Raw genomic sequence first — 57,671 nt, 5'->3', positions numbered from 1 at the left:
ACATTGTCTGAAGACAAGAAATCAGTAGCTTTAACATTAACAAATGCTGTAAAACAACAGGATAAAGTAGATGTTACAGTTAAAAAAGAAGTTGGTTTAACTGCAGATGCTACTAAGAGCATTGATGTTATCAAAGATACTACATTACCTGTAGCGTCTTCCATCAAGTTAACTGGACCAAACACATTTGATATCACTTTCTCAGAACCTGTTCAAGTTAATTCAGCTTCTGGTTCATTAGCAGAAGTACTTGTTAATAATGGAATTTATGGTGTTGTTAGCAAAGACCTTTCAGCTAATAAGAGAGTTCTTAGTGTAAAAATTGGTGTAAGTTCATTAGGTGAAGGGACTTATAAAGTTAAAGTAAGCAACTTCAGTGACTTTGCAAACTTTAACGTATTATCCAATACTTTTGAATTGGCATATCTTAAAGATACAACTGCTCCTGTTGCAACATTAAAATCAGCTAGTCAGACAGAAGCAATTATCGTATTTGATAAAGCTGTTTTTAGAAAAGATAAGAGTGGAAATGATGCAAAATTAACTGTTGATTACTTCTACCACACTTATACAGCTTGGAAGCCTGTAAGTGTAACTACAACTGATAACAAAGAGTTTATTCTTAGCTTTAATGATGGAACAGGTGGTTTAACTGACTACTATTTACCAGAAGGTAATGTAGTTGTTACAGTATTAAAAACAGCTGGAGATGTAGAAGTTGTAGATGCATGGGGCAACAAGATGGCAGACGATGCTAAATTGGCAGCAACTATTACTGTTGACAAAGAAGCTCCAACTGTTACAAAGGTAGAAGCTACAGCTGAAAATAAGGTAGAAATCACTTACTCAGAAACGCTTAATCAAACAAGTGCTGAAACTGAAGAAAACTACGTTATTAAGGATTCAAGCGCAAAGAAAATAGAGAAAACATTTGATGCAACTTACAATAGCGCTGATAAAAAAGTTACACTTACAATTTCTTCAGCTCTCACAGGTGGAACTTACACATTAGAAATTAAAGATATTAAAGATTCATCATTAGCAGAAAATAAGATGGTTGCAGTTACAAAAGAATTTGTAGTAACAGATAAAACTGCTATTGATCCTACTGCTATTAAAGCAGCTTATCTTTCAACACCTGCTGGAGAACCAGAATATATCTATGTAACGTTCCCAGAAGATATGAAAGTTGAAGGCGTAGGTTCAATACTTGATAAGAACAACTATAGATTAAATGGTGCAAAACTTCATGATGATGCTACAATAGAAATATTTGGTTCAAACAAGAAAGTTAAGATAACTGTTCCAGAAACTGTTCCAGCGACTTTAGTTACTGGTACTTTGACAGTTGGAAGATTCGCTGATGCTGCAGGTAATTTGTATGACGCTCTATCTACAGGAATTGCTCTAAGCGGAGAATCAGCACCTGAAATGTTTAAAGTTACAACAAAAGAACTTAACAAGATAGAGATCGATATCAAAGGAAAAGTAACAACAGTTTCTTCAGATTCATTTACAGTAAGTGGTTCTGTATATGGTCTTGGCGGTATCGAATCAATATCTTATGCAGTTAATGATGATGATAAGTTAGAACACACTCTTATTCTTGCAACATTGAGAGATGTATCAAAACTTGCTACTTCAGATTCAAAACCTACAAATGTAACTGTTGTTGCTGATAAAGTAAAATCAGATACAGGTAAGGCTATGGCAGCAGGTGCATTTACAACAAATATAGTTGATGGTATAGCTCCTGCATTTGTAGCTCCAACTACTGATGCAGCTAAGAAGGTAAGCACAACTGGTAAAGTTATAACATTAACATTTGATGAAAATGTAAAAGCAAAAAGTAATGATTATGCTGCAACTGATATCATTGTAACTTATGATGGAGCAGCATTAGTAGCAGGAACAGATTACACGTTAGCTGTTAGTACAACAGGTTCAACTACAGCAACATTAACTTTCATTAAAGCATTGACAGCTGGTAAAACTGTAAAAGTTGAAACTAAGAGTGCAGTAAACTATATTACAGATGCTTCTGCTAACAAAGCTAAGGCATTTAGTCAAGAGTATACAGTAGAGTAATTAATAGTTAATATCTAAATAGGGAACTGCTGCAAGACCACTAGGTTTTGCAGCAGTTCTTTTTATATTTCTTAAGAAAGTGCATTGATTTTTAAAGATAATAAAATCTTGAATCGCAGAAGATGCAAAGATTTAAAAAGAAATGTAAAAGTGTACCATGTGAATTTGCCGAAGAGCATAAGACTCCAAAGCCCTTCTGAAAAAACTTCAAATGAAAGCACAACATACAATAGTGCAAGTACCCGCTTTTCTTACAAAGACATTCTCAAACCTACTAATTCCAAGCAAACTACAACATGGGTTTCAACGGGACGTTAGCCCCATTTTTTAATGCCTAAGAAAGTGCATTTCTTTCTGGCATCAAAAAAGTCTACCGAAAGGCTGTTTGCTGCAGAGGAATACCCTAGCTTTAATTCGTCGGAGCCGATTTTTTATTTTGTATTAAAATCTGGTAAAGCTAATTTAAGGCTTCATATAGCTTTATAAAATATAAATGAAGGATAATTTATATTATATTTTATAAAATTTACTATTTGACAAGAATACGCAAATTTTATACAATTAGTACGTTCAGTCTATGAACATATCTATTTATGAGAGTTCTAAACAGGGTAATTCTAAATTGGATTGGTTACGAATAATTATTTTTAATAGACAGGTGGGGAAAAATGTGGAGGAAATTAGTTTAAGGCAAATCATTGAAATCATTTTAAAAGGGAAAAAAAGTATATTAATTATTACAGCCATATTTGCTGTTGTTAGTATTATTGCGAATTTTTTTATCATTAGTCCTATTTATGAAGCTCAAGTAATGTTGAGGATTTCACAATCAACCAACAATATTTCGCAGCAGGTTACTGAAGATGGTGCAACACTTGCTGGATTACTTGGTGCTATGTCACAAAATGGTGATACATCTATAGAAACATATAGAGAACAAATAAAAGCGCCTGTAATTTTGCAGTATATCAGAGAACAAATGAATTTTAAAGGTGTTCCGCTTCAACAGATATCAAATAAAATATCTGTAGAAGATATAAAGAATACAAATTTGATTACAATTAAAGTTACCGATGAAAGTCCAGATACTGCTGCAAAAATAGCTAATATGGTTAGCGCAAGGTTTACAAAGTTTATTACAGAGACAAACCAAAAACAGGCTGAGAGTTCAGGTGAGGTACTGAAGGCTCAGATGGATAAAGAAAAGAAAAATCTAGATGAAGTGTCAAAGAAGTTGGAAGGTTTCTTATCAAAACCAAGAGGACCATCTGAACTTCAGATGGAATTAGATTCAAAACTGGAACAATTAACAAATTTTAAAACTACATTAGCTCAAATAAAAATAGATGAAAGTTCTACGGCTGCATCAGTTGGACAAGGTAAGCAGCTACTTGCAAATACACCAAGAACGTTAGTGACGAAAGTCAATTTACTGGAAAATGATTTGTTGGCAGATGCCATAAGAGACAAAACAGGTCTTAGAACTAATGAAATTTCACACATAAATTTAACTACTGAACAAATAAATGAGGTATATATTGAACTGTCAAATAATGTGAATGAGTTGGATTTAAAGTTGTCAAATCTTCAAGCTGAGAGGGTAAATACTGAAAAAGCGATCATCGGTTGCCAGAAGGAAATAGAAACTATTCAAACAGAGCATGCACAAAAACAGCGTGAATATGACATTTTAAAACAAGAGCAGGATATTGTTAAACAAACCTATGAGGCGTATCAGCAAAAATATAAGGAATCGGTAATTAAGCAATCTATAGATACAGGAAATGAGAGCATAGCTGTTGTTTCAGAAGCATTACCCCCAGTAAGACCTATCGCTCCAAGAAAGGTATTCAACACAGCAATATTTATGGTAATAGGAATGCTGTTGGGCACGTTTATTGTTGTTGCAAAAGAGTTTTGGTATAGTACAGACCTCAATATTACAAAAACAATAAATTAGTTAGTATTGTACTTCTTTATCATAGTTATAGTAAGAAATCTTAGTTGATAGAGGATAAAAATATATGGAGAATGAATTACAGATACTTCAAAATATACAAAAGACGAGCCTTACTACACAGCGAGATATTTCAAAACTTACCGGAATTTCGCTTGGTAATGTTAATTTGATTATAAAAAAATTGATTGAAAAAGGCATGATACAAGTTGAAAAATTGAATACCCGGTCGATGAAATATACATTGACTCACAAGGGGATTAAGGAAAAAGCTGAAGCAACCTATAAATATATTATAGATTCATACAGGTTTATAAATCAATTCCATAATAATATGGAGGATAGGGTAAAAGAACTTAACACCAAAGAATTTGACAAAGCTATTTTATTTGGCCCGCAGGACGAGATATGTAATATTGTTAAGAGTACATTCAATAGAAAAGGTATTCTATATAATTATATATCCGATAAAGAAGATTTTGAAAAAATAATATATTGTGAAAACACTATGGTATTTGTGTGGCATCCAGATTTTGAGGATTATTTTGAATCATCAAATTTAAAATATGTTAATATTTTGAATGAAATATAATAGATTAACCAGATTTAAACAAAGGACAGTAGAGGGGATTAATATGACTAAAGTTAAGAAAAAAAATAGCATTAATATTAACAATAAATATTCTAATATATTAGCAAAATTTATAATTGTAGCTATATCGATACTAATGTTTTTTGCACCTTTTCTTCAAGGTTTATATTTTGAAAAAGACCAGTATCCTGCAGAAATTTTTGTATTCATTATCTTTGGTATCTTTTGGATTTACAAAATGGTTAAAAAAAGCAAGCTGACTTTAAGTAATCCTTTAGAATATGCTGCTTTTGGTTTTTTGGCAGTCTATTTTATATCCATATTTGTTGCTGCAAGTACCAGAGCAGCAATAGGTGAATGGTTAAAATATTGTATGTACTTTGCCGTGTTTTTTATGTTGTCAGACGTCATCAATGATTATAGAAAAAAAATAACGCTGTTATGGGTGCTGGTAGTATCTTCTCTTGGTGTAAGTATATTAGGTATAGACAGTGCTTTTGGTGGAAAGATTGTAAATTTAATAAACAATATTTTTAAGATGCTAGGTTCAGATTTTAAATTCTTTGGACTATATGTAGATGGAAGAGTACACTCGACGTTCCAATATCCTAATACTCTTGCTGCATATCTTTTGGTGGTGTTTTTCATTAGTATTGCTTTAATGCTTACTGGTTCTAAATTATGGGTTAAGTTAGCTGCTGGAATTTGTGGTACATTTTATATTGTTACTTTTTTATTGACTATGAGCAGAGGTGCATACATTTTATTGCCAGTTGTGTTGCTTTTGTTCTTTTTAGTACTTCCTAAGGATTATAAGATACAAGGGGCAGTTTATTGCTTTAGTATTATACTTTCAGGGGTAACAGTTACAGGTATTTCGTATTTATTAAATAATCAAGATATAGTTTATGCAAAGACTATATTAATACTATTAATAGGCATGGCTTTATCGGTTGTAGTAAATCTTCTATTGGAAAATGCAGTAAAGTTTTTGAAGAGAATTAGCTTAAAGAAGTGTTTGATAGTCCCGGTGGCGCTTGTAATTATTTCAATTTTAGTGGTACTATACGTATTCAATTCTACAGCCCCGTTAAGTTTTTCACATAGTATAAAACAAGAGGATAGTTTCATAATTACTACAAAAACAATAGAGCTATCACCTAATAAAGTATATAAACTCATTTTTGATGCGCAGGCTGCAAATGAGTTAAAAGAGGAGTATGCGTTCTTTATAGAAATATTTGCAAAAAACAAAAATGATATAATATCAGGAGTATCAAAAAAAGTAGCTTCCTTTCCTGGTAAAAGTACTAATGGTATAGAACAACAGGAAGTATTATTTAAGGTTCCACAAAATATGGACATAGCTGATATAAAGTTTATAAATTATCATAAAGGAACTAGTGTTACCTTTGATAATGCGAAAATTGTTGATAGCCAATCAGGAAAACTGGTTAAAAGCTTGACTTTAAAACATAAATATTTTAACAACATTGTCAACCGTTTTGAGGGTATGACAAGCAATAAAAGTTCGATTCAAAGAAGTATTTATTATAAAGATGGGTTTAAAATGTTTAAAGATAGTTGGTTGTTAGGAGCAGGAGGAGGAGCGTGGCTACAAAAATATTATTCATACCAGTCATTTAATTATAGTAGTACACAGCCACATAATTTTCTTTTGCAGATTGCTACAGACTGTGGTATTGTTGGAATAATGTGCTATGTATTATTGCTGATAGCTTTTATTACAGCTTTTGCTAAGGAGTATCGCCATAGAAGCATGAACAATATAAACGATAGAATAGTTCAAGGGGCTATATTTACATCTGTTTCTGTTCTAATTATGCATTCTCTATTTGATTTTGATCTTTCATTTCCGTCCATTGCACTTATACTATGGGGATTATTAGCATTATATAATGTGAGAAATAAGGAAGAGACAAATGAAGAAAAGATTGAGTACAAATATACGGTTATAAATAGGGTTTTGAATTTATGTAGCAAGATTAATAAGTCAAAACAATTTAGTTTACATCCGATTATTGGAGTGATAGTTAGCGTTATTGTTCTAATTATTCCAATAAAATTTATAATGGCTACGAATTATTCTGATAAAGCAAATAAATTTGCTAACAAGAATGATATCAAATTTGCTATAGAGTATATGAAGAAAGCAGCAGATACAGATGCGTTTAAGCCTGATTATAAAGTTGATTACGCTAAGCTGCTCATTTCAAAAGAAAGTGTGACCAGTGAAGACCTTTATGAGGCAAATGAATATATGGCTAAGGCCGAAAGATTTTCTATATATAACACTAATCTGAGAACTAAAATTGCTGAATATTATTTTAAAACAGGAAAGCTCGACAAAGGAATTGGTTATGTTGATAGTTTGGTAGATTATAAACCTTTTGCTGTTGAGGTGTGGCAACAGAAAGTTGGTATATACTACCAATTAGTTATGAGGTATTTACAACAGAATAAAAAGGATGAGGCATTAAAGTATATTGATATGACTTTAGAAATTATCAATGAAGCTAAAGAAAAAAATAAAAGCAATATGGTTCCTTTCAAGTTTAATGACAGTACAAATGATATGCTTGAAAAGTTGAATTATATCAAGGATAATATAAATGAAAATAGACAAAATGACGTAAACAAGATTGTTTTTTATAATATCCCGGATATAGATGTTAATTTGGATAATATACCTGATCAATGGGAACTTAGTGGAAATGGAGATGCTGAATTATCTTATGAGGACAATAAGATTATAGCTGAGGCTAAAAATGGGGCTTTATCAAGTAGAAAGTTGAAACTTAAACCTAATACCCAATATCGTATTAAACTAAAAATGGATAATTTGACACAGCAAACACCAATATCATATAATTTAGACGGTATAACAGCAAAGGCTGAAGAATTTAAGACGGACAAAGATATTTTATCAGCAGTTATAACATCACCACAAGGATCGAAAGAATTTGAAAGTGCTTTAAAGATTAATATTAATGGAAAATGTGAAATTTCTGGAGTTTTGATTGAAGAAATATAGCATAATTGAGTTTTCGGTAAATTTATTTGCAGGATGAATCTCATTTTAGAAGTGGGATATAAATTTTCAATATATTATAACGGAAAGGTGAACCTATATGCTAATTGATAACGTGAATAATAATAAAACTTCGTTCCTTTTAGTAACCGGTGGAGCCGGTTTTATTGGAAGCAACTTCATCACATATATGCTATCAAGATATAATAAATATCATATTGTAAATCTAGACAAGTTGACTTATGCAGGCAATTTGGAAAACCTAAAGGAGCTAGAGAATAAAAGCAATTATACCTTTGTTAAAGGCGATATTTGTGATAAGGAATTAGTAAACTTATTATTTAATAAATATGAAATTGATTATGTTGTTAATTTTGCTGCTGAAAGCCATGTTGACAGAAGTATTTTAAATCCCGAAATATTTGCGGATACAAACATCATAGGAACACTAAACCTGTTAAATGCAGCTAAAAAAAGCTGGGAGGGCAAAGAGGGATTCAGGGAAAGTTGTAAGTTTATTCAGATATCTACCGATGAGGTATACGGGTCGTTAGGCGATACCGGGTTCTTTACAGAGTTGACTTCTCTAGACCCCCATAGCCCATATTCTGCAAGTAAAGCAAGTGCAGATCTTCTTGTAAAATCATATTATGATACTTATAGAATGCCTATAAATATCACCAGATGCAGCAATAATTACGGACCCTATCAGTTTCCTGAAAAACTGATTCCGCTAATGGTAAATAATGCACTTAATAAAAAGAAGCTTCCCGTGTATGGAAATGGCAGCAATATAAGAGATTGGCTATATGTAGAAGATCATTGTTCAGCTATAGATTTAGTACTTCATAATGGAAGAATAGGTGAGGTATATAATATTGGTGGAAATAATGAAAGACAAAATATTCAAATAGTAAAGACAGTAATAAACTTTATAAACAGTAACGTAGATAATTCGATAGATGAAGAGTTAGTAACTTATGTTGAAGATAGGAAAGGTCACGATAAAAGATATGGTATCGATGCATCTAAGATAAAAAAAGATCTTGGATGGGAGCCTAAAACGACCTTTGAAGAAGGTATTAAGAAGACAATTAATTGGTATTTGGAGAATAAGGAATGGCTTTGCAATATAACCTCAGGCGGCTATAAAGATTACTATGAAAAAATGTATGGTAATGGCTTGGGTGTATAAAACCAATGAAATTAATCAAAACAGTGTTAATGTAATATATAAAAGTTGTATAAATTAATTGAAGAGGTGATAAATTGCATACTAATAAAGTCAGTGGTGTTGTTGTTTTATATAACCCATCTGAAGACGTTATAGAAAACATTAATTCATATATAGATAGTTTGGACGTGCTATATGCAATTGACAATTCAGTTAATATTAATGAAATAGTTGTAAAAGCTTTAAATGAAAATAGTAAAGTGAATTATATTTTCAATGGTGATAATTTGGGAATTGCAAAAGCTTTAAATATTGGAGTGGAAAAGGCCATATGTGGTGGATGTGAATGGATTCTAACAATGGATCAAGATAGCAAGGCAACACCTAATTATATTGATTCTATGCTTGAAACGTACAAGTCATATATGAGCAAGGATAAAGTAGCTATTATAGCACCAGTGTACTATAATAACTCAAGAGGTTATAGTGGTAAACTGAATTCATATGAGAATAAAATGTTCACTGAAGTCAAAATGACAATAACTTCAGGAAATTTAGTTAAGGTAAAGATATTCAGTACTGTAGGGTTTTATGATGATGATCTTTTTATTGATAATGTAGATTTTGATTTTTGTATTCGTTTGAGAAAACAAGGCTATAGAATTATTAGATCTAATTATTCATCGTTAATTCATGAGTATGGGAATGTTACAAGACACAAATTACTTTGGCGTTATTTTTATACCACAAACCATAGTGCTTTTCGAAGATACTTTATGGCAAGAAATAGTGTGATTTTATTTAAAAAGTACTTTTGTATTGAGCCGATTTGGGTAACGAAAAACTTATATAATCTTTGTATATCTATTTTTAAAATATTACTGATAGAAGAGAAAAAAACTCCTAAAATTAAAAATTCATTTAAGGGGTTATGGGACGGTCTTAGAGGATACAAAGGAAAGTACATTGAATAAAATTACTATAAAAGGATGTAATGTGATAAGATGGATAATAAAGATAATTTAGATAAAAAGCTATTAAAAAAAGGTAATATAACTATCTATTTTATTATTATTGTTTTTAGCTTGTGGGCTTTTCAAATAGGAAGTATAAATTTAACATTCGTTTTGAGTACACTTTTAATCATTAAAATTTTGTTCTTTGAAAAAAATTCTTTAAAGTTTTCAAAAACATTTATTGTTTTAATTTTATTCGAATGTCTAGCGCTTACTTATATATTGTTAGGTCTTGTTATTAATGGTAATTATACTTTTTTTAATAGAGTGGACTTTTTTGTTTCGTTTTCGGAAATAGTGGCTATATTTATTGCAACCGATGTTTTGATTTCAAAGTTTATTAAGGACAATGTAGGACCATATGAGTTGTCAAGAGCCTCTTTAAATATTGCTTTTATTATCTGTATAATATTATTTATACAGTACATTGTCTACTATTCAACTGGAAATCCGTTGCTAATAGGAGATTCAAAGTTTGTTATCACATATGGCAGTGCTAGATTTTCAAGTATATTTAAAGAACCCGCACATTATTCTTTTTTTCAACTTATTTTACTTTCAATAGGAAGATTAGATCAAAAATCTGGTAGAAAGCAAAAATCATCAATAAGATTTAAAGAAATTATAGTTTTGTTTTCAATTGTATTATCACAAAGCTTGTCAGGATATATACTTCTATTTATTTATATTATGATATTAGTTTTTTCAAAACTTGATAAATATTTGAAGATATTTTCCTGGTTATCATCTATGTTAGGCGGAATTCTATTGATAAAATTCTATATTGATATAAGTAGCATGTTTATAAAATCAGATATTGGAACTTTGAAGAGAATAGGTACAGTAATGATTATATGGGATAGTTCAGACGGATCAGCTGTATATAGATTTTATAATTTGTTTGAGAGAATTAAATTATGTTTTATTAATTCAAACTTTTTTGGAGCTGGGATGGGAAATGATGTTAGATGGCTTGATTCAGTGGGGTTTGCTTCAAATAAATTTATTACACTTGACAATTTGATTACATCAGAAGCGATTAGTTATTTATTTGTATGTTTGGGCATTATTGGTGGAATCCTGTTGATATTAAGTTTATGTTATTTAATTTTAGTTGTGAAAAAAAAGTCAAAAAATATAAATTTAAATTTACTGTTATGCATGTATTGTTTTTCGCTATTTTTTCAAGGGTACATTTTGTTGCCTTTTAATGCGCTTATTTTAGCGGTGATTTTATACTTTGCGTTTATGTATAAGGATAAAAAGTATTCAAATGATTACTTAAAATCCCCAATAGCATAATTTAAGAGGGTGAATAAATTGGAAAAAGTGTTTGTAGTTATACTTAATTATAAGGGATTAGAAGATACCATTGAGTGTATAGAAAGTTTAAAGAAAGTAAAGAGCAAATATAATGTGTCTTTGGTTGTAGTGGATAATGCATCTGGAGATGGTTCTGACGATGGGATTAAAGACAGATTCGATGATATAATTATGATAGAAAGTGAAGCAAACCTAGGTTATTCAGGAGGGAATAATCTAGGTATCAGATATGCGATTGAACATGAAGCTGATTATGTTATTATTATTAATAATGATACAATAGTTGAAGAAGATTTTATTGATGGTCTTGTTGTTAACTATGATAAAGATACAGGTATGTGTGCTCCAATTATATATTATTATGATAATAAGGATGATATATGGAGCTCTGGAGGTAAGTATTTTAAATTTAAGGGAAGTTATAGTATGACTAAGGGAAAGATTGATAAACCTACAGAATTTGATTTTGCATCGGGATGTTGTTTCTTAGTCAGTAGAAATATATTAGAGCGGGTAGGGTTGTTGCCGGAAGAATATTTCTTGTACTTGGAGGATACGGATTTTTGTTATAATATAAGGAAGAAAGGTCTTAAAATAAAGGTTGTTCCGCAAAGTAAAATATATCATAAAGTTAGTAAATCAACAGGTGGAAAGTCCCCATTAAATATTTACTACTCCAGCAGGAACAAGCTGATATTTATTTTAAAAAATTTTGAAGGCATAAAAAGAACATATGCCTTTTTAGTAAATTATATTATTAGAATTTTTAGAATGATACAGTACTTTTTACTTAGAGAAAAGAAGCTTTCTAGAGCGGTGCTCTGGGCATTAAAGGATTATAAAAAAATAGGGAAATCAACGAGAAAGTTTTAAAAGTATTTTGCAGATTAATTTGATAGGAGGGTTTGGATGGATTTTCTTATTCTTGCAGGAGGATTGGGAACCAGACTTAGAAGCGTTGTAGACGATAGACCGAAAGTTATGGCAGACATCAACGGTAGACCGTTTATTGAGTATCAGCTTTGTAAGATTAGAAAATATACTAATGACAAAATAGTATTATGTATAGGATATATGGGCGAAATGGTAGAGCAATATATCAATAAAAGAGATTTGGGAAGTATAGTGTTTTCTTATGAAAAGGAACTTCTTGGAACAGCTGGTGCAATAAAGAATGCTGAGGGGAAAATTGATACCAGAGAATTTTTGTTGCTGAATGGAGATACCTATCTGGATGTTGATTATGAAAGGTTGATTGAATTTCACAGAAGCAAAAATGCATTAGCAACAATAGTATTGAGGAAAAATGGGGATACTGGAAGGTATGGGAACGTCATTATAGATGAAAAGGATAGGATTATGTGCTTTAGTGAAAAAAGCAGTAATAATTCTAGTACTTTAATCAACGCCGGAGTGTACGTACTATCAAAGGATGTATTAGAAATGATTCCGCCTAATCAAAAATGTTCTTTGGAAAATGATATTTTTCCTGCTTTGGTTGAAATGAATTCTAAAGTATATGGATTTTTATGTGATAAATATTTTATAGACATTGGGATACCTGAGGATTATAAAAAGTTTATAAGCGATGCCAAGGATATAGAGGTGATATGATGATTATAAGAGCTAAAGCACCCTTAAGAATAAGTTTTTGTGGTGGTGGTACAGATGTAAAGGAGTATTTTACCCATAATACAGGAATGGTTTTAAGTTCCACAATCAACAGATATGCCTTCACGTCAATTATACCGAATAATACCAGAGAAATCGAAGTACATTCTCTTGACTATAATATTGTAGAAAAATATAACTGTGATGAAGACCTCTATAATTGTGAAGGTGGACTTGAATTGGTGAAATCAACACTTGCAGCGCTGAATGTTTCAAGCGGATGTCAGGTTTATCTTCATAATGACGCTCCTCCAGGCTCAGGGCTAGGGTCATCATCTGCAATGGTAGTGTCAATGATATCTGCCGTGTCTGAGTGGCAGGGGTTGGCATTTGATAATTATGAGATTTCTGAACTTGCATATAAGATTGAAAGGGAAGATTTAAAAATTGCAGGTGGCTACCAGGACCAATATGGAGCAACTTTTGGAGGATTTAACTTTATTGAATTTAGTAAGGATGCAATAGTGGTAAATCCTTTAATTATTAAACCTGATATTATTAATGAACTGGAATATAATCTGCTCATGTGTTACACGGGAGGTATCAGGTTATCATCTAAAATAATAGATGATCAGGTTAATAATTATATTCAGAAAAAAGAAGATGTTATTCATGCTATGGATGAACTTAAAACTTTAACAGTAGAAATGAAAAAGGCCCTGCTCAGGGGAAATCTTGATGATTTTGGTGCACTTTTACATGATGCATGGATAAATAAAAAAATGATGAGCAGTAAGATCAGTAACACAAAAATTGATGAGTTATATGCTGAAGCTTTGAATTCGGGTGCTTTGGGAGGCAAGCTTTTGGGTGCTGGTGGAGGAGGATATTTATTGCTGTACTGTCCTTATACCAAGAAGCATGTTGTCTCAGATAGACTTGAAAAAATGGGTGCCCAGGTTGCAGCGTGGAACTTTGAGCTTAAAGGTGTGCAGAGCTGGAAATTAAAATAAGATATTAAGGGTGGTAACATGATAAATTATTTGAAATCACAATTGGAAGAAAGTATAGAAGTTAAGAAGAAAATTATTAATGATGAAAATTTGGGTAAAATCATTATTAAGGTAGCAAATATAATAATTGATGCATACAGAAATAATAAAAAGATATTAGTGTTTGGGAATGGTGGAAGTGCTGCTGATGCACAGCATTTTGTTGCAGAGTTGGTTAATAAATTTAGATTTGACAGGAGAGCTTTAGCTGCAATTGCATTAACCTCTAACACATCAGTACTTACTGCTATATCTAATGATGATGAATATGGAAATGTATTTGCAAGACAGGTTGAAGCATTAGCCCAGAATGGAGATATTGTTATCGGTATATCAACGAGTGGTAATTCAAAAAATCTATCTAAAGCATTTGATGTTTCAAAAAATAAAGGTAGTACATCAGTAGCGTTGCTTGGAAAGGATGGAGGAGAAAATAAAAATTACTCTGATTTAAATATTATTGTTCCATCTTATGATACACCTAGAATACAGGAGGCGCATATTACGATAATTCACATTATTTGTGATATAATTGAGGGTACATTGTTTGGAGGAAATAATGGCAAAAGCAGTCTTTCTTGATAGAGATGGCACAATAAATGTAGAAAAGAATTATGTTTATAAAATAGAGGATTTTGAATTCATTGATGGAACTAAAGAAGCTATCAAGCGATTAAACGACAATGATTACAAGGTTATAGTAATTACAAATCAAGCTGGTATAGCAAGAGGATATTATAAAGAAGAGGATGTATTTAAGCTTCATAATTTTATGAATAAGGAGCTTAGCAAAATTGGTGCCCAAGTAGATGCGTTCTACTATTGCCCTCATCACCCAACAGCGGGTGATGAAAAATACAGAATCGAGTGTAATTGTCGAAAACCAAAATCTGGACTTATTGTGAAGGCTGTTAAGGATTTTGAATTAGATTTGTCAAAATGTTGGTTGATTGGGGATAAAGAATCAGATATAATTGCTGGTCAACGAGTTGGAATAAAGACAATTTTGGTTAGGACAGGCTATGGAAGTACAGTGGATAATTGCAAAACGATACAATGTGAGAGTTTGATAGAATCAGTAGATTATATTTTGAATTATTGCTTTTAGTAATATGAAAAGGGTGTAAGCTATGCCTGATGCAATATAACCTTGCTAATAGATTTGCTAGTTTTGACTTGAGAATAACTGAAATACTTAATGAAAGGTGGAAAATATTATTAGGATACTAGTAATTAATCCTTGGGGAATAAATGGAGATGACCAGTATGCAAATGGATTTTGTTCGGGAATGTCAAAGATAGCAGATGTTGATCTTGTGACAAATTATTACTACCCACACTTAAAAAGTTCTTATAATGTGTATAATATTTTTTTCAAATTTTCTGAAAATATGAATAAGGGTTTATTGAGAAGGGTATTGAGAGGATATGAATATTGGGCTACATATAGAAGGATATTGAAGTTAATCAGAAAGAATAATTATGACATAATACATATCCAGTGGCTTTTATTTTATTCATTGGATATTAAACTATTAGATAAGATTAAAAAGCATTGCAAAAAGCTTGTTCTCACAGCTCATAATGCAATACCACACGTTAATGGAGAGAGTAAGGTTAACATTTTACAAAAGTTATACGATAAATTTGATGCTATTGTGATTCATGGGAATTTTATTTGGGAAGAGTTAAAAAAGTACTTTAAATTGGATGATAGAAAAATATTTATCCAAAAACATGGTAGAAAATATGAAAATGTTAAGGAAGCTGATCCATCAGACTTACATGGAATTAGACTTCAACTTAAGGAAAGATTTATGACCGCTGATAAAATATTTTTGTTTTTGGGTAATATGTTTTATAACAAGGGTACAGATAGATTAGTAAATGTATGGTTAAAGACACAAAATAAAAATAACCTATTAGTTTTAGCAGGAAGGAAGTATAATGATTATAATGAACTTACAAACTTAGAACCTTTAATGAAGGAAAGAAAAGACATTATTTATTTGAATGAATTTGTAGATAATGATGTTGTTGATTTTTTATTTAATTCATGTGATTGTGTAGTATTGCCATATAGGCATGCGAGTATGAGTGGTGTTATATTTTCTGCTGCAGGGTTTAGAAAAACTTTTTTATGTACAGATGTTGGTAGCTTTAAAGAGTATATGATTGATGGAAAGACGGGATTTATTGCAGATAATGACGATAATGGCTTTGAAGATTTGCTTTCATACATTATTGAAAATATTGATAAACAGACACTTCAACTCATGGGGATTGACAATTATAACTTCATTAATGAGATATGCGACTGGGATAGTATTACGAGGAAACTATATGATGAATGCTATATGAGTTAGAGATAATCAAATAAAATCTGTTGAGTCTGACGACAAGTTGCTATTTTTCTATTTTTCTATTTTGCTCGAATAATAAAATAGTGTAGTTATTTAGTAATTTTATTGGATTAAATACCTTTTCACTACAGTAACTATTATCTGGTACTCTCTGCCTTCTCCCAGAAAGGTTTAGCTTTACCAGTCAATATTCTATATACTCCAAACCACTGTGCTATAATTGTAACAGTGTAATAATAAATTAATGTAAGAAATTTATTTTCATTTTTTGTAACAGCTCTTGCCAATGCCAGCATATAAAACACTACTTGTCCTTCAAAAACCATCAGATAAAACAATGATTCACGGAAAAGCAATGCACTAGCTATCAATACAAGCAAGTGAGAAATCCATAACAAATATCTGCACGTTCTGTGACCAAAATAAAAATAAGAGAACCATTTGTACTTAAAAATATTCAAAATTCTGAGGTCTGGCAAAATATGTTTAAGTATTATTCTGTTCATTCTTACTTTACGTTTGAATTCGTCTTCAATTACCTCTCCAGCCTTTTCATAAGCTATAGCCTCGTGATTGCAAACAGCTTTTTTTCCTTTAAGTGCATAATAAATCGGCATTGCACTATCATGACATTCAATTGGATTAAAATCATAATAATCTTTCGTTCTGCAAGCGTATAATGCACCATTTCCAGCAGTTATTGTCTGAATTCTTGCCTCAATTTCACGGGAAGCTAGATCGCTATCCCAATAGCTTGCTTCTGCATTGCTCACATCACTTGATCCTTGATTAATAATTGACAATCTACCTGAGACATATGCGATGTCTTCTGAAGTGAATGCTGCCATTAACTCTTTTACCGCATTCCTATCCATCATTGAATTTGCATCTGTCATAACAAGGTATTCTGTAGTCACAGTCTTCTGTGCTTCGTTTTGTGCATTAGTTTTTCCCTTTCGGCACTTAACTTCAAATAGCCTTATAGATTTGTCAGGGTTCTTGTATATAAAATCTCTTACAATTTCGTTAGTTTTATCTGTGCTATTATCAGACGCAATTAAAAACTCAATTTTTTCCTTTGGATATTCAATTTCAATAATATTATGGAGTTTTTCCAGTATTACTTTTTCTTCATTATGTGCTACAACCATAACCGTAACAGTCGGCTTATGCAAGTAATCCTTGTCAAGTTTACGTAACTTAAAAAGTCTTCCAATCAATTTTAAAGAAACCGGATACCCCACCATTGCCCAAACTATAATAAATCCACTTATAAAAAACATAAGTTTTACGAGTAACATTTTCTTTCTCCTTAGTTAATAAATATCATTTTATCTTTCTTGCTGGAACTCCAACATAAGTCCCAGATTCAGATATATCTTTTACGACCACAGTTCCTGCACCTACTTTACATCCGTTTGTGATATTAATGTTATTACTTATTGAACTCCCTATACCAATCCAAGAGCCTTTTCCGATCTTTACAGTTCCAGCCAAATGGGCACCAGGTGATATGTGAACAAAATTTTCAATAACATTATCATGATCTAGAGTAGAGCCTGTATTAATAATGCATCCCTTACCTATTACAGTACAACAGTTTATCACTGATCCTGCCATAATCACTGTTCCATTTCCTATTTCTACCCTCGTACCAATAACTGAATTTGGATGAACTAAAACGGGAATATTAGCACCCTCGCTTTCAAGATCATCCTGAATCCTTTCTCTGATAGAGTTGTTTCCAACGGCTACAAAAATATCCGAGTCATCTTTATATTTATAAGCATCAGCATACGTGCCAATTACCTGCAATCCCAAAGACTCTTTTAATTCCTCATTATCGTCCAAGAAAGCAATGCTCTTCCACTTATTCATACTTAATGCTATATCAGCTACCACTTTCCCATGTCCACTTGCACCAATAATTATAAGCCTGTTTTTCATAGCTTCACACTTTCCTTGGATCCCCTAAAAGGTTCCATAGTAGCTGACGTGTCTGAACTTATTCCCTCACGCGTAAAAACTTTCTTTATCGTTAAAAAAATAATCTTCCAATCGCCAACAAAGCTCAATTTGTCCACATACTCAACGTCAAGAAAAAACTTATCTTCCCAGCTTATTGCATTACGGCCGTTAATCTGGGCATATCCTGTAAGTCCGGGCCTTACATCATGACGCCTCTTCTGAACTTCGTTATAGAGTGACAAATATTGGATTAAAAGCGGTCTTGGACCTACTATACTCATATCTCCACGAACAATATTCCAAAGTTCCGGCAACTCGTCCATACTCGTAGATCTTAAAAACCTGCCAAACTTTGTAAGTCTGACACTGTCCGGAAGCAATTCTCCATTCTTATCTTTCTCATCAGTCATTGTCCTAAACTTGTACATTTTAAATACCCTCTCATTGAGTCCCGGACGTTCTTGGTTAAATATAATAGGTTTGCCTAGTTTAATCCTAACAAGTATTGCTATAGTTAGAATAACCGGGCTTAATACAACTAGTGCTATTAATGAAAGCAGGAAATCTTGAGGTCTTTTTATAAAGCGATAATAAAACCCTTTTTTTACTTTCATTTTTTCCACAACCCTTTTATAATATAAACAATCCTATTTAAATCACTATCACTTATCTTTGTATCTGATGGCAGGCAAACACCGTTTTCGAAAATCTTCTCAGATATATCTTTACCAACATAATCATACCTTTCGAAGAAAGGCTGCATATGCATTGGCTTCCAAATTGGCCTTGACTCAACGTTTTCATTTTCAAGAGCAATTATTATATCAAGTGGTTTAACATTACCATATAAAAAAATACAACTTAACCAGTAATTTGGTTCGTTCCAGTCATTAATAGGCATAAACTTTACTCCATCTAACTGCCCTAGTTCCCGTTTATAAAACTCGAAAATATATTTTTTCTTGGCAACTCTTTGATCAAGTACCTTAAGCTGCCCTCTTCCAATTCCTGCAACTATATTACTCATTCGGTAGTTATATCCTAGTTCGTTATGCTGGTAATGTCTTTCCTGCTCCCTTGATTGACACGCCCAAAATTTTGCTTTAGCGATTTTAGCTTCGTCATCGGAAACAAGCATACCACCACCGGAAGTTGTTATTATCTTATTGCCATTAAAAGAGAAAACACCAAACTTTCCAAAAGTTCCAACATGCCTACCTTTGTAATAAGTCCCAAGTGCTTCTGCTGCATCTTCTATAAGAGGTACATTATGCTTGCTACAAATTTCAGCAATCCTGTCTAAATCAGCACAAATTCCGTAAAGGTGTACAACAATGACAGCCTTAACATTCGGATATTTCTCAAACGCCTCTTCCAAAGCATCAGGGTCCATATTCCAGGTCCTATAATCACTATCAATAAATACAGGTATGGCATTTTGATAAATAATAGGATTAGCTGTTGCCGAAAAAGTAAGCGACTGACAAAACACAATATCATCCTTACCAACATCCACTGCTTTAAGGGCAAGATGAATAGCACTAGTTCCTGTTGACAAAGCAGCCGCAGCTCTAGAACCTATTTTTTTTGCAAACTCGTTTTCAAACTCATTTACATTTTTACCAAGTGGAGCAATCCAATTTGTTTCAAATGCCTCTTTTATATATTCCATTTCATACCCTTCGTCACTCATATGAGGAGAAGCCAAGTAAATTCTTTCTGCCATAAACCTCACTCCTTAGGCTACTTCAATTTTTCAAAGAATATCTGACCCTGCTTAAGGGCTATAAATTTAACAAGTTCAAAATTAGATCAATCCTTTATTTTAAGGTACTCAAGTGCTTGTTCTCCATCTTCGCCCTCAATAGTCTGAAATCCTTCTTTGACTGAATTAAATTTCAAAATATCAACATATATTTTAGCGCGTACAAAAATACCCCGCTTAGGTATGCAAGCTATTACTTATATAATTATAACATTTAAATTACAAATTTGAATATTTATTTTAAGACAATACCGCCAATTTATAGAATTGTATGCATTAGTTTAAAGCAAAAATAATTTGGTGTAATTGCAATTTCTAATACTTTAGGGAGAAACCCCTTCGAAAGTACGACTGAAAGGGTTAAGGCTGTCAGATGGGATATACAGTCTGATGGAGTTTATTATTTCACTGCTTTACGTAAAAAATGCTTATATATATTTTTTTAGAAACCTAAATGAATTTAATAAATTTCTTACTATTTGACAAATAAATATTGTTTGTATATATTTGTATATAATTAGTACATCTAATGCTGGATTCTAAGGTATGCAGCTACTATAATTTTATATGAATTTAATGGCACTTTTATTCTTCAAATATCAGCTTATATAGCTAAAATTGATAAATGTGGATTAACCATTAGTTTATTTCATTTTAATTATGAATAAATCAACAAATTTAGTATATTGAAAGTGATACTACATAAAACAAATAAGTTCGCAATTAATTTCATAAAGCGAAATTCAGTATATGAACCTTGACGAACGTATTAAATTACTTTATTAATTATATGAGGAGATAATTATGGAATCGAAAATAATGGTATCAATTATAGTAGCTATATATAATCATGAAAAATATTTAGAAAAAGCTTTAAATAGTATTATAATGCAAGAAGTTAATTTTGATTATGAGGTATTGATAGGAGAAGATTGTTCAACTGATAATAGCAGGACAAAATTAAAAAATCTTGAACTCAGTTTACCTGGCAATTTCCAGTTGTTTTATAGAGAAAACAACCTAGGCGCTGTCGCTAATTTTAAGGACTTGTATTCCCGCATGAGAGGAAAATACTACATTGTACTTGAAGGAGATGACTATTGGATATATAAAGGAAAGTTGCAAGAACAAGTTGATTTTTTAGAAAATAATGTGGATTATATTGCTATTGCCCACAACGTAAAAATTATTGATGAAGATGGTGCCGATTCTAATAAGAAATATCCTGAATGTAAAAAACAAGAATATACTTTAAAAGAATATCGTAAAGGGCTATTCCCTGGGCAAACAGCTTCAATTCTAATTAGAAACTATTTTTTAGATCACTCAATAAATTATATTGTTGAAGGCATTTCAAGTCCGGAAGACAAAATTAAAGCCTTTGTTTTGTCGACAAACGGCAAAATAAGATGTATCCAAAGTGTGTGGAGTGCCTATAGATTAGTTGTGAATAGTGGTAGCAGCCATAGTGCTATAACAAAAAATGCATTTAACATTAATACAGAAGTCCTATTTTACAAAAGCTTGTATGATTATGCCAAAAAAGCAAATGTGTCTAATGAAAGTATAATCATAAGTAGTCAAATGTATGCACTGAGATTAATGCGTTCTTTAATTAGAAAGGATGGCAATATAAAATTTAACGGGTTTTTAGAAAGATTTTCTCAGTTTGACAATAAAGTCATTATTATTTTATATTTAGTGACAATATGTATTAAATATCCATATATAAAAACAATGTATTTAATTAGAAAAAAAAGAAATAAATATCTTTAAAATTTAATTCATTTATTGAGGAAATGAAATAATATGCAGAATAAGAATACAAAATCAAAAGTGATAATATCTTTGTTTTGGAAGCTAATGGAACGAGCTGGAACTCAAGGAATACAATTTGTTGTACAAATAGTTTTAGCGCGGCTCCTTGTACCCAGTGATTATGGAATATTATCACTTATAGCAATATTTATTACAATATCGAATGTATTTGTTCAAAGCGGGTTTAATACATCACTAATTCAAAAGAAAGATACTGATGAAGTTGATTTTTCATCTGTATTTTATATAAGTTTATTTGTAACAATTATATTATATAGCACGCTTTTTTTTACAGCTCCACTAATAGCTGGTTTTTATGGTGTTCCGGAAATAGTAGCCGTAATCAGAGTTTTAGGAACCACATTATTTTTGGGTAGCTTTAATTCAATACAAAGCGCTATCATATCAAAAAGAATGCAGTTTAAAAAACTTTTTTTTAGCAGTATAATTGCAGTGACAGTGTCTGGTATAACAGGAATTCTATTAGCTTATAGTGGGTTTGGTGTATGGGCTTTAGTTTTCCAACAACTAACAAGCCAGTTTATTATAACGTTAATTTTATGCTATACTGTTAGATGGAAACCTAAGTTAGTTTTTTCTTTTAAAAGAGTCCGACGCCTATTTGCATTTGGTTGGAAACTGCTTGTTGCAATACTAATTGACACTCTTTATATGAACCTGCGCAGCTTAATTATTGGAAAGATTTTTAACCCTTCCATATTAGGGTTTTACAATAGAGGAGATCAATTTCCACAAATTATTGTATCAAATATAAACGGTTCAATACAGTCAGTTATGCTTCCAGTATTATCAGAAGAGCAGGATGATAAGCAAAGAGTAAAAAGTATGGTACGACGCTCAATTGTTACAAGTTCATTTATTGTTTTCCCGCTTATGGTTGGGTTGGCCGTTATCGCAGAATCTTTGGTTAAAATTGTACTAACTGATAAATGGTTGCCATGTGTTCCGTTTTTAAGAATTTTTTGCTTTTCTTATGCTTTGTGGCCGATACACACTGCAAACATACAAGCTATAAATGCTTTAGGCCGCAGCGAAATTATCCTAAAATTAGAACTGATAAAAAAAACAATAGGTGTTGCTATTTTAGTAATTTCAATAAAATTTGGTGTTTATGCAATTGCAATGGGAACATTGGTTAGTGGAGTAATATCGTCATTTATAAATTCATACCCCAATAAAAAGCTACTTAATTATAGTGTTAGTGAGCAGTTTAAAGATATAATGCCAGTATTAATATTATCCTTATTAATGGGAAGTGTAATATATAGTTTAAGCTGGTTAAACATGTCGGTGTACTTAACTTTGATATTGCAAGTGTGTATTGGATGTATTATTTATGTTTATGTAGCTAAAATAATAAAACTGGAATGCTATGCTTACTTAATTACAGCATTTAAAGGTATGTTCGAGAATCGAAAAGGGGTGATAAGGTGAAGTTAGGTATAATGCAACCATATTTTTTCCCTTATATAGGGTATTGGCAGTTAATAAATGCAGTAGATAAATATGTTATATATGATGATGTAAATTTTATAAAAGGTGGATGGATAAACAGAAACAGAATTTTAATGAATAATGAACCCAAATTGATTAATTTAAAAATGGACGGTGCAAGTCCTAATAAGCTTATTAATGAAGTTGGGGTATCTAATGATGTGATTTTTATAAAGAAAAACATAAAAACTATTGAAAATTTATATAAAAAAGCACCCTATTATCAGACTGCTTATCCAGTTATTGAGGATATACTCTACTATAACGAGGGTAATTTAGCTCAACATTTGGAATATTCACTAAGAAAAGTTTGTGACTATTTATCAATAAAAACAGAATTGCTTGTTTCATCTAAAATTAATAAAAATACTAATTTGAAAGGCCAGGATAAAGTTATTGAAATCTGCAAATTACTTAAAGCAAATGAATATTTTAATGCAATAGGTGGACAAGAATTGTACTCAGTAAACGATTTTGCTAAAGAAGGAATAGAGTTAAGATTTTTAAGAACTGGGTCCATTAAATATAAACAGTTTGATAATGACTTTGTTCCTAATCTTTCGATAATAGATGTTATGATGTTTAATTCAGTTGAAGAAATAAAAGAAATGTTGGAAAATTACGAGTTGATATAGGAGATAGGATTTATGGATGAAATAGGTGGGTATTTTCAATTAGAACAACTTATAAGTAATGAATACTATAATAATTTAATTTCACTCAATACGGGTAGAAATGCTCTGCTGTATCTTCTAAAGGCAAAAAAAATAAATAAGCTGTATATTCCGTATTTTATATGTGATTCTGTTATAAATATATTAAAAACCCATAGTTATGATATTGAATTTTATTATATAAACTTAGACTTTATGCCTATATTTCAAAATTCACTTGATGAAAATGAGTATATATACATCGTTAATTATTTTGGCCAATTAGATAATGATAAAGTGATCAATTTAAAACAAAGATATCACAACATTATCATAGACAATACACAAGCGTTTTTTCAAAAACCTGTTGAAAATATTGATACTATATATACTTGCAGAAAGTTTTTTGGTGTTCCTGATGGCGCTTATTTATCTACAAGGGCAAAGCTTGAATATGATTTAGAAATTGATGTTTCTAAAGATAGAATTATTCATTTACTAGGACGATATGAAGGTACGGCTTCTGAGTATTATAGTTATTTTCAAAAAAATGAAGGTTTATTAAACAATCAAGGTATCAAGTATATGTCTAATTTAACTCATAATATACTTGGAGCAATCGATTATGAAAATATACGTAAGATTAGGAATCAAAACTATTCATATTTGGAAAGCATATTAGGCTTGCATAACAAACTAAAGCTAAGATCTCCTGATGGAGCTTTTGCATATCCATTTTATGTAGAAAATGGTATTGTGGTAAAAAAAGCACTTTCTGATATGAAAATATATATTCCTACACTTTGGCAAAATGTCTTTATCGATAAGCTAAAAGGGAAATTAGAATACGATTATGCTGCAAACATTTTACCTTTGCCATGTGATCAAAGATATACAATAGAAAACATGTGCTATATGGTAAAAACAATTAAGGGGTTTTTGAACTTGGATTAAATATTTTGTTAAAACAATAAGTTTGGATATAATTAACTAGATGGGTAATTATGGAATGTACAATAGTTGAATGAAGAATCGTAAATAATGAGCATATCAGAATATAGTCGGGAGGTCATGAAATGTATCAGTTAAGGGAGATCGAGAGAACGGACTTAGAGCAGATTAATAAGTGGAGAAATGATCCAAAACTTATTGCAAGTCTTGGAGCACCTTTTCGTTATATTAATCTTGATGTTGATCAGAAATGGTTTGATTCATATATGGCAAATCGTGGTAACTCAATCAGATGTTCAATTATTGATCCAAATAATTCGAAGGAAATTATTGGTTTAGTTAGTTTGCTTTCTATTGATTATATAAATGGAAGTTGTGAATTCCATATTATGATTGGTGACGCAGAAAATCAAGGAAAGGGGATCGGCACCTTTGCTGTTAAGTCTATGTTAAAGTATGCCTTTAATGATATAAATTTAAGAAGAGTTGAACTATCTGTATTAAAAAGCAATGAAAAAGCACTTCATTTATATGAAAAGGTAGGTTTCAAAGTTGAGGGAATAAGAAGGGAAGCTGTATACAAAAATGGTGAGTATGTAGATGTTATTATAATGAGCATTCTAAAAGAAGAATTTAAACTTTAACTATATTAGACTTTCTATAAGGAGATTATAAAGATGCGTGAGAAAATTTTAGTTACCCGTTCTTCCATGCCAAGTTTCGAAGAATATATAGACGAAATAAGACCTCTCTGGGATACGCATTGGCTGACGAATATGGGGGTTAAACATCAGGAACTGGAAACGCAGCTAAAGGATTATCTTTCTGTCCCAAATATCTCTTTGTTTTCAAATGGACACATGGCGCTTGAACTTGCTATTCAGGCAATGGGGCTTAAGGGTGAAGTTATAACAACACCGTTTACATTTGCATCTACAACTCATGCTATCGTAAGAAACGGTCTTGAACCTGTTTTTTGTGATATTAATTCAGAGGATTGTACTATAGATGTTACAAAGATTGAAGGGTTGATCAATGATAGAACTTCTGCAATTATTCCGGTTCACGTTTACGGTAATGTTTGTAATGTCGAAGAAATAGAAAGAATTGCAAAAAAATACGAGCTGAAAGTTATTTATGACGCTGCACATACTTTTGGAGTCAAATATAAGGGTAGAGGTATTGGCTGTTACGGCGATGCATCTATATACAGCTTTCATGCTACTAAAGTATTTAATACAATAGAAGGTGGTGCTGTTAGTTTTAAAGATGAGGAATTTGGTTTAAACCTTTATCGTCTAAAAAATTTTGGTATCAGAGGACCTGAAGTTGTAGATGGTGTTGGTGCAAATGCAAAAATGAATGAATTTCAAGCCGCAATGGGTATCTGCAATTTAAGACATATTGATAAGGAAATTGAAAAGCGCAGGAAAGTATATGAAAGATATATAGATAACTTGAGTAATATAGATGGTATTAAGGTACCTTTTGTGCAAAATGATGTTTTTCCTAATTTTTCTTACTTTCCAATAATCTTTGATAATAAAGCTTTTTGTGCTACTAGGAATGAAGTTTATAATAATTTACTAGAAAATAATATTGTTTCAAGAAAATATTTTTATCCATTAACCAATACATTTGAATGCTTCCATGGGAAGTACGATGTTGGATTAACTCCAATTGCATTAAATATTTCAAAGAGAGTATTAACATTACCACTATTTTCTGAACTGAGAATAGAAGATGTGGATAATATTTGCAAGATTATTTTGAACACAAATAAATGAGCAAAGCATTAGGTTTTCTTATTTACAAGATACTAAAATTTTATTACAAGGAGCAGAAATTATGTTGAAACGTAGTACGAAATATTTGTACCGTAATATGTTAAAATATGTAGGTATCAGAAAGAAGTTTTGTTGCATTTGTAATAAAGCAGTTGTTGGTTTTCTTCCTTATGAAGGAGAATTTAAAAATTTTAGCTTTACAGAATTAAAAATAGTTGGTAGTGATGTAAGGAATTTTATGTGTCCACACTGTAGATGTATTGATAGAGAACGGCACTTATTTCTTTACGCTAAAAAATTAGACTTAATAAGCAAGATGTCAAATGCAAAAATACTACATTTTGCTCCTGAAAAAAATATATCTAAGATAATTAATGAAATTAAACCCTCAAAATATATTAAGGCAGATCTTTATCCAACATCTCCAGATATTCAGAAAATTGATATGTTGTCTATACCCTTTGAAGACAATACATTTGATTTTGTAATAGCTAATCATGTATTAGAACATGTATCAGATGTTTCTATTGCTTTGAAAGAGCTTAATCGTATTCTAAAGATTGGGGGGCTTGGAGTTTTGCAAACACCTTATAGTTCCGTGCTTCAAAATACTTTTAGTGACCCTGGAATATCATCTGATTCAGCAAGATTGAACTTGTATGGTCAAGAAGATCATGTTCGAGTATTTGGAAATGATATTTTTCAAATAATTACTAGCAATGGTTTTAAATCGAGAGTTTGTACTCACCATGAGATTCTATATGACATTGATCCTATTCAATACGGAGTAAATGTGCTTGAACCTTTATTTTTATTCGAGAAGATTTGAGACAATTAAGCTGTAAAGTTTTAACATTAGTACACAACCTAACTTATACAACCTTTATAAACGAGACCTTGGTTTTATGCCAAGGATTTGTATTGTTGATGTTGTTGGTAAATTTGTGGATTGTGATAATAATTATAAAGCTAGATTGTAAGGGGTAATACTTTCGGAAATAAATGTAAAAAAAGGGGGCGTGTTTATGAAAATCGCGGTAGCTGGTACAGGGTATGTAGGTTTATCTAATGCAATACTACTGGCACAAAATAATGAGGTTGTTGCTTTGGATATCGTTCAGGAAAAAGTAGACATGATCAATAATAAAAAATCACCTATAATGGATGCTGAGATAAATGAGTATTTGGCAACTAAGAATTTAAACCTCAAAGCAACCACGGATAAACATGAAGCATTTAATGATGCCGAATATGTTATCATATCGACACCTACCAATTATGATTCCGAAGTTAACTATTTTAATACTAAAACTGTAGAAGAAGTAATTACTGCAGTAAAGTCAATTAATCCTTATGCAGTTATGATTATCAAATCTACTGTTCCTGTAGGGTATACTAAATTAGTTAAAGAAAAGTTTAAAACTGATAATATTATATTTTCTCCTGAATTTTTAAGAGAAGGGAAAGCACTTTTTGATAATCTTTATCCCTCTAGAATCGTAATTGGGGAACAGTCTGAAAGAGCAAGGGTATTTGCCGATTTGTTAGCACAAGGTGCAATAAAAAAGAATATACCAATTTTATTTACAGATTCAACAGAAGCAGAAGCAATAAAACTTTTTGCAAATACTTTTCTTGCATTGCGTGTGGCTTATTTTAACGAATTAGATTCCTATGCCGAAGTGAGAGGACTAAATACTAAACAGATTATAGAAGGTGTTGGCCTTGATCCAAGGATTGGCAATCATTACAACAATCCTTCCTTTGGGTATGGGGGATACTGTTTGCCGAAAGATACCAAGCAGTTGCTTGCGAATTATAATGATGTGCCTCAAAACATTATGTCAGCCATTGTGGATGCAAATAGGACAAGAAAAGATCATATTGCAGATATGATTATCAAGAGAAATCCAAAGGTTGTAGGTATATATAGACTTACTATGAAAATGGACTCTGATAACTTTCGTCAGTCCGCAGTTCAAGGAGTTATGAAGCGTATCAAGGCGAAGGGTATAGAGGTTGTTGTGTATGAACCAACGCTACTTGAAGATGAATTTTTTCATTCAAGGGTTATTAAAGATTTTGAGGAGTTTAAAAAAATATCGGATGTTATTGTAAGTAACAGGTTAACTGAAGAGATTAAGGATTTAGAATATAAGGTTTATACGCGAGATTTATATGGAAGGGACTAGCTGTTGGATACTAATCACATTTCGTTGTTGAATCACGGTGATTGCATTCTATGGGTATAACGTGTCAGTCTACTGTCATAAGTGGGAGTATTATGAGAACAAAGAGAATGGTAACTATTTAAACGATGGATCACGTATTGTAAATATTAGGAAGAGGGTTGTGCTTTAGATACAAAATGAATTATAATACTCATTAGAAGGTTATTGATTAGTATAATTGTACGGAATATCAATGTGGTAATAAATACTAATAAGTATAATCAGGGGGTCACTTATGAAAAGAAAAATAAGGGCAAATGCCTTAATTGGTATAGACTTAATTTTAGTTAATATATCACTAATAGCATCGTACCTTTTAAGATTTGACTTCAGTTACAGAAGTATACCAGAACGTTTTGCAGAGCATATACTAAAACTTGCATTAATAGCCACTTTGGTTAAGGTAATTACCTATATAGTATGTAGGCTTTACAACAGCCTTTGGAAGTATGCGGGAATATATGAGATGGGTTTAATTGTTGCAGCATCATTTGTGAGCAACTCAATAATGATATCATATGTATTCCTATCCCAGACCCCTGTGCCAAGAAGTATATTTCCAATATGTATGCTTACAGATACATTCCTTATCGCTGGAATAAGATTTGCATATAGGATGTTTAGAAGAATAATTAAGGGAGAAATGGTACGTTTTAAAAATTCAAAGAGAGTTTTGATATTTGGCGGTGGAGATGCAGGAGCAATAATTGTAAAGGAAATGAAAATGCATCCTGAATTAAAGAACACTCCTGTAGCTATAATTGACGACGATATGTTTAAGCAGGGAAAGAAAATAAACGGTGTTCCTATTGTTGGTCAGAGGAAGGATATTTCAAAAGTTGTAGAAAAAAGACAAATAGATGAGATAATAATTGCAACACCTTCTGCGAGTAATAAAGACATTAGTGATATATTTGCAGAATGCTCTAAAACCCAGTGTAAGGTTAAGATTTTACCTTCTGTATCTCAGCTTATTGATGAGTCGGTTGTAATGCAAAAAGTCAGGGACGTTAATATTGAAGACTTACTTGGAAGGGAGCCGGTAAACCTTGATGTCAATGAGGTTTCATCATACATTAAAAATCAGGTTGTTTTAGTAACCGGTGGTGGGGGGTCTATTGGTTCGGAGCTTTGCAGGCAGATTGCAGGTTTTTACCCAAAGAAGTTGGTTATAATTGATAACTATGAGAATAATGCCTATGAAATTCAAAATGAATTGCTGCATAATAACTCCAGTCTTGAGCTTCATACAGTGATTGCCAATATAAGAGAAAAACAAAGAATTGATAACATATTTAAAATGTACAAACCTGATGTGGTGTTTCATGCAGCAGCGCACAAACATGTTCCGCTTATGGAGGAGAATCCTACCGAGGCCATTAAGAACAATGTTTTTGGAACACTAAATGTTGCTGAATGTGCGGACAAGTATGGTGTGAAACGGTTTGTGCTGATTTCTACAGACAAGGCTGTTAATCCAACTAATATAATGGGAGCTACCAAGAGGATTGCTGAGATGGTTATTCAGGCAATTAACCGGAACAGCAAAACGGAGTTTGTTGCAGTAAGGTTTGGAAATGTCCTGGGAAGTAATGGAAGCGTAATACCTCTATTCAAAAAGCAGATTGAACAGGGCGGACCAGTTACTGTAACGCACCCAGAGGTTACACGATTTTTTATGACTATACCTGAGGCTGTTCAGTTGGTTATACAGGCAGGGGCAATGGCAAAAGGAGGAGAAATCTTTGTTCTTGATATGGGTGAGCCAGTTAAAATCAGTGATCTGGCCAAAAACTTGATAAAGCTGTCTGGATTTGAGCCTGATATAGATATTAATATAGAGTATACAGGTCTTAGGCCTGGAGAAAAGCTTTACGAGGAGTTACTTCTTAAAGAAGAGGGACTTGAATCCACTAAAAATAACAAAATATATGTAGCAAAACCGATTCACACTGATTTGGCTCTTTTAAGAAGAGAACTGGATTGTCTGAAGGAAATTATTTTGACAGATTCTGAGGGTATATCGGATTATATAAAGTTGATTGTACCGACATATAAAAAAGCTCAAAATGGTAACTAATAAGAATCGCGGAGGGATTTACCTCCGCGGTTAAAGTTTAAAGTGATTTTCTTTGCGAATTTATCAATTAAAAAGGCGGTTATTAACCGCCTATAAATATTGTTATGCTTGACTGCTATAAAGATGCGCACTTTAAAGATTTATCAAGATAACATGGATTAAACTGCTTACCTTTTTGACTAAATTTATTATAATGATCTAAAACTTTATCTAATCTCCTGCTATAATGTTGAACTTCTTCGTCTAAAAGATCAAAACTCTTGATTTCAATTAGTCTGTTTAACTTGAGGTGCATTCCAGTAATAACATAATACATTAATTCGTTTGACATTGTTTGCAGCCCCCCTGAACAATAATTGTGAAATGCAAGAAAGCTTATGCAGAAATAAATGTAGAGAAAGTAGGACAACTTCTTTTTTATATTATAACACATTTTGGGATTAAATCAACATAATACATAATATTTTCAAAAAATAGGTTATGGGCAATAATTAATTCAATAATTTGGCTGGATTGTCTTAAAATATATGTTCAATTTTGTAATATAAATGTTATAATTATATAAGTTGTACGTTTGAATTATGCTGGTAATGCGCAACTTATGTAATAATTAAAGCCATTTAACAATACTTTAATGTTTTGAAAGCAGTAAGATTACTACGCAATTGCGTAGACGTTACAATGTTACAATATAACTTTCATATTTGAGGGGGGTATTTTGTGAACGCAAAGATATTAATTGTTGATGATGAGAAAAACATAGTTGATATTTTAAAATTTAATTTAGTCAAAGAAGGCTTTCAGACAATTGAAGCCAATGATGGGGAGCAGGCAATTGAGTGTGCCCTGAAAGAAAAGCCTGATCTTATTTTGCTCGACATAATGCTTCCTAAGGTGGATGGGTTTACGGTATGCCGAAAGTTGAGGCAGACTATTTCTACGCCTATAATCATGATAACTGCCAAGGAGGAAGAAGTTGACAAGGTGTTGGGTCTTGAATTAGGGGCGGACGATTATATTACTAAACCCTTCAGTACAAGAGAATTGATGGCCAGAGTTAAAGCAAACCTGAGAAGGGTTTCATCTGAAAATACTGTATCTAAGGAATGTAATGCCATAAAGTGTGGAGACCTGGAGATTGACATAGATCGTTACGAAGTAAAGAGGGACAACAAGGTTCTTGAGCTTACATTAAGAGAGTTTGAACTTGTAAAATTTTTAGCCCTTCAGCAGGGTCAGATATTTTCAAGGGAAAGCTTGCTTGAAAAGGTTTGGGGCTATGAGTATTATGGCGATGTTCGTACTGTAGATGTCACAGTTAGAAGACTTAGGGAGAAGGTAGAGAACGATCCCAGTAATCCCAGTTATATTATGACAAAAAGAGGGGTTGGATACTATTTCAACAGGGTTGGCTAAATCGGCATAAAATATTTTTATTACCATAAAGTTTTGCGAGGGCTGATATGTTTTTTAGGAATCCGCAGTTTTTTAAAAGTTTACAATGGAGACTTGTTGTTATATTTATACTTGTAACAGTTGCTTTAATGACTACAGTGAGTGTTGCATTAAACTATTTTATGGAATCTGCATACTATGAGGATTTTAAAAGCAGAATAGATAATGGGTTTGAGAACTGGGGAATTGGAGACAATCCTACTGCAGAAGAAATAATTGTAGACTTAAAAGATAATTACAATGCAACAAATCTCTTTATGGCGTGGGACTATGTAACTTACACTGTAATTGACAAAAATTCAAATAATGTTTTGTATTCAAGCGACAATCTATTTGGAGAAGATAGTGATAAATTTACTGACGATATTCTTAACTCAAAAAACTTTTTATCTGCTCTTGCAGGGAAAAATGGGAATGTAGGAAAGGCTATTCATAGTAATGACAGGGTTTTTTTTGACTATGCCAGGGAAAAAGGGAAATGCATTTTATATTTCAGATATTATAAGGACCGGTGGGGTGTAGTATTAAATAAGTTTAACAGCATTATTCAGAACGCATTTTTAATTGCCGTTATTTTATCGTTACTTTTGGGATATATGCTATCAAAAACAATTACTGTACCGATAGTTAACCTTATGCACAAAGCTAGAAATATTGCAGAAGGTGATTTTACGCAGGTAGAGGAAGTCAAATCGGATGATGAAATAGGTAAACTGACAAAAACTTTTAATTATATGGCGAAAGAGTTAAAAAAGACTTTAAATGAAATATCAAGAGAAAAGAATAAGATTGAGACTATATTAAACTATATGACAGATGGTGTAATTGCTTTTAACCTAGATGGAGAAGTCGTTCATGCGAATCCAGCATCCAAGCTGATGCTGGGGGTAAATGAATTTAATATGGATTTTAATAAGTTTTCAAATATGTATAATTTAGGCATTACCATAGAAGAGATGCTTTACCTTGAAACATTCAGTACAAAGGAAGCAAGCCTTAGTTTTGATAACAAATATATTCGGGTTTATTTTGCTTTGTCAACAAACGATCAGAATAAAGCAGAAGGCATAATTGCAGTTATGCACGACAATACAGTTCAGCAAAAACTTGATAATATGAGAAGAGAATTTGTTGCCAATGTTTCTCATGAATTAAGAACTCCGTTGACTTCAATTAAAAGTTATTCTGAGACACTAATGGATGGTGCTCTTGAAGATAAGGAGACTGCTTACAGATTTCTCAATGTAATAAATTCTGAAGCTGACAGGATGACAAGGTTGGTTAAAGATCTGCTTCAGCTTTCAAGGCTTGAAAATGAGCAAATGCAGTGGAATATGCAGCCGTTTTGTTTTGAGAGCCTTGTTAGAAGCTCAGTAGAAAAAATTGAATTGTCCGCAAAAGAAAAGAGGCAAGTAATTGAGTGTTTTTCGATAGGAGATAAACCAGAAGTTTATGCGGATAAGGATAGAATTGAGCAAGTAGTGCTGAATGTGCTTACAAATGCAATAAAATATACTCCTGATAAAGGCAAGATTACAGTATATATAGGAAAAATGTATAGTGATGCATATGTAAAAGTAGTTGATTCAGGGATAGGAATTCCTGAAGAAGATATAAAGAGGGTTTTCGAGAGGTTCTACAGGGTTGATAAAGCTCGTTCCCGTGAAATGGGGGGGACCGGGCTTGGTCTTTCCATAGCCAAGGAGATAATTGAAGCTCATAAGGGGAGCATTTCAATTTCAAGCCAACTTGGCAAAGGTACTGAAGTAATAGTTAGATTGCCAATTCACTATGAGAGTGGCATTAAAGAAGATGTAATTGAATCTTAAATGTCATGTAACAATCTTGTAACATATATGATATATAATGTAGATATAAGATAATCAGGATAATATATATGAAGAGTATATATCCTAATAAAGGTGGTAGGAAAATGTACAAGAAAATTACTTACATATTAATGACGATTCTGTTGATAGTTAGTTTTAGTATTACGTCATTTGCCGAGGGCGTTGAAAACCAGAAATTGCTTAAGCAATATACAATTTTAACGGATAAGGCTACTAGCGATACTAATCAGTTCTTAGTTACCATAACTCGTCCTGAAGGTGACGAATCTACTTTCAAAAAATCGTATGTTGTTTGTGGTAATTCTGTAAAGGAAGAAATAAGTGTCATGCTTCTGATTTATGACAATACAACTCACAAGTACAAACCTTTTGCTAATACAGATGGAGATTACATATGGGATATAGGTGAATCGGGAATATTTATGAAAGAAGTAATTCTTCCGAATAAAGGTGCAAATGATGTCAGAATTATTGCTTATAAGAAGAACGAGGCCGATAAACTGGTAAGTAAAACTAATCTTCAGATAAACAGTTTTAAAGTTTCAGTACTTGATAGTGGAATAAAAGAAGCTATAAAGGGTGGATTCTTAAAAATTACAGATATGCTAAACGGTTTATTTAATAAATAAGAAGGTGTCTGCAATTAAACAGATGAGACGGGTTAAAGTTGAAAGATTTAAATTTTATATATTGTTAGTTTTGGTTATTACGAGTTTTATACAGGTAGGTATCCTTTGGAGTTATCAGAATGAAGGGTTACCTACTAATTTTTTATGGAATATTTTTGCAAATGGTGAAAAAAAAGTTCGTATTAATGTAGGGGATTATGTCAAGCCATATAGAATTACCGCTACTGAGGGGTACGATGAGGCTCATTATGTTATTGATGAAAGTCATGAGTATTATGATAAACTTTGGAATGAGGCAGGATACTATATATCAAGCCTATTAGGAGAAAAAAATATTGTTGAGAAGCAGACGTACACTGAAGAGTACTGGGGAGAAGTGGTTGTAAAAAAGAGTTTTGTGTATGAATTCAAAACAAAGATCAGCACAAATATTCTGGGATCATTGTTAAAGATAGACAAGATTTCGAACCATGAATTTGATGGAATATATAAAATGGCTGTGCTCCCTAGAGTAGATTCTAATAATAATATAGGATTATATATTTATGACGGAATTAAGACGTATGAGTTTGTTTTGCCACTTAGACCAAAGGGGTTGAGCAGAGATGATTATAATAATATGCTTACAACGCTTGGTGAAGGCGATGATTCATATAACTATATAGTTATGAACGAATTGATGGGTATCAATAAAACTCCTTATGTTATAAAGCCTGATACTTTGATTCCTCGAGGAAGTAGTTGGGAAGATTTTGACGATATAATAAGTATGGTGCCGCAAGACATAACGAATCTTGGTCCTACAAAGAAAAATGACCTTGAAAATATTGCAACAAAAGTGCTGGGAAGTGACAAAGAAAGGCTTACATGGGGGATTGACATGGATAATTCTATTGTGTTTAGAAACCCAAGTAAAATTTATAAACTTCACAGGGATGGGCTATTGGAATATAGTTATTTGTATCAATTTGACAAGTCTGATAAAGGGAATGAGATAGAGGCTTTAGAAAACGTACTTGAGTTTATTGGCGGAAAAGTAGATTTTGTGAAAGGTGCAGATATTTACCTGTCAGGCGTCAAGGATAACGAAGATGGATATTATACATTTACCTTTGATTATAAAGTTAATAAAAGGCCTGTTTGTTTTTTTAATTATCCTGTGAATACGGGAAAGGAAAGTTTCGTAAATAACGCAATAACTATCAATGCTAATAAGAAAAAAGTACTGAGCTGCTATTGGATTATGAAAGAGTTTTCGTTTGGTAGCAATAGCCTGAAAATAAGAACTTACCCCTATGATCTTCTTGATGATGTTTTTAAAAAGTATGATTATTTAAATTTTGAAAATTTTTCTGTAAAAGATGTAAGCATATCATATGATGCAAAGTGCAGTACGGAAAGTGAACATTTAAAACCTGTCTGGGTGATAGAAACGATAGATGATAAGCACTATGTAGTTGAAATGAAAGAGAAAAAAGGGGACTGATTATGGATTGGGCGAGGGCAAAAAGTATTCTTATTTTTATATTTGTTCTTTTAAATCTTTTTCTTTCTATTATGATGATTAGTTCCTTTAACTCGGATAATGTATCTGATGAAGCTATAAAGAACACTTATAAAGTGCTTGAAGATAGAGGTATTATTGTAAAATGTGATATTCCCGTATATAATAAACAAATAGGTACATTGATCAGCTCTAACACATTGTTGGATAAAGATTTGATCATAAAGGGCTTTTTCGGAGACGAAAAATATACTGAACGAAACTCTAATGAAAGCACAGTAGCGGATTGTGGTAATAGAAAGTTACTAATTAGTAAGGTAAATACGTTTGTGTATAGTAATAGTAACCCTCAGGAAACAATTGATTTTGCAGACTCCAAAAGGGTTCAGAACTATCTTGTAAATCTATTTAAAAGGTTAAATGTCCCATTTGAAAACTTCTACTTTGATAGTATGGAAGATCTGCCAGACAGTAAAAGGAGATATGTTTTCAGGGAAAAAAAGGATGGGTTTTGGCTGTATAGCAATTATGTAGATATAATTATAGCTAAAGATGGAATTACTTATTTAAAATATAATAATAAAAATGTAGATGAAATTACTAAAGGTCAAAAAATAATGCCTGCTTACCAAATACTTATAAAAAATCTTATAAATAATAGCGGTATGGTTATTAAGGAAATTAATATAGGATTTGGCGAGCAAAACATAGGAAAAGACACTAAAGTATTGGATGATCTGCCTGTATGGAGGGTAATACTCCAGAAAGATGAAAAAATAGAGGAAAGATACTTTAAAGTTTATAATGGTGAGGAAGTAAAATTAAACGTTAAATAAATAAGCTAATCAATGAATTTTAGAAGTGTAACTTATTGCGATATAGTAATATAATTAATATGGAATGTTTTGCCGGTTAAAAGAAAATGAGTGGGGGCGTTGTTTTTGGAGAAGTTTGTTATTAGGGGCGGTAGGCCGCTTATGGGGGAAGTAAATATAAGCGGAGCCAAGAATTCTGTAGTGGCTATTATACCTGCTGCTTTATTGGTAGATGGACCCTGTAAAATTGAAAATATTCCTGAGATAAGTGATGTCAGAATTTTAATAGATATTTTAAAAGAGTTGGGCTGTGATGTTGAATTTGACAATAAAGACAGTATGATGATAAATTCTCAGTACGTTAGATCTAGTACTGCTACATATGATATGATAAAGAGTCTTAGAGCATCTTATTATTTGTTGGGTGCGTTACTTGGAAGGTTTAAGAAAGCCGAGGTTGCTTTCCCTGGTGGCTGTGATTTTGGTTTTAGGCCGGTAGATCAGCATATAAAAGGTTTTGAGAAGTTGGGAGCAAAAGTTGAAATAGATCATGGAGTAATAAAGCTTGAGGCAGAAAGGCTTATAGGCAGCCAGATTTTTATGGATGTTGTAAGTGTGGGAGCCACAATAAATATTATGATTGCAGCGGTTAAGGCTGAAGGTACAACTATAATTGAAAATGCTGCGAAAGAGCCGCATGTTGTTGATGTAGCGAACTTTCTTAATGCAATGGGAGCAAATATAAAAGGAGCAGGTACTGATGTTATAAAAATAAAGGGAGTTACTACACTTTCAGGAGGAGCTACTCATTCTGTGATTCCTGACCAGATTGAGGCGGGGACTTTTATGATTGCTGCTGCTGCAACAAAAGGTGATGTGACTATCAGGAATATAATTCCTAAACATTTAGAATCACTTAGCGCAAAACTCATTGAAATGGGTGCTAAAGTAGAAGAAGACGGGGATTGGATTAGAGTTATAGGAACAGAAAAAATACTTAAAGCAAATATTAAGACTCTCCCATATCCGGGGTTTCCTACCGATTTGCACCCACCTGCATCTGTGCTTCTTTGTTTGTCAGATGGAACCAGCACAATTACTGAAGGAATTTGGGATTCCAGGTTTCAGTATGTAGATGAACTAAAGCGTATGGGGGCACAAATAAAAGTAGAGGGAAGAATGGCTGTATTCGATGGAAAACCAAAACTTTCCGGGGCACCCGTTAAAGCCACTGATTTGAGGGCGGGAGCAGCAATGATTATTGCGGGGCTGGTTGCGGAAGGTGAAACTGAAGTATATAATATAAACTACATAGATAGAGGTTATGAGTGTATTGAAGATAAGCTTAGAAGTCTTGGTGCTGATATTGTCAGAGCGACAAAATAAGGAGGAAGGAAGTATTTACATACCACTTTTTCATGGACTTTTTCTAGAAAATAAGGTATGTTTATATTCTACGAGCCCTAATGGCTTCATAAATTAGTCAGGAGATAACAAATGATGAAGTTCTGTAGTTTATATAGTGGAAGTAGTGGAAACTGTCTTTTTGTATCAGACGGGAAAACTAAAATATTGGTTGATTCCGGTTTGAGCGGTAAGAGAATTATAGAAGCGCTTGTTACCATAGGAGAAAATCCTTCGGAAATAAGCGCTGTTTTAGTTTCCCATGAACACAGTGATCACATAAGAGGAGCGGGAATACTTTCCCGTAAGTTTGATATTCCCATTTATGCAAATGAAAATACATGGAATGCTATGGAGCAGGAAATTGGGCCTGTAAATATAAAAAATAAAGTTTGTTTTGATAACTGTGAGGAGTTTGAAATAGGCAATATATTTGTTAAAGCATTTCCAATTCCTCATGATGCAAGTGATCCTGTAGGATTTAACTTTTTTTTGAATAATAAGAAGATTACTACTGCTACAGATATCGGGCATATGACAAATAAGCTTCTGAGCTATTTAATGGGTAGCGATCTTTTGCTAATTGAGTCAAATCATGATGTTGAAATGTTAAAGGTAGGGCCTTACCCATGGCCTCTCAAAAAGAGAATTTTGGGGGATAGTGGGCATTTATCAAATGAAATGGCGGGAAAAGTAGTGGCATACCTGGCTAAGAATGGTACAAAGAAGTTCTTATTGGGCCATTTGAGCCGTGAAAATAATTTCCCGGAGCTTGCATATCAAACAGTTTGCAATGTACTTGGCGAAAATGATATTTGCCCGAGCAAAGACATAATGCTTTCGGTGGCTTTGCGTGACCGTGTTGGAGAAGTAATTGAGGTATAGGAGGAAGTAATGAAGATAACGCTGGTTGTGGTTGGGAAGCTGAAGGAAAAGTATTTGAAAGAAGGTATAAGTGAATACAGTAAGCGGCTTTCAAGGTTTTGTGAACTTCAAATTGTAGAAGTGGATGATGAGCAGGCACCGGAAAATTTAAGTGAAGCTCAGGAAGTGCAGGTAAAAAGGAAGGAAGCTGAGCGTATCTTAAAGAAAGTTAAGGATGGATCGGCTTTGATAGTTTTAGACCTAAAAGGAAAAAAGTTAGACTCTGAGGGATTTGCTGAAAAGCTCAATTCCTTTTTTATTTCTGGCAAATCGCACCTTACATTCGTAATTGGAGGATCGTTGGGATTAGATGATGAAATTATCCAAAAAGCTGATTTCCGGCTGTGTTTATCTGATATGACATTTCCGCACCAACTAGCCAGGCTGATTCTGCTTGAACAGATATTCAGGGGGTTCAAAATATTAAACGGTGAGACATACCATAAGTAAGAATGTTTCTCTACGAGCTAAGAATTAAAATACGTCATATCAAAAAGAGGTAGCGCTTCTGAATAGTTTAGCAATACTAAAAATATAACTTCAGCTATTCCTAAGATTGAAGTTTTTACAAAAAAGAGGTAATATATAGTAAAACTCGAATAATTACAATAACCTTTTTTCAATAAAGGGGTTAATTTTAATAATGAGGTACTATAATTAAAAAATCAAAATGCAGGAGAAAACTCAAATAGAGACTATGTTTTTTACGAATTTACGAATAGCCTATGCCCTGAATGCCTTCAAACAGTTCCTGCAAAGGTGGTATTAAAGGATAAAGAAGTGTATTTGCTTAAGTATTGTTCTACGCATGGGGAACAGTTGGAAATTCTTGAAGAAATAGCGGATTATCACCTAAAAAAAAGGAAGTATGATAAACCGGGAACACGAATGAAGGTACACACAAAGGTAGATAAAGGTTGTCCATTTGATTGCGGAGTATGCCCACAGCATGACCAACATGCTTGTATAGGCTTAATTGAGGTTACAGCAAAATGCAATTTACATTGTCCGTTGTGTTATGCAGATGCAGGGAAAGGGCATTTTTTAGGGCTTGACAAAATTGAAAATATGATGGACTTTTTTCAGGAATCAGAAGGCGGACAGGCGGAAATCCTTCAAATAAGCGGGGGGGAACCAACTCTGCACCCTGAAATTACTGAAATCATAAAGTTGGCAAAAACCAAGAAGTTTAAGTATGTCATGTTAAATACAAATGGTATCAGAATAGCGGAAGATGAGGCGTTTGTGAAGGAATTGGGGCAGTTTGTCGGTGGATTTGAAATATATTTGCAGTTTGATGGTTTTAAGGAATCAACCTATCAAGATTTAAGAGGAGAAAACTTGTTAGAGAAGAAACGAAAAGCAATAGATAACCTTGCCAAATATAAAATTCCAACAACACTGGTAGCTACTATATCTAAAGGGATTAATGATGACGAAGTTGGTCAGATTTTTACTTTCGGTTTAAATCAGCCATATGTAAGGGGAGTTAATTTTCAGCCTGCTGCTTTTTTCGGAAGAACTAACAATGATGTTAAGAAAAACAGAGTTACCCTTTCGGGAGTTCTGAAGCGGTTAGAGAAACAAACGAACGGGATGTTGCAATTTAATGATTTTATACCATTACCTTGCAATGTGGAAAGAGTTGCTATGTCTTACTTGTATAAGACTTCAAAGGGTGGCTTTACTCCCATAACGCGAGATGCAAGAATACAGGACTATATACATTTAATCAATAATACTTTTGCATTTACGATTGAAGATGCTTTAAAAAATGCGGGGAAGAGTATTAAAGATATAAATACAACCTGTAGCTGCTTCAAATTTCTAAATGATTTTAAACATATTGTACCTTTGGACTTTTTTATTAAATCAAAAGAAAAGAAGATGGAGTATATTGATCAGAATACTTTCCGTATTAGTGTTAGTTCTTTTATAGACGCATATAATTTTGATATGAAATCAATGCAAAAGGAATGTGTTCATATTATTACTGAGAATTTGAGGAAAATTCCATTTTCGGCATATAATACAATTCATAGGGAGAAGGAAATATGAGGAACTTTTTGAGCCAGGGAGTATTCCTTATAGTTATACAAGTTGTGATTTGTTTATGTGTGTTTTCATTATTTCTTGCTATATATATAGATTTTGTTTTGTTTTCAAGAAAGGAGAAAGTACAAAAGGAAAAAAAGTCCGTTGTTGAGACAGGAACTATGACACTTTTTTTTCTTTTGTTTTATGGAATTGTGCTAAGTAAGGTAGGCATTATTCCTGTAGGTATAGGTTTTATAAAAGAGTTGTTAATGATAATTGGCACAGTTATGATTGTTGCTGGTTGTATAATTAATATTAGCGGAAGATTTAATTTAGGGAGAAATTGGGCTAACCAGATTAAAATTTATCATGAGCATACATTAATACAGACAGGAATGTATAAATTTGTACGACACCCCTTATATGCTTCTATTATTCTGATGTTTTACGGGGGATGCATGGTATATAGGAATATTTTATCTATAGTGGCGGTATCTGTGGTTTTTGTACCGTTTATGGCTTATCGTGCAAGACAGGAAGAAAAGATGCTTCTGCAAAGATTTCCTGAATATCATAATTACAAGCAAAACACTGGGATGTTTTTCCCTAAAATATTAAAAAGGAGGGAACGAGTTTAAAATGAAGGAATATAAGCCGGTAGAAATACCTAATGGTTCATTTAACTTTTGCAAGTATACTATCTCACTTATGCTTTGGTGCTCATTAGTTCTGCAAAGCAAAGTGATTGTGTTAACCTGTTTTGTTATATTAGTTTTTTCGGCATTAATTAAAGTGAAGAATGCTCCTTTGGTATTTTTGTATACAAATACATTTGATCGTTTTTTTAAATCAAAGAGTATTATCCTTGATGAAAATGCCGTATGGTTTGCTCATACAGTAGGTGCGGTTTTTTCAGGGGCTGCTCTTGTTTTTTTGTATTTCATAAATCCCATTATAGGATGGGTAATTACTGGCATACTTGCAGTACTTAAGACGTCAGGGGCGTTAGGTTTTTGTGGTGCAATGAAACTATATGGATGTTTAAATAATCCTAATGGTCAATGTTGTAGAGTCGGTAAAAAGATAAAGAATTGTAACGTGTCTAAGGAGTAGAAAGGGAAGCAAGCATGGAAACTGAAACAATGGGGTTAAAACCTGTACTTTTTTACATTGGTGGAATTCCTGTTGAAGCGTATCCTGTTTTTATGCTATTAGCATTGATTACAGGATTTGTAATTTTTAAAACTCAATTAAGAAGGGATAATATAAGGAAATCCAACGCCCTGTATATTGCTATTTTTGCGATTGCCGGAGGTGCAATTGGCTCGAAATTACCAATTATATTTATGTACTGGAATGAACTGAATTCCACGCCAAACTCTATTAAGGTGCTATTATCAGGCAGAACTATTGTAGGAGGACTAATTGGAGGTGCAGTTGGTACATTTTTAGCCAAGAAAATGTTCAGGATAACAGAGAGAATGGGAAATCAGATTGCTATTCCTGTAGCTGCAGGTATGGCTGTCGGGCGCTTAGGATGTCTCTTTAGAGGATGTTGCTATGGACAGCCGACAAATCTACCTTGGGGTATGGATTTTGGAGATCATATAACAAGGCATCCCACACAAATTTATGAAATGATATTTGATATATTATTAGTGTTCTTTTTGAGGTGGAAAAAGAACAAAGGTGTCGAACCTGGAGAACTTTTTAAAATATTCTTAAATTGTTACTTGAGTTTTAGGTTTTTATTGGAATTTATACGTGTAGAGAAGATTTCGCTGATAGGTTTAACAGATTTTCAATTACTTTGTGTGATAAGTCTGATATATATAAACCGTCATTTTATTTTTAAATTCCTTAATGGAAAGGTGGTACGAGATGTATGAATGATTTTCAAGAAGGTCCTGACATTTTTAATGCAGATTCCGATAATAATAGGTCTGCAGGTGCTAAAAAACCCAATGTTTTTTTGGATATACTTATGGGTGTGGGAATATCAGCAATAACCTATTTTTTAGGACGGCTAATTCCCTTAACAAAGTTTCCTAGTACTATTATAGCACTGATTTATTTTATTTTATTAGGAGCTTTTGTGTTTTTAACGGTAAAGTTCTTTAGAACAATGCATACAGCGGCTGCTATAACCATGTTAGTATCGGTATCACCTTTTATTTTTAGTTTATTGCTTATTGGGGCTTGTTCAATAATGTTTGGATTTTGATTTAAGGCATGAAAAGTATGATAATTTTAATCAATATTAAATAGGAACAACAATTTGAGAATTGAGAAGATGAATTTTACATCTTCTCTTTTTTAAGAAGTATTATTACAATTTTTTTGTTGAGCTTCTTTCAATAAAAGTAGATGGTAAAAGTATTTTTTCCGATAGTGTATCTATATTATTTATTCTTGCAATTAAACTTCGTACAGACCGTTGCCCCATGATTTCTTTTGAAATATGCATGGTAGTTAGTTCTGGAGTAATATTATTTGAAGATTCAATGTTGTCAAAACCTACAATGGAAATATCATCTGGAACCGATATATTCATGGATTTTAAAGCGGTAATAACGGTAATTGCTTCGCGGTCATTACAGCAAACAAACGCTGTTGGCAGCTCAGGAAGTTCTTTCAACTCTTCAACTACTCTTCCTAGACCTTCATTTACAAGTATAGAAGGACATTTATCAGTTATGGATAAAGAGTCATTCAAGGGTATGGAATATTTTTTGAGGGCTTTGGTAAACCCCTGATATCTGTCAGAAAAGCTGCTGGATATAGATATATCACCAATGAAGCCTATTTTTTTATGGCCAAGTTTAATTAGATGTTCTGTCAATACGCAAGCACCAGAAATGTTATCTGTGAGCACGTAATTACATGCTAAATCATCGAAATAATGGTCAATTATTACAAGGGGCAGATTAAATTTCATAATTGAGTGTAGTGTTTTTCTTGATATCCTGCCAAGAGTAATAATACCAGATATAATACCTTCTTTTACACTGAGAGGAGTTTCAAATTCTTCTGTATTCTCATCGTAACAATATATAATAGTGTTTAAATTGTTCTTTTTTGCCTCTGCCTCTACACCGTATTGTATATATGAAAAGAAATCTTCAGATTTATGTGTGTCTCTGGAGAAAATCAGACAGATATTTTTATAGGATGTCTCGTTAGACTTATAATCAACAAAACTTTTTTTATATTCATAGCCTAATTGTTTGGCAGTATCAAATATAAGCTTGCGTGTCTGATCGTTAATACCAGGCATATTGCGCAGAGCAAGAGATACTGTATTTTTAGACATACCTATTTTTTTTGCGATATCTTCCATTGTTATTTTCTTCGACATAACATCCTCCAGAGTAAACTTATGGTGTATAGATTATACCATAATATAAGCCCATTGTGTAATATTATTTTTCATTAATGTATTTGTGTCTTATTACACAGCCTATTGGCTTCAAATCGCCAAATATATCAATTTACAGAGATTAGGGCAAAAAACACCAAATATATGACAGAATATTGCACTAAAGAAATGTAGAATAGCTTTGCTACTGAGTCATTATTATGGCATAATATTATTATGCAATAAGTCAATCCTGAACTTTAATTATAATTAACTATTTTTTCTAAAGGGAGGTGGGGTGAAATATAATTTTTTTGCCCATAATGTAAGTTTATTTTATTGAGGAGGTAGATTAATGAAAAGATTAGTAGTTGCTCTATTATTGTTGACATTTGTATTTAGTGGTTGTTCAGGAGCAAAGCAGGGAAACAAAGGAGCTGAAGGAACACCTGCACCAGCACCCTTGGTAATTGATGAGTCAAAGTTAAATAATGATTATGTTATTGAGGAAATAAAGGAAGACAATACTAAAGAAGGATTAGAATCAATTATTAAATATCCAAAAGTATCTAATATGTGTGATAAGGCTCTTGAAGAAAGAGTAAATGGAGCATTTAAAGCAAGGATTGATAAATATAAAGAAGTTGCTTCAATGATGGGCGATGTAGCAGGTGATACAGCTTCAGGAGCAAGTGATGTAAAGATTCAACAAGTATTAAATGTTTCCTATGAAGTTGCTTTTAGGTCAAAATACACACTAAGTATTAAGTTAATATTGGAAAACTATGTTGTAAATCTGGAAGAACCAGATGAATACTTTGAGGCAATCAACTTCAATTTGAGAAATGGAACCCAGTTTGAATTGGCAGACCTGGTTAAAAATAAGGACAAGCTTACTCCACTACTTACTAAAAAGGTTAAAGAATCAGGTAAGGCACTTCAAAAAGAAATCACAGCTTTGGAAGATAATCAGGGTTTTTACATCAAGGAAAACGGCTTGGTACTATACTTCCAAACAATTCCTTACACTACAGCTAATGTTGGTCCTCTAGAGTTTGAAATACCATATGATGAAATAAAAGATATGGTAAAAGACCAAAAGATATGGGAAAAGGAACCTGCAAGTACATCAATGAATGAATATAATAATACTATAAATGAAAAAACAAGGCCTCTCGAGGCCTTGTCTTTTATAGATGGGAAGGTTAAGAATGTTAACAAGGAAGAAGCTACGACAATGATTTTGAGCTTTGAAGAAATACAGTCAAGATATTTGAGTATATATGAGGATAGCTTAATGGAAGAAAGTGTTCAGAGTGAGTTGTCAAAAACCTTTGAATATAACTTTGATCGAAATAAGATAGGGGATATTAAGGATGAAAAAGTCAGATCCCTTGTAAAGGAAATATTAGATGGAGGCTACAGCATTGTAAGTGATGAAGGTTCATATACACCTATCCAAAATTATCAGGTGTTGGAAAAATATACAGGTAATTTGCAGGATGAAGTAAAGGAGTACATTGTTTATAAAGCTGCGGAATCGAAAAGAATGAACGAAATGGGCAATGGAGGTTCAACTTCATGGAGCGAACTGGCGCAAAGCATAATTACTATTGAAAACTACCTGGGTAAATATCCTAATTCTATTAAGGAATCTGAAATGACAAGTGATTACCAGTATTATTTTCATGCCTATCTTTTCGGTTTTGATAATAGTCCTGCTTTCAGCTATGAGACAAATAAAATTGATGAAAAGCTTTTAAATAGCTATCGGCAATTCGTAGCAGATAATAAGACAAGTGAAACAGCTAAGATTTTGGAACAATATGTTGCGATAATTGAAAAGAACAACAATACGCTTTGCGAAGAAATTGAGAACTATAGAAAGGCTATAACTGAGGATCCGGACGTTTCACAGTAGATATGGAAAAAAATATCTCACTTTTAAGTGTTATATTTCATTGACAAGGTATATTATCTGTTGTACAATATTATAGCGGTTTGAATTTAATATGTTTTTGTGGAGAGATGGCTGAGCTGGTCTAAGGCGCACGACTGGAAATCGTGTGACGGTTAACCCCGTCCGAGAGTTCGAATCTCTCTCTCTCCGCCAAAGAGAAGACTTTCAGATATGATTTGAAAGTCTTTTTCTTATTGATTTAGAGTTTTTGAGTATAATATAATGTGAAATCCTGTACATAATTTTTGATATCGGGATAAGAATATGAAAGCAAACTTAAATTAAGAATAATCGAAAAAACCAATACTAAAATACCAACTAAGGAAGCTGTTTCATTTGATTTAGCAGGGTCGATTACGGGTGAACCATAAATTTCTTCTGCCAAAGCTTTTTGTTCACTATACATTCTCAAGCCTCTGCTTGTCATTTCTTCAAAAAATTCGTTAAGAGACATGTGGGGAGTAGTACCACGGTTTGAAGTATTTACAGTAATTACGTATGTATTTGCTAATTTGTCATGTAGTGTTTGCTTTGTATGGGTACAAGCTGAAATTAAAAAGGCAATAAAAGTAAGGGGAAAAACTAAGGTTGCTATGACTTTTAGCAATGATCTGGTGAAAACTTTAAAAAAGTTGACTTTATTGCCACAAGCAACTTCCAAACGTAGGATTAACTTGCCGGGAGTTGCAGATAATTTTGAGCTCAAGAAAATAATTTCATATATCAGAAATAATAAACCATACGACAAAAAGAACAATGCTATGTAATAAGCTTGTCCGTTTAATATATTAACCAATATTCCTTTTGAAAAAACTGTGCGTAATTCTTGTAATGCTGCGTTAAGTGTATTATTGGTATCAAGTACTTTAGTAAGTAGAAGAATTCCTGAATTAATTCCGCATACTATCATAATATCAAAACAGTATGCCCAAAACCTTCTGAATAACTTACTGATATTCATATCTAATCCCCATTTTCACAATATAAAAATAGAATTAATTGAAAGCACAACTTATAGTGCGAATGAAATGTCGCTCTACCTATATTATAACAGATAATTGTGAAGAACGCTATATTAAAACCGCCTATTTTTACTGAATTTGTAAAAAAAATTTCAGGATATAATATAACTTAATTAAATAAATGGTCTTATGTGGTACAAACTAAAAAAATAATGATATATTTTCATGCTGGAAATAATTCTTAATCTATTTAAGTTTATAAAAAAAATGTATAATTAAAATAGAAATGTACCCACAAAAATAATTAGTATATATTCATATTTAATAAACAATTTAAATTTATAAAAGGGGGATTAGTATTGATGAAGAAGACAGTAGTATTCTTGATTGTGTTTGGAATGATTATGAGCTTATTACCAAACATTGGATTATCTGCAGATACTGTGATTTCAACAAAGTATGGTGATCTCAATGGAGATAACAATGTAAATTCAATTGATTTTGCATTGATGAGATCCTATCTTATGGGGACAAGTCCCAGTTTCCCTGCTTCTAACGGCAATGCAGCTGGTGATGTTAATGCAGATAATGCAGTTAACTCAATTGATTTTGCCTACATGAGAAGTTACCTGTTAGGGTTTATTTCTCAGTTCCCAGCAGGTACAACACTTCCTGTAACTTTTACACCTACGCCAACAAAAACACAAGTGCAAACACCTACACCTATACAGACACCAGCAGCAGGCGCAAGACAGATGGAAAATCTGGACAGAGGGTTAGTTGCAGTAAAAGTAAGCAACGGAGTTTTTGTTAGCTGGCGAATGTTGGGGACTGACCCTTCCAGCATTGCATTCAATTTATATCGTAATGGAACCAAAGTAAACTCTTCACCTATTACAGGCGCAACAAATTATGTGGATACAAGCGGAAGTACAAGCTCAACATATATGGTTAGTCCGGTTATAAATGGACAGGAACAGACTTCATCAAAAACAGCAAACGTTTTGAGTCAGGAGTATTTACAAGTACCTATTTCTGCACCAGCAAGCGGGTATGTTGCAGGCGATTGCAGCACCGGTGATTTGGACGGTGACGGACAATATGAGATCGTGGTAAAATGGGAAGGAGTGACTCAGGATAATGCAAACTCAGGAGTTACTGATCCAACATATCTGGAGGGGTACACTTTATCAGGCAAAAAGATGTGGACAATAAACCTCGGAAAAAATATTCGTAGCGGTGCACATTATACTCAGTTCCAGGTTTACGATTTAGATGGTGATGGAAAATCAGAAGTTGCATGTAAGACAGCAGATGGAACTATAGATGGAAAAGGCACTGTTATAGGTAATGCGAGTGCAAATTATGTCAACTCAAGTGGATACATATTATCAGGACCGGAATATCTTACTGTATTCAGCGGGGAGACAGGCGCTGTGCTTGCAACTGTAGACTATGTACCTGCAAGAGGAACTGTTTCTGACTGGGGTGACAAGTACGGTAATAGAGTAGACCGTTTCAAGGCATGTGTGGCTTATCTTGATGGACAACGTCCAAGTCTTGTTATGCAACGTGGATACTATACAAGAATGGTACTTGCAGCATGGGATTTCAGAAACGGAAAACTCACCCAAAGATGGATATTTGACAGCAATGACAGTGGTAATTCTTCGTGGGCAGGACAAGGTAACCATAACCTCAGTGTAGGAGATGTTGATGGTGACGGCTGTGATGAAATCCTGCAGGGAACATCTGCTATTGATCACAATGGCAAGGGCTTGTGGCAAACAGGTTTAGGCCATGGAGATGCAATGCATTTTGGTGATCTTGATCCAAATAGATCTGGTTTGGAGGTATGGTCAGCTCTTGAAGGATCAAAGGGGGCAGTCTTATTAGATGCAAAAACGGGGACTCAAATATTCAGGTATACTCATACAGCCGACTGTGGTAGAGCTTGTTCAGGTGACATTCTTGCATCTTCTCCTGGAGAAGAACTGTGGGCGGCAGGATCACCACTATATAGCTCTACAGGAACGAATCTTGGTACAGCTCCTACTCAAAAGAATTTTGCAATATGGTGGGATGGAGATGAACTACGCGAGATTTTAGACGGTACAACAATATATAAATATAATAATGGTACATTGCTTTCAGCTAGTGGATGTACTTCATGCAATGGTACAAAAGCCACGCCGTGTTTACAGGCAGATATATTTGGAGACTGGAGAGAAGAAGTAATATTTGCAACATCTGATAATACTGCTTTACGTATCTACACAACTACAGCCATTACAACCCGCAGAATTTATACATTAATGCATGACCCGATTTACAGGATGGGTATAGCATGGCAGAACACAGCGTATAATCAGCCTCCTCACACTGGATTCTTCTTAGGCAATGGAATGGCAGAACCACCAACACCGAATATTTACCTTAAATAGATAGTTAAATATGGAGTAAAGTAGCATAATTATAATAAAAGTTTTCAGTACTATATAGAAGCGTAAAATATTTTGAGGGAAAAGTTTGTTTCTTAACAGGCTTTTCCCTCAAAATATTTATAAAAGTAAAAATATTTCTAATGATGTACTTTGGCACTTTATAAACAAGTAGCATTTACTATTAAATTTATAATTGATGATTGTCATTTCAATAGCATGAGAATCATCGGTATTTGCCAAAAAAAGCAATGACATTAAGCTGTGAACTCATGACATATGACCTGTATTTTTTAGTATAGAATGATAGGTAATAAATAAAGGGAGGAATTATATGTATAAGAAACCATTAAAAATTACCTGCTCATTCATCTTTCTGTGTGCAGCGCTTCTTGCGATTTCAATGGCTGCATATGCTATGCCTGCATGCGAGGATTGGCAAACATCCGTCCAACCTGATGGAGAAAAATTTCAATACAGGCAGCACGGAGATGAGAATTTCAATTGGGTTGAATCGGAAACTGGTGAAGCCATTGAAAAAGGACAGGACGGCTGTTGGTATTTTAATGAACTGAAGGATAACAAGCTTCAGAAGAGTTCGGTAAAGTATTCAAAGAAGCTGTCAAAGAAGGGATACCTAAAATCAGGAGATGTATTACGTTGGAAAAAAGGTCTTCCTCTGACAGGTAAAAACGATACATCCGCATCTCTTCAGGCAACGCAGACTGGTCAAACGACTGGATCTTCTTCTACAGCTGGTGACATAGCTGCTACATCAGCTACTACCACAACAGCCAGTACATCTGCCAGTACAGCAGCTTTAACTACTACAACCTTTACAACTCATCCGACTGCCGCACCTAATCAGAAATTACTGGTTGTCTTGGTCAGCTTCAATGACAGGGCCTTAACCTACACGGATGCGCAGTGGAATAGTCAGTTTTTCGGGACCTCTGGCGGTACATTCAGAAATTACTATGACGAAAACTCAGGAGGAAAGGCTATTTTCGGACCTGTCGCAGAGACAAGCGGCACTGCCAATGACGGCGTTGTAAGGGTAAGTTTAAATAGGAACCATCCTGGAACAGCAGGAAAAGGGGACATTATGGAGCAGATTGATGTACTGATTCCTGAAATTATGAGCAGTGTAGACTCTTCAGTTAATTTTGCTGCCTTAGATACAAACGGAGACTCACAGCTTTCTCCAACCGAGCTCTGTACGGCTATTATTATTGCCGGCTATGAGCAAAGTATGAACAGAGATATCTATCCTACCGTATGGGGACACAGAGCCGGTGTGAAGTCACCGAGAAAGACCTACGATGGTGTCCAAATACTCGGTTCTTCATATGGCATTGAAGGTGAAATACACGTCAACCATATGGCGACAGTGGGAATTTTCTGCCATGAGATAGGACACGTTTTAGGACTGCCCGACTTATATGACCTTGACGAATCTTCTCACGGCGTGGGAATCCACAGTCTTATGGGTTCTGGCGGAAATATCTGCTTATCCGGACAATATGCCGGACAAACTCCAGCACATATGGATGCATATTGCAAAACACTTTTAAAATATACCATGCCGCAAATCGCAAACAGGGCAGGCCAGTATCAGGTCAACAGCTTTAACCATTCCACCGGATACAAAGTGCTGCGAATAAACACTTCCGATCCCAACCAGTACTTTTTGATTGAAAACAGAGAATTTAACGGTTTTGATGCTTCACTTAGCGGTTTTTGCAACTACGGAGGTATAGCCGTATGGCATATAGACGAAAGTGTAAGCAATAATAATAACGAAGAGCATAAGATGGTGGATCTAGAGGAAGCCAACGGCTCTACAGAGTTAGATCTTCATATAATTTCTCCTGGAGATTACAACCATTACTATGCGTCTGGCAGTGGATATACCCTCTTTAATTCAACAACCACCCCAGATAGCAAACTTTATGATGGAAGTTATACTCAATTTCAGCTAAATGTAACCAGTGCATCAGGAAATAGTATGAATGTCCAGGCCTCGGGTTCCGAGATATATTACGATGTCCAGAATACCGTTGCTCCTGTAATTAACTCCTTTACTGCAAGTGCAAAAGTTATACGCGGTGGAAGCGTTAATGTGAAGGCCGTTATAACTGATTATTCCACTATCAGCAACGTCACTTTTAACATCAATAGAGTTGGTCTTACCGGAAATTTTGATATTGACGGAGTATATGCCGGAAACAATACATGGGAAATAACTGTCAATCCTAATGATTACGAGGTTGGAGAAGGAGATTTTAAGTTCGGTTTATTAGTAAAAAATAGTGCAGGTAAAACTACTCGCTGGACAGGCTGTCCTGTTGTTGTAACGGTAGACAATGATGCAACCAATGTCAATCTTGCCCTTAATAAGACTGCAACAGTAAGCAGTCAGCTTTCCAACGAACCAGCAGCTAATGCAGTCAATGGTACAACATATGCGGATACATCGAGTATCCACGATAAATGGTGTACAGGACAGGGTGCAGGGAACAATTCCTGGCTTAAGCTTGATCTTGGCAGTATTATGACAGTAAACCGCTGGAAAGTAGTCCACGAAAAAGGCTCAGGTAGCCCTTGTACAGGCTATTATACCAGTGCCTTCCGCCTGCAGATAAGCAGCGACGGTGTGAATAACTGGACTGATGTAGACGTGGTAACAGGAAATACACTCGGAGTTACCGACCGGTTTGTAACCCCTTTCCGAGCAAGATATGTAAGACTTTATATCAACACTGCAGATCTAGACAATTGTGCAAGAATCTATGAGTTTCAGTTGTTTAATGATCCTACAACCGGAATTGCTGCGGATTTCGACGGACGAAACGCTGCACAGGCAAGTGGATTCACCCGCGTAATGGGCACACCTTACAGCAGCAATATATATTTAAGAGAAAGTGTATATGGATATTCAAGCGGTCTTTATCCTGAATGCAGCATCAAGACCAATGAATCCTACCACAGCGGCAATACCGCACTGATGCTTGCAGGTTACGACAGTGCAAACTACAATTCGTATTCTTATTTTACCGCTTACGATGATTTGAATATAAATGTAACAGCTAATACCACTTTATCTTATTGGATCATGCCGCAGAACCAAAACGGAAGGTATATAGGTGTGGACCTTGAATTCGACAACGGTTTATGCTTAAGGCAGTATTTTGATGCAATAGACCAAAACGGAAACTCCATGCATCCTGATAGTGGACGTGGTACAGTAGGAAGCTGGAATTTCATCAAATGCAATCTCGGACAGTGGTGCAACGGCCTAACTATTAAGAAGATTTTGGTAGCATATGACCAACCGACTTCAATCGGACAGTTTAAAGGTTATATTGATGATATAGTCATTCAGGAGGAGTATCCTACAAAGTATAACGGTATCAGTTATGATTTCGAAGGTCAGAACCTGTCACGTCCGAATGGTTATTTAAAGGTTCCCGGCACACCTGATTATTCTAATACAATAGCATACAGCTCAAATGTTACAGGCTTTACAAGCGGCACAACTCCAACTTGCAGTTTAACATTCAATCAGTCATATCATGGTGGAAACGGTGCTTTACTGGCAGCAGGAACAGACAATTATCAATATAGTTCCTACTGCTACTGTACAGTCTATGACAATGTCAACCTTACAGTAACAGCAAACACAACACTTTCCTACTGGATTCTTCCGGTAAACCAAAACGGAAGATATGTAGGTGTCGATCTGCAATTTACCGACGGTACCAACCTGAGACAATTTGGTGCTGTTGATTATAACGGAGTCAGCATGCATCCCAACGGAGGAATATATGCTGGCAACCCAGGTTCCGGTGGACGTGGAGAGGTTGGTCAATGGAACTTTATAACTTCAAAAATCGGACAGTGGTGCGAAGGCAAGGTCATCAAAAAAATAATGGTGGCCTATGACCAACCGGCTTCAACCGGACAGTATAAAGCATACGTTGATGATATCATTATTAAAAAATAGACTATAATTATTAGAAATCCCGGGACCTGATGGTCTCGGGATTTTTATACTACAGCTTCATCCAGTTTTTGTACAATTTTTTCTAATATGTTTTTCTGAATATTCATGACTTCGTCATAGTCCCATTTCAATTGATGATTGTCACTCCGATATCATGAGCATCATCAGTATTGCCAAAAAAGCAATGACATTAAGCTGTGAACTCATGACATATGACCTATATTTTTTAGTATAGAATGATAGGTAATAAATAAAGGGAGGAATTATATGTATAAGAAACCATTAAAAATTACCTGCTCATTCATCTTTCTGTGTGCAGCGCTTCTTGCGATTTCAATGGCTGCATATGCAATGCCTGCATGCGAGGATTGGCAAACATCCGTCCAACCTAATGGAGAAAAATTTCAATACAGGCAACACGGAGATGAGAATTTCAATTGGGTTGAATCGGAAACTGGTGAAGCCATTGAAAAAGGACAGGACGGCTGTTGGTATTTTAATGAACTGAAGGATAACAAGCTTCAGAAGAGTTCGGTAAAGTATTCAAAGAAGCTGTCAAAGAAGGGATACCTAAAATCAGGAGATGTATTACGTTGGAAAAAAGGTCTTCCTCTGACAGGTAAAAACGATACATCCGCATCTCTTCAGGCAACGCAGACTGGTCAAACCACTGGATCTTCTTCTACAGCTGGTGCCATAGCTGCTACATCAGCTACTACCACAACAGCCAGTACATCTGCCAGTACAGCAGCTTTAACTACTACAACCTTTACAACTCATCCAAATGCGGTACCTAATCAGAAATTACTGGTTGTCCTGGTCAGCTTCAATGACAGGGCCTTAACCTACACGGATGCGCAGTGGAATAGTCAGTTTTTCGGGACCTCTGGCGCTACATTCAGAAATTACTATGACGAAAACTCGGGAGGAAAGGCTATTTTCGGACCTGTCGCAGAGACTAGCGGCACTGCCAATGATGGTGTTGTAAGGGTAAGTTTAAATAGGAACCATCCTGGAACTGCTGATAAAGGGAAAATTAGTAATCAGATTGATGCACTGATTCCTGAAATTATGAGCAGTGTAAATTCTTCAGTTAATTTTGCTGTCTTAGATACAAACGGAGACTCCATGCTTTCTCCAACCGAGCTCTGTACGGCTATTATTATTGCTGGCTATGAGCAAAGTATGGGCCAAACCTATCCTGCCGTATGGGCACATAGAGCCATGGCATCGACACAGACCCTCGATGGTGTCAAAATACCCGGATCTTCATATGGAATTGAAGGCGAAATACACGTCAACTATATGGCAACATTGGGAGTTTTCTGCCATGAGATAGGACACGTTTTAGGACTGCCCGACTTATATGACCTTGACGGATCTTCTTACGGCGTAGGAATCCACAGTCTTATGGGTACTGGCCCTCATAACTGCTTAGCCGGACAATATGCCGGACAAACTCCAGCACATATGGATGCATATTGCAAAACTCTTTTAAAGTATGCCGTGCCACAAATCGCAAACAGGGCAGGCCAGTATCAGGTTAACAGCTTTAACCATTCCACCGGATACAAAGTGCTGCGAATAAACACTGCCAACCCCAAGCAGTACTTTTTGATTGAAAACAGAGAATTCAATGGTTTTGATGCTTCGCTTAGCTCCTATTCCAACTACGGAGGTATCGCCGTATGGCATATAGACGAAAGTGTAAGCGATAATAATAACGAAGAGCATAAGATGGTGGATCTAGAGGAAGCCAACGGCTCTACAGAGTTAGATTTTTATATAATTTCTCCTGGAGATTACAACTATTACTATGCGTCTGGCAGCGGATATACTCTCTTTAATTCAACAACCACGCCGGATAGCAGGCTTTATGACGGAAGTTATACTGACTTTCAGCTAAATGTATCCAGTGCATCAGGAAACAGTATGAATGTCCAGACCTCTGATTCTGAGATATACTGCGATGTACAGAGTAGCCCTGCAATAAACTCCTTTACTGCAAGTTCAAAAGTTATTCGGGGCGGAAGCGTCAATGTTAAGGCCGTCATAACTGATTATTCCACTATCAGCAAGGTCACTTTCAGAATGAGCAAAGTCGGTCTTACCAACTCTACCGATATTAATGGAGTATATGCGGGAAACAATACGTGGGAAATCACTGTCAACCCAAATGATTATCAGCAAGGTGAAGGAGATTTTAAGTTCGGTTTGTTAGTAGAAAATAGTGCAGGTAAAATCACCCAGTGGACAAGCTATCCCGTTGTTGTAACGGTAGACAATGATGCACCCAATGTCAATCTTGCCCTAAATAAGACTGCAACAGCAAGCAGTCAGCTTTCCAACGAACCAGCAGCAAATGCAGTCAATGGTACAACATATGCGGATACATCGAGTATCCACGATAAATGGTGTACAGGACAGGGTGCAGGGAACAATTCCTGGCTTAAGCTTGATCTTGGCAGTATTATGACAGTAAACCGCTGGAAAGTAGTCCACGAAAAAGGCTCAGGTAGCCCTTGTACAGGCTATTATACCAGTGCCTTCCGCCTGCAGATAAGCAGCGACGGTGTGAATAACTGGACTGATGTAGACGTGGTAACAGGAAATACACTCGGAGTTACCGACCGGTTTGTAACCCCTTTCCGTGCAAGATATGTAAGACTTTATATCAACACTGCAGATATAGACAATTGTGCAAGAATCTATGAGTTTCAGTTGTTTAATGATCCTACAACCGGGATTGCTGCTGATTTCGACGGACGAAACGCTGCACAGGCAAGTGGATTCACCCGCGTAATGGGCACACCTTACAGCAGCAATATATATTTAAGAGAAAGTGTATATGGATATTCAAGCGGTCTTTATCCTGAATGCAGCATCAAGACCAATGAATCCTACCACAGCGGCAATACCGCACTGATGCTTGCAGGTTACGACAGTGCAAACTACAATTCGTATTCTTATTTTACCGCTTACGATGATTTGAATATAAATGTAACAGCTAATACCACTTTATCTTATTGGATAATGCCACAGGACCAAAACGGAAGGTATATAGGTGTGGACCTTGAATTCGACAACGGTTTATGCTTAAGGCAGTATTTTGATGCAATAGACCAAAACGGAAACTCCATGCATCCTGATAGCGGACGTGGTACAGTAGGAAGCTGGAATTTCATCAAATGCAATCTCGGACAGTGGTGCAACGGCCTAACTATTAAGAAGATTTTGGTAGCATATGACCAACCGACTTCAATCGGACAGTTTAAAGGTTATATTGATGATATAGTCATTCAGGAGGAGTATCCTACAAAGTATATCGGT

Annotated in this window: 47 protein-coding genes, 1 tRNA gene and 1 pseudogene (1 of these 49 cut by a window edge); 42 read left to right on the top strand and 7 right to left on the bottom strand. The window is 33.9% G+C overall.

Annotated elements, in window-relative coordinates; all coding sequences use genetic code 11:
* The 14 genes from ACECE_RS0211540 to ACECE_RS0211480 all read left to right on the top strand — a co-directional run.
* Positions 1-2,088 carry the 3' portion of an Ig-like domain-containing protein gene (locus ACECE_RS0211540; protein WP_010681369.1) on the top strand. 1,053 nt of this gene lie to the left of the window's left edge, so only the last 2,088 of its 3,141 coding nucleotides appear in the window; the start codon falls outside the window, past its left edge; it ends in the stop codon at positions 2,086-2,088.
* Between the two features lie 108 nt (positions 2,089-2,196).
* Positions 2,197-2,406, top strand: a complete 210-nt coding sequence (locus tag ACECE_RS32605; RefSeq protein WP_162862526.1) for a hypothetical protein — start codon at positions 2,197-2,199, stop codon at positions 2,404-2,406.
* 352 nt (positions 2,407-2,758) lie between these two features.
* Positions 2,759-4,048, top strand: coding sequence for a GumC family protein (locus tag ACECE_RS0211535; protein ID WP_010681368.1), 1,290 nt, complete (start codon positions 2,759-2,761; stop codon positions 4,046-4,048).
* A gap of 64 nt (positions 4,049-4,112) precedes the next feature.
* A complete protein-coding gene (locus tag ACECE_RS29325; RefSeq protein ID WP_010681367.1) occupies positions 4,113-4,637 on the top strand; it encodes a winged helix-turn-helix transcriptional regulator in 525 nt (174 codons plus the stop codon).
* 43 nt (positions 4,638-4,680) lie between these two features.
* Positions 4,681-7,692 carry an O-antigen ligase family protein gene (locus tag ACECE_RS0211525; RefSeq protein ID WP_010681366.1) on the top strand — a complete coding sequence of 1,004 codons (3,012 nt, stop codon included), beginning with the start codon at positions 4,681-4,683 and terminating at the stop codon, positions 7,690-7,692.
* A gap of 97 nt (positions 7,693-7,789) precedes the next feature.
* Positions 7,790-8,884, top strand: a complete 1,095-nt coding sequence (gene rfbB, locus ACECE_RS0211520; RefSeq protein ID WP_010681365.1) for a dTDP-glucose 4,6-dehydratase — start codon at positions 7,790-7,792, stop codon at positions 8,882-8,884.
* 74 nt (positions 8,885-8,958) lie between these two features.
* Entirely contained in the window at positions 8,959-9,837 is an 879-nt protein-coding gene (locus tag ACECE_RS0211515; protein ID WP_010681364.1) for a glycosyltransferase family 2 protein, read from the top strand.
* Between the two features lie 30 nt (positions 9,838-9,867).
* Positions 9,868-11,181 carry a hypothetical protein gene (locus ACECE_RS0211510; RefSeq protein WP_010681363.1) on the top strand — a complete coding sequence of 438 codons (1,314 nt, stop codon included), beginning with the start codon at positions 9,868-9,870 and terminating at the stop codon, positions 11,179-11,181.
* A 27-nt stretch (positions 11,182-11,208) separates the two neighbouring features.
* On the top strand, positions 11,209-12,075 hold the full coding sequence (locus tag ACECE_RS0211505; RefSeq protein WP_235715944.1) for a glycosyltransferase family 2 protein: 867 nt from the start codon (positions 11,209-11,211) through the stop codon (positions 12,073-12,075).
* A gap of 36 nt (positions 12,076-12,111) precedes the next feature.
* Positions 12,112-12,816, top strand: coding sequence for a nucleotidyltransferase family protein (locus ACECE_RS0211500; protein ID WP_010681361.1), 705 nt, complete (start codon positions 12,112-12,114; stop codon positions 12,814-12,816).
* The gene (locus ACECE_RS0211495) at positions 12,813-13,826 is read left to right on the top strand and encodes a GHMP family kinase ATP-binding protein (RefSeq protein ID WP_235715936.1); all 1,014 of its coding nucleotides are present in this window, start codon (positions 12,813-12,815) and stop codon (positions 13,824-13,826) included. Before ACECE_RS0211500 ends, ACECE_RS0211495 begins: the two co-directional genes overlap by 4 nt.
* Positions 13,827-13,844: 18 nt before the next feature.
* A complete protein-coding gene (locus tag ACECE_RS0211490; RefSeq protein WP_010681359.1) occupies positions 13,845-14,447 on the top strand; it encodes a D-sedoheptulose-7-phosphate isomerase in 603 nt (200 codons plus the stop codon).
* Positions 14,425-14,973, top strand: coding sequence for a D-glycero-beta-D-manno-heptose 1,7-bisphosphate 7-phosphatase (gene gmhB, locus ACECE_RS0211485; RefSeq protein ID WP_010681358.1), 549 nt, complete (start codon positions 14,425-14,427; stop codon positions 14,971-14,973). Before ACECE_RS0211490 ends, gmhB begins: the two co-directional genes overlap by 23 nt.
* 97 nt (positions 14,974-15,070) lie before the next feature.
* Positions 15,071-16,231 carry a glycosyltransferase gene (locus tag ACECE_RS0211480; protein WP_010681357.1) on the top strand — a complete coding sequence of 387 codons (1,161 nt, stop codon included), beginning with the start codon at positions 15,071-15,073 and terminating at the stop codon, positions 16,229-16,231.
* 134 nt (positions 16,232-16,365) lie between these two features.
* On the opposite strand, the gene ACECE_RS0211475 is transcribed toward ACECE_RS0211480, so the two are convergent.
* From ACECE_RS0211475 to ACECE_RS0211460, 4 genes are read right to left on the bottom strand one after another with little or no spacing between them, the layout of a single operon-like run.
* The gene (locus tag ACECE_RS0211475) at positions 16,366-17,529 is read right to left on the bottom strand and encodes a glycosyltransferase family 2 protein (protein ID WP_010681356.1); all 1,164 of its coding nucleotides are present in this window, start codon (positions 17,527-17,529) and stop codon (positions 16,366-16,368) included.
* A 25-nt stretch (positions 17,530-17,554) separates the two neighbouring features.
* Positions 17,555-18,175: an acetyltransferase gene (locus tag ACECE_RS0211470; protein ID WP_010681355.1), complete on the bottom strand. Its 621-nt coding sequence runs from the start codon at positions 18,173-18,175 to the stop codon at positions 17,555-17,557.
* On the bottom strand, positions 18,172-18,810 hold the full coding sequence (locus tag ACECE_RS0211465) for a sugar transferase (RefSeq protein ID WP_010681354.1): 639 nt from the start codon (positions 18,808-18,810) through the stop codon (positions 18,172-18,174). The genes ACECE_RS0211470 and ACECE_RS0211465 overlap by 4 nt, the downstream gene beginning before the upstream one ends.
* Positions 18,807-19,922 carry a DegT/DnrJ/EryC1/StrS family aminotransferase gene (locus tag ACECE_RS0211460; RefSeq protein ID WP_010681353.1) on the bottom strand — a complete coding sequence of 372 codons (1,116 nt, stop codon included), beginning with the start codon at positions 19,920-19,922 and terminating at the stop codon, positions 18,807-18,809. Before ACECE_RS0211460 ends, ACECE_RS0211465 begins: the two co-directional genes overlap by 4 nt.
* An 843-nt stretch (positions 19,923-20,765) precedes the next feature.
* Here ACECE_RS0211460 and ACECE_RS29320 point away from each other — a divergent pair.
* From ACECE_RS29320 to ACECE_RS0211415, 9 genes are all read left to right on the top strand, one after another.
* Positions 20,766-21,737, top strand: a complete 972-nt coding sequence (locus ACECE_RS29320; RefSeq protein ID WP_010681352.1) for a glycosyltransferase — start codon at positions 20,766-20,768, stop codon at positions 21,735-21,737.
* 33 nt (positions 21,738-21,770) lie between these two features.
* Positions 21,771-23,234 (top strand): lipopolysaccharide biosynthesis protein, encoded by a 1,464-nt coding sequence (locus ACECE_RS0211450; protein WP_010681351.1) that lies wholly within the window; start codon positions 21,771-21,773, stop codon positions 23,232-23,234.
* On the top strand, positions 23,231-23,929 hold the full coding sequence (locus ACECE_RS0211445) for a WbqC family protein (protein WP_010681350.1): 699 nt from the start codon (positions 23,231-23,233) through the stop codon (positions 23,927-23,929). The genes ACECE_RS0211450 and ACECE_RS0211445 overlap by 4 nt, the downstream gene beginning before the upstream one ends.
* A gap of 12 nt (positions 23,930-23,941) precedes the next feature.
* Positions 23,942-24,901 carry a hypothetical protein gene (locus ACECE_RS0211440; RefSeq protein WP_010681349.1) on the top strand — a complete coding sequence of 320 codons (960 nt, stop codon included), beginning with the start codon at positions 23,942-23,944 and terminating at the stop codon, positions 24,899-24,901.
* A gap of 122 nt (positions 24,902-25,023) precedes the next feature.
* Positions 25,024-25,542, top strand: a complete 519-nt coding sequence (gene pseH, locus ACECE_RS0211435) for a UDP-4-amino-4,6-dideoxy-N-acetyl-beta-L-altrosamine N-acetyltransferase (RefSeq protein WP_010681348.1) — start codon at positions 25,024-25,026, stop codon at positions 25,540-25,542.
* Between the two features lie 33 nt (positions 25,543-25,575).
* On the top strand, positions 25,576-26,685 hold the full coding sequence (locus tag ACECE_RS0211430; RefSeq protein WP_010681347.1) for a DegT/DnrJ/EryC1/StrS family aminotransferase: 1,110 nt from the start codon (positions 25,576-25,578) through the stop codon (positions 26,683-26,685).
* A 61-nt stretch (positions 26,686-26,746) separates the two neighbouring features.
* The gene (locus ACECE_RS0211425) at positions 26,747-27,514 is read left to right on the top strand and encodes a class I SAM-dependent methyltransferase (protein WP_010681346.1); all 768 of its coding nucleotides are present in this window, start codon (positions 26,747-26,749) and stop codon (positions 27,512-27,514) included.
* Positions 27,515-27,710: 196 nt separating this feature from the next.
* Entirely contained in the window at positions 27,711-28,877 is a 1,167-nt protein-coding gene (locus ACECE_RS0211420) for a nucleotide sugar dehydrogenase (protein WP_010681345.1), read from the top strand.
* A gap of 274 nt (positions 28,878-29,151) precedes the next feature.
* Entirely contained in the window at positions 29,152-30,996 is a 1,845-nt protein-coding gene (locus ACECE_RS0211415; protein WP_010681344.1) for a polysaccharide biosynthesis protein, read from the top strand.
* 115 nt (positions 30,997-31,111) lie between these two features.
* Here the strand turns inward: ACECE_RS0211415 and ACECE_RS0211410 are convergent, their stop codons facing one another.
* Positions 31,112-31,327, bottom strand: a complete 216-nt coding sequence (locus ACECE_RS0211410) for a Spo0E family sporulation regulatory protein-aspartic acid phosphatase (RefSeq protein WP_010681343.1) — start codon at positions 31,325-31,327, stop codon at positions 31,112-31,114.
* Positions 31,328-31,716: 389 nt separating this feature from the next.
* Here ACECE_RS0211410 and yycF point away from each other — a divergent pair, with 389 nt between their 5' ends.
* The 14 genes and pseudogenes from yycF to ACECE_RS0211345 all read left to right on the top strand — a co-directional run bounded on the left by yycF (position 31,717) and on the right by ACECE_RS0211345 (position 43,838).
* Entirely contained in the window at positions 31,717-32,412 is a 696-nt protein-coding gene (yycF, locus tag ACECE_RS0211405; RefSeq protein WP_010681342.1) for a response regulator YycF, read from the top strand.
* A 47-nt stretch (positions 32,413-32,459) separates the two neighbouring features.
* Positions 32,460-34,280: an ATP-binding protein gene (locus ACECE_RS0211400; RefSeq protein WP_010681341.1), complete on the top strand. Its 1,821-nt coding sequence runs from the start codon at positions 32,460-32,462 to the stop codon at positions 34,278-34,280.
* 104 nt (positions 34,281-34,384) lie between these two features.
* A complete protein-coding gene (locus tag ACECE_RS0211395; protein ID WP_010681340.1) occupies positions 34,385-34,930 on the top strand; it encodes a hypothetical protein in 546 nt (181 codons plus the stop codon).
* A gap of 22 nt (positions 34,931-34,952) precedes the next feature.
* Complete coding sequence (locus ACECE_RS0211390; RefSeq protein ID WP_010681339.1) at positions 34,953-36,416, top strand: hypothetical protein; 1,464 nt, start codon at positions 34,953-34,955, stop codon at positions 36,414-36,416.
* Positions 36,417-36,418: 2 nt separating this feature from the next.
* Positions 36,419-37,270, top strand: coding sequence for a two-component system regulatory protein YycI (yycI, locus tag ACECE_RS0211385; RefSeq protein WP_010681338.1), 852 nt, complete (start codon positions 36,419-36,421; stop codon positions 37,268-37,270).
* A gap of 105 nt (positions 37,271-37,375) precedes the next feature.
* Positions 37,376-38,635 carry a UDP-N-acetylglucosamine 1-carboxyvinyltransferase gene (locus ACECE_RS0211380; protein ID WP_010681337.1) on the top strand — a complete coding sequence of 420 codons (1,260 nt, stop codon included), beginning with the start codon at positions 37,376-37,378 and terminating at the stop codon, positions 38,633-38,635.
* Positions 38,636-38,746: 111 nt separating this feature from the next.
* Entirely contained in the window at positions 38,747-39,538 is a 792-nt protein-coding gene (locus tag ACECE_RS0211375; RefSeq protein ID WP_026073804.1) for an MBL fold metallo-hydrolase, read from the top strand.
* Positions 39,539-39,547: 9 nt separating this feature from the next.
* Positions 39,548-40,027 (top strand): 23S rRNA (pseudouridine(1915)-N(3))-methyltransferase RlmH, encoded by a 480-nt coding sequence (gene rlmH / locus ACECE_RS0211370; protein WP_010681335.1) that lies wholly within the window; start codon positions 39,548-39,550, stop codon positions 40,025-40,027.
* A gap of 264 nt (positions 40,028-40,291) precedes the next feature.
* Positions 40,292-40,393 (top strand): annotated as a pseudogene (locus ACECE_RS32600) (hypothetical protein); the annotation flags it as partial.
* Between the two features lie 72 nt (positions 40,394-40,465).
* Complete coding sequence (locus ACECE_RS27310) at positions 40,466-41,635, top strand: radical SAM protein (RefSeq protein ID WP_456049009.1); 1,170 nt, start codon at positions 40,466-40,468, stop codon at positions 41,633-41,635.
* Positions 41,632-42,252 (top strand): methyltransferase family protein, encoded by a 621-nt coding sequence (locus ACECE_RS0211360; RefSeq protein WP_010681333.1) that lies wholly within the window; start codon positions 41,632-41,634, stop codon positions 42,250-42,252. The genes ACECE_RS27310 and ACECE_RS0211360 overlap by 4 nt, the downstream gene beginning before the upstream one ends.
* Before the next feature lies 1 nt (position 42,253).
* Positions 42,254-42,727, top strand: coding sequence for a DUF4395 family protein (locus tag ACECE_RS0211355; RefSeq protein WP_010681332.1), 474 nt, complete (start codon positions 42,254-42,256; stop codon positions 42,725-42,727).
* 14 nt (positions 42,728-42,741) lie between these two features.
* Positions 42,742-43,503, top strand: a complete 762-nt coding sequence (locus ACECE_RS0211350) for a prolipoprotein diacylglyceryl transferase (protein ID WP_010681331.1) — start codon at positions 42,742-42,744, stop codon at positions 43,501-43,503.
* Positions 43,500-43,838 carry a hypothetical protein gene (locus ACECE_RS0211345; protein WP_010681330.1) on the top strand — a complete coding sequence of 113 codons (339 nt, stop codon included), beginning with the start codon at positions 43,500-43,502 and terminating at the stop codon, positions 43,836-43,838. Before ACECE_RS0211350 ends, ACECE_RS0211345 begins: the two co-directional genes overlap by 4 nt.
* A 105-nt stretch (positions 43,839-43,943) precedes the next feature.
* Here ACECE_RS0211345 and ACECE_RS0211340 read toward each other — a convergent pair whose 3' ends face one another.
* Positions 43,944-44,972, bottom strand: coding sequence for a LacI family DNA-binding transcriptional regulator (locus ACECE_RS0211340; protein ID WP_010681329.1), 1,029 nt, complete (start codon positions 44,970-44,972; stop codon positions 43,944-43,946).
* Positions 44,973-45,327: 355 nt separating this feature from the next.
* Here ACECE_RS0211340 and ACECE_RS0211335 point away from each other — a divergent pair, with 355 nt between their 5' ends.
* Together ACECE_RS0211335 and ACECE_RS0211330 are read left to right on the top strand one after the other, a co-directional pair.
* Positions 45,328-46,893: a DUF3298 and DUF4163 domain-containing protein gene (locus ACECE_RS0211335; protein ID WP_010681328.1), complete on the top strand. Its 1,566-nt coding sequence runs from the start codon at positions 45,328-45,330 to the stop codon at positions 46,891-46,893.
* 101 nt (positions 46,894-46,994) lie between these two features.
* Positions 46,995-47,085 (top strand) — tRNA-Ser (locus tag ACECE_RS0211330).
* Positions 47,086-47,131: 46 nt separating this feature from the next.
* On the opposite strand, the gene ACECE_RS0211325 is transcribed toward ACECE_RS0211330, so the two are convergent.
* Positions 47,132-47,893: an RDD family protein gene (locus ACECE_RS0211325; RefSeq protein WP_010681327.1), complete on the bottom strand. Its 762-nt coding sequence runs from the start codon at positions 47,891-47,893 to the stop codon at positions 47,132-47,134.
* A gap of 363 nt (positions 47,894-48,256) precedes the next feature.
* Between ACECE_RS0211325 and ACECE_RS0211320 the strand changes: the two genes are divergently transcribed.
* From ACECE_RS0211320 to ACECE_RS27305, 3 genes are all read left to right on the top strand, one after another.
* On the top strand, positions 48,257-50,338 hold the full coding sequence (locus tag ACECE_RS0211320; protein WP_010681326.1) for a rhamnogalacturonan lyase family protein: 2,082 nt from the start codon (positions 48,257-48,259) through the stop codon (positions 50,336-50,338).
* A gap of 331 nt (positions 50,339-50,669) precedes the next feature.
* Entirely contained in the window at positions 50,670-54,341 is a 3,672-nt protein-coding gene (locus ACECE_RS0211315; protein ID WP_010681325.1) for a M6 family metalloprotease domain-containing protein, read from the top strand.
* 267 nt (positions 54,342-54,608) lie between these two features.
* A partial coding sequence (locus tag ACECE_RS27305; protein ID WP_010681324.1) for a M6 family metalloprotease domain-containing protein occupies positions 54,609-57,671 on the top strand: 3,063 nt, incomplete at its 3' end.

The organism is Acetivibrio cellulolyticus CD2 (assembly GCF_000179595.2).
Lineage (GTDB): Bacteria > Bacillota > Clostridia > Acetivibrionales > Acetivibrionaceae > Acetivibrio > Acetivibrio cellulolyticus.
This window is presented reverse-complemented; position numbering and strand designations above follow the sequence as displayed.

Excerpts from the sequence above, each read along its gene's own strand:
- ACECE_RS29325 (WP_010681367.1), top strand. The coding sequence starts at position 4,113 with ATGGAGAATGAATTACAGATACTTCAAAATATACAAAAGACGAGCCTT.
- ACECE_RS0211525 (WP_010681366.1), top strand. The coding sequence starts at position 4,681 with ATGACTAAAGTTAAGAAAAAAAATAGCATTAATATTAACAATAAATAT.
- rfbB (WP_010681365.1), top strand. The coding sequence starts at position 7,790 with ATGCTAATTGATAACGTGAATAATAATAAAACTTCGTTCCTTTTAGTA.
- ACECE_RS0211510 (WP_010681363.1), top strand. The coding sequence starts at position 9,868 with ATGGATAATAAAGATAATTTAGATAAAAAGCTATTAAAAAAAGGTAAT.
- ACECE_RS0211500 (WP_010681361.1), top strand. The coding sequence starts at position 12,112 with ATGGATTTTCTTATTCTTGCAGGAGGATTGGGAACCAGACTTAGAAGC.
- ACECE_RS0211495 (WP_235715936.1), top strand. The coding sequence starts at position 12,813 with ATGATGATTATAAGAGCTAAAGCACCCTTAAGAATAAGTTTTTGTGGT.
- ACECE_RS0211490 (WP_010681359.1), top strand. The coding sequence starts at position 13,845 with ATGATAAATTATTTGAAATCACAATTGGAAGAAAGTATAGAAGTTAAG.
- gmhB (WP_010681358.1), top strand. The coding sequence starts at position 14,425 with ATGGCAAAAGCAGTCTTTCTTGATAGAGATGGCACAATAAATGTAGAA.
- ACECE_RS0211475 (WP_010681356.1), bottom strand. The coding sequence starts at position 17,529 with ATGTTACTCGTAAAACTTATGTTTTTTATAAGTGGATTTATTATAGTT.
- ACECE_RS0211470 (WP_010681355.1), bottom strand. The coding sequence starts at position 18,175 with ATGAAAAACAGGCTTATAATTATTGGTGCAAGTGGACATGGGAAAGTG.
- ACECE_RS0211465 (WP_010681354.1), bottom strand. The coding sequence starts at position 18,810 with ATGAAAGTAAAAAAAGGGTTTTATTATCGCTTTATAAAAAGACCTCAA.
- ACECE_RS0211460 (WP_010681353.1), bottom strand. The coding sequence starts at position 19,922 with ATGGCAGAAAGAATTTACTTGGCTTCTCCTCATATGAGTGACGAAGGG.
- ACECE_RS29320 (WP_010681352.1), top strand. The coding sequence starts at position 20,766 with ATGGAATCGAAAATAATGGTATCAATTATAGTAGCTATATATAATCAT.
- ACECE_RS0211450 (WP_010681351.1), top strand. The coding sequence starts at position 21,771 with ATGCAGAATAAGAATACAAAATCAAAAGTGATAATATCTTTGTTTTGG.
- ACECE_RS0211440 (WP_010681349.1), top strand. The coding sequence starts at position 23,942 with ATGGATGAAATAGGTGGGTATTTTCAATTAGAACAACTTATAAGTAAT.
- pseH (WP_010681348.1), top strand. The coding sequence starts at position 25,024 with ATGTATCAGTTAAGGGAGATCGAGAGAACGGACTTAGAGCAGATTAAT.
- ACECE_RS0211430 (WP_010681347.1), top strand. The coding sequence starts at position 25,576 with ATGCGTGAGAAAATTTTAGTTACCCGTTCTTCCATGCCAAGTTTCGAA.
- ACECE_RS0211425 (WP_010681346.1), top strand. The coding sequence starts at position 26,747 with ATGTTGAAACGTAGTACGAAATATTTGTACCGTAATATGTTAAAATAT.
- ACECE_RS0211420 (WP_010681345.1), top strand. The coding sequence starts at position 27,711 with ATGAAAATCGCGGTAGCTGGTACAGGGTATGTAGGTTTATCTAATGCA.
- ACECE_RS0211415 (WP_010681344.1), top strand. The coding sequence starts at position 29,152 with ATGAAAAGAAAAATAAGGGCAAATGCCTTAATTGGTATAGACTTAATT.
- ACECE_RS0211410 (WP_010681343.1), bottom strand. The coding sequence starts at position 31,327 with ATGTCAAACGAATTAATGTATTATGTTATTACTGGAATGCACCTCAAG.
- ACECE_RS0211400 (WP_010681341.1), top strand. The coding sequence starts at position 32,460 with ATGTTTTTTAGGAATCCGCAGTTTTTTAAAAGTTTACAATGGAGACTT.
- ACECE_RS0211395 (WP_010681340.1), top strand. The coding sequence starts at position 34,385 with ATGTACAAGAAAATTACTTACATATTAATGACGATTCTGTTGATAGTT.
- ACECE_RS0211390 (WP_010681339.1), top strand. The coding sequence starts at position 34,953 with ATGAGACGGGTTAAAGTTGAAAGATTTAAATTTTATATATTGTTAGTT.
- yycI (WP_010681338.1), top strand. The coding sequence starts at position 36,419 with ATGGATTGGGCGAGGGCAAAAAGTATTCTTATTTTTATATTTGTTCTT.
- ACECE_RS0211375 (WP_026073804.1), top strand. The coding sequence starts at position 38,747 with ATGATGAAGTTCTGTAGTTTATATAGTGGAAGTAGTGGAAACTGTCTT.
- rlmH (WP_010681335.1), top strand. The coding sequence starts at position 39,548 with ATGAAGATAACGCTGGTTGTGGTTGGGAAGCTGAAGGAAAAGTATTTG.
- ACECE_RS27310 (WP_456049009.1), top strand. The coding sequence starts at position 40,466 with ATGAAGGTACACACAAAGGTAGATAAAGGTTGTCCATTTGATTGCGGA.
- ACECE_RS0211360 (WP_010681333.1), top strand. The coding sequence starts at position 41,632 with ATGAGGAACTTTTTGAGCCAGGGAGTATTCCTTATAGTTATACAAGTT.
- ACECE_RS0211355 (WP_010681332.1), top strand. The coding sequence starts at position 42,254 with ATGAAGGAATATAAGCCGGTAGAAATACCTAATGGTTCATTTAACTTT.
- ACECE_RS0211350 (WP_010681331.1), top strand. The coding sequence starts at position 42,742 with ATGGAAACTGAAACAATGGGGTTAAAACCTGTACTTTTTTACATTGGT.
- ACECE_RS0211345 (WP_010681330.1), top strand. The coding sequence starts at position 43,500 with ATGAATGATTTTCAAGAAGGTCCTGACATTTTTAATGCAGATTCCGAT.
- ACECE_RS0211340 (WP_010681329.1), bottom strand. The coding sequence starts at position 44,972 with ATGTCGAAGAAAATAACAATGGAAGATATCGCAAAAAAAATAGGTATG.
- ACECE_RS0211335 (WP_010681328.1), top strand. The coding sequence starts at position 45,328 with ATGAAAAGATTAGTAGTTGCTCTATTATTGTTGACATTTGTATTTAGT.
- ACECE_RS0211325 (WP_010681327.1), bottom strand. The coding sequence starts at position 47,893 with ATGAATATCAGTAAGTTATTCAGAAGGTTTTGGGCATACTGTTTTGAT.
- ACECE_RS0211320 (WP_010681326.1), top strand. The coding sequence starts at position 48,257 with ATGAAGAAGACAGTAGTATTCTTGATTGTGTTTGGAATGATTATGAGC.
- ACECE_RS0211315 (WP_010681325.1), top strand. The coding sequence starts at position 50,670 with ATGTATAAGAAACCATTAAAAATTACCTGCTCATTCATCTTTCTGTGT.